The sequence below is a fragment of the Paraburkholderia sp. BR10923 genome, assembly GCF_040948765.1.
Lineage (GTDB): Bacteria > Pseudomonadota > Gammaproteobacteria > Burkholderiales > Burkholderiaceae > Paraburkholderia > Paraburkholderia youngii.
Genome location: NZ_JBFPKO010000016.1, coordinates 1 through 57671, shown reverse-complemented (window position 1 = coordinate 57671; position 57671 = coordinate 1). Strand labels below are relative to the sequence as shown.

Here is a 57671-nt window from a genome sequence, read left to right as displayed (position 1 = left end):
AAATGAACGCGCATCCAGCAGCTATCGGTTCGTCGCTGCGGCTCGAAGCATTGCCGCCAACGTGAATAGCCCTGCCCCCAATGGAGGCCCATAGTCATAAAAACGCAAGTGCCGCGCAAAGAAAATGGTGGACGTCGAAATTACTATCAAAACTGCAACGGCAATGATGGAAAAAACCACCAAAAAATCTTTATTCACGATTGGCTCCTTGCGTCGAAATCTCCCCGCTTCCGCATTCCGTCCCAAAACCAAAAGGGCTCTGCCTTGACGCGACAAAAATTTGCATAGTACCCTCCGTACGCTAGCAAGAGTCCTCCGTTCAAGAGCAACTCCTGGAAGCCGGTGAACAGTTCGCGCGGATCTGGCGAAACGAAGAGGTTGAGGAAGACAATGGTGACGCTGACGCCGGCCATTATGATCAATGCCAACGGCACCCCAATGTTTAGCAGCAGCATGGAGCCAAGCACAACTTCCAGATATTTGACCATTTGGTAGAAGCCGATATCTGCCATAGCGCCTATATAGGCGCCCACTTTTCCCGCGTGGCTGAAATCCGGAATGTATCTGAAAACCACGAAATTCAGCCCGGAAGAGAGATAGTGGAATGCGAAATATAGCCTCATCCACATGACGACGAACTTCCAAGGTGATTCATTTGCTATTTTCATCGCTTTTTTATCCTTTCGCGGATTAGAAATTTTGCCATCGGCCGTTTACTCACTCCCTGAAAGGCATCGTGAGGAGTCAACCGCGGGTGTCCAAAGACCGTGAATCAAATAGCGCGTGCGATCTTGAAGTTGGTAACCAGTGACTGTAGGCGTTCAGCTTCCGCATGAACGCCACGGGCAGCGGCAGCGGCCTCTTCGACCAGGGCTGCGTTGTGCTGGGTCACGGTATCGATTTCGCCGATTGCCTTGTTTATCTCCATGATGCCCCGGTGGCCGTCATCGGATGCATGGGTGATCTCCTCCATCAGGCTCGAAACGTGGGCGAACTCACTCACCACCTCGTTAATTTTTGAACCGGCATCGTTCACCAGCTGAGATCCCTGATCAACGCGGGTGACCGAATTGCTGACCAATTCCTTGATTTCCTTGGCGGCCGATGCCGAGCGTTGAGCCAGCGTGCGGACCTCCTGAGCAACGACGGCGAAGCCACGACCTTCGTTGCCAGCACGTGCAGCTTCAACCGCCGCGTTAAGGGCCAGGATATTGGTCTGAAAGGCGATACCCTCGATAGTCGCAATGATGTCGGCGACTTTCCTGGATTGATCGGCAATGCCTGACATGGTGGTCACGACCACTTTCATGACCTCTCCACCGCCGTTTGCCAAATCGGATGTAGTCTGCGCGAGTTTGAGGCCCTGTCTGGCATTCGCCGCGTTGTTCTCCACGGTCGCCGTCAACTGCTGGATCGAAGCTACCGTCTGTTCGAGAGACGCCGCCTGTTCCTCGGTGCGCTGGCTCAGGTTCTCGTTACCTGCCGCGATTTCGGATGCGCCGGTCAATACGGCCTCGCTACCGGACCGGACTTGCTTCACGATATCCACGAGACTCTCATTCATGCTGCGAAGCGCACGCATCAATTGGCCGAGTTCAGTATCGGAATGCACCCTGACCTGTGACGTCAAATCCCCCGACGCAACTGCTTCGGCAATTCTTACGGCGTCATTTAACGGGAAGACGATTGATGTGGCAACCGTGTTGCAGACATATACCGTCGCAATGATAGCGATACAGATCACGGTGAATGTCAGCATCAGGGCCATGTCGTAGTCGTGAATGGCGTTTTCCGCAGCTTCATCCGCATTCTTCTGGATGAAGTCCATATGGGCGCTGAGCGTGTTCTCGGTGGACTTGAAGACATCAAAGATCTTGGTGTTGGCGAGCACCCGTGCGGTAGCGAGATCTGGATTGTCAGTCATTGCAAGCGTGTAGAGTTCTTTGTTGATCACCGCATACGCAGCAATTGCCTTCTTATCGTTCTCGAAATACTGACGATCCTCGCCCGGCAGCGCGTTTTTCTCATAGTGATCGACACCCTTTCTCAGCTGATCCAAGGCTTGGGCACGGATCGCCGCATTGGTATCTTTGGCTTGTTTGGAATCAGACAACACCAGACCCAGCGTGGCGCGACGATCCGTGCTGAGGGCCAGACGAAGATCAGCAATCGTTTTGATCGACTCCATCCAATTCTGTTTGATGTCCACTAGATGCGATTCGATCCGATGCGCCTGGAAAAGCGCAAATCCCGCGGCACCGCATAACAGCAGGATAACGATTGCGAAGCTAACAAACAGCCGGTTGCGTACTTTGAGATTGCGAAGAAGCATTAGCATGTTTTTTTGCCTACATTGATTGTATAACCTTGGATTTCGGCATAAATCCCCTGAGTATGGATAGGGGGCAAGCATGATTGTGAAATCCGGTCTGATGTGTTAGTGCCGGACTCGCGAGATCTTTCGACCGCTAAGGCGAAATCAACGCAGCACGGGCGCCAACGATGGCCGGTGTGCTCGGCTTTTCCTGCCCGTGAATGCGGCCTCCGGATAGCGGCATCGACCGCGACGATCATCGGGCGCACGTGCGAGAAGCCGAACGTCGATAACGGCGAAGGCACGGACGCGCAGGACTAGATATGCGCTGGCCACGTTGTAGTGCGAAGGAGAGAGCGTTGTCGGTCACGCCGGTGCGCCAATGGCGCCAAAGGACCTCGGGCTGACCGTCGAGGCAACTGCCGAAACATCGGCTGCCCCATGAGTTGCGGAATTCACGAGTAAGCGCTTGAGCAACACCATGAAAATATCCGCTTCGTCCTCGGTTAAGAGGCTAATCAATTTCTGATCAGTTGCCCCGAGAAACGCGGTGATCTTCGCGACCATGGCCACTCCGCTTCCCGTAAGCTGAACGCACCAGCAGCGACAGTCGTCTGGATGCCGGGACCTCATTACAATTCCAGCGTCGATGAGACGCGGAATGAGTCGGGATAGCGACCCCATATCGTAATTCAGCCGGCGGGCGAGTTGAACCTGCGTCATGAATTGCCGTCCAGCGAGGCAAATGATGACCTTAGCCTGCGCAGATGAAATCCCAAGCGATGACTTCAGATGTCGATCAGCAGACTCCGAGACCGCCTTGTCGACGGCGACAAAACGGGTTAGCCAATTCAAAGGGGCTTCAACCGCATGGCTTAGGGGTAGGTCATCCTCGCTCTTCATATCTGCCGCTCCTTCAAATGTGATCGGAACCAGACGTCGGGTTTGCGCCTATACGTCCGAACACTACCTCGTACTATGGTTGATCGGTCGGTCCTGCGCCGCTACCGCGTGTCCGGCGCACTGAATTACTTGTAATTCTAAATTGTATACTATCATAGTAGACGAAAAGTCCTCGTGGCACTTTCTGCGCTTGATCGGGGGGACTTTTTACTATTGCATATCCGTGAAGAGCACGACAGCGATGACGAAAACATACTCATCGCCGCCGCTCTCAATCAAGCATCAGAATCGATGCATCATGCCAAGCTGAAAAACTGACTGGATATTGCCGTTTGCCACGATGTTCCCGATTTCTGCAGCATATGCGCCGTTGGTGCGTTGAAATACACCAGCGGCATAGAGCGAGGTGCGTCTCGACAACGTGTATGTCAACTGCAATGCGGCCTGGTTGATCGTCACGTTCTTCAGCAGCTCGTTACCATTTTCGTAGGTATAAGCGCCGCCGAGGTTCCAGGCCGGTGAGAAGTCATACCCGACGCCACCTGCAAGCGCGTAAATCCTGGCACCCGTATGGGTGTTGCGCGCCTGGCTGTACATCCCCGAGACCGTGAAATGGGCGTACTTCGTCCTTGCGCCGGCGAGGAGGTTGGCGATGCCACTATGCCCGTTGTTGACCGGCGCGTAGTTCTGCTCGGTGTAAACAACCGCAGCACGCGTTTCCCCGTTCCTGAAGTTGATCGCGGCGCTCTTTCCAGCCCCGTTGTTGAAGTCCCCCGCCGTGCCGCCGAAGCTATACATCAAGCCAACCGACAGCCCGGCATATTCTTCGGAGACGACCTTGACGGCATTCGACATTCGTTTGCCGCCGACACGATCCCAGTTGATGGCCGCTAACCCAGTGATCTGGCCGTTGCTTGTGATAGGTGCGAACGGGCCGCCTGAGACGGCACCGGCGATCTGGGCTGGACCCGAAACGCCGAGCAGGTCGGCACCGAAGCTACCGGTGCGGAAGTTCAGCATACCGCCAGCGATGCCCGTGGCCGGATCGATACCGCCGAGCAGGTAATAGTCGAAGGCGAAGTCGTTCTGCCGCCCGAGGCGGAAGCTGCCAATCCCTGCTTGACTCAGTCCGACCCACGACGAGTTCTCGAACATCGCGCCGCGCGACTGCGGATCAAGTCCCCCTGTGCTTAGGCTGATCATCGAGTCGAGGCTGAAGTTGGCGCGCAGGCCGCCCCCCATGTCCTCGCTCCCGCGGAAGAAGAACTTGGTCGGAAAAATGGCGGAATCCTGCATTTGAAATAAACGTGACCCACCTGAATCACGATAGGTAGCGATCCCTTCGTCAAGGAATCCTCCAAGCATAACGCTACTTTGCGCATGCGCGGCCGTCATGCTCATGCAAACTGATGCGCATGCCAACGGTACCGTGGCCCATCGGCGTTTCCTCCCGACCCCCAGGTGATTCATACATTCTCCTGATTGTTATATGTGATCTTTGCAACTGACTGCTGGTGAATTGTTTCGCTGGTCGGTTGTCCTCCTGAAGTTGTGCAGCATCCAATGCGGGGGTCCGGGTCCCAGTTGAACACCCGAAGCAACTCATGAATCGTGCGAGTCGTGGCCGGCGCCAGCTGTCCGGAGGCACCGGCCTAATAGAGAGGGGAGCCGGTCTCGGCGTGCCGAATGCGAGAGCTCGTCACGTTGGCGATCAGGATGTTGCGTTCTTGCATGCGAATCGATTGCTCAGCTCGGCCGCTGCCCAAGGCAGTGCATTTGCCGTGAACTGCTTGGCGGCTCGAATGTTCGAGCAGGACGTGTTAGCAAAACCTCAACAGATTCGGGATGCGCGACCTGCCACAACCGGATTCGCACCGCACCCCGATGCCGTCGTGAGTCTGATCTTTGAATTCGTTATCATCAGTCAAAATAGTATTTACGACAGCCTACAATGTCAACGACCATGCTCCGGTAAAAACCCTGGGCGTGGCTTTCCGGTCGCGTCTCAATTTGCCTGAGGCACGAGGGAATTCGCGGGATGTCTGCATTCGCACTCGTGCCGCATCGTACGCGTTTGCCCTAGTACAATGGTAGTCTTTTTTGAATACAAAATCGCGCATCGTATCTGTAACCCAACATAAAGGAGACGTGACCTTGAACGCGAATCGAAAAATCTTCGTCGGTGCGGCACTCGCTTTCGCCGCAGTCGCCGGCATCACGATGTCGAGTCGTGGCTTCGCGGCACAGACGGCACCCGTCAAAGCCTCCATCGCCAAAGCACCGGCGAAGTCGGCGCCGGTCAAGCTGATCGCTGCCGGGCCGAACCAGAATTCAGACCTGGTTGCACGCGCACTGGCACCGGCATTGAGCAAGGCGCTGGGCACCGATGTTGTCGTCGAAAATCAGGCAGACGCGGCTGCGGTGTCCGCAGCAAAAGCAGCGCCCGCTGACGGACTGACGCTTCTCGTCGGCGATACCGATCAAGTGGACGGCGCACGCCAGGATTTGACTCCGGTGGCACAGGTCACCGGTCACGCGGGCCTGGTTCTGGTCGCGGGCAACGGCGCCGGTTTGAGCGGCACCGACATCAAGGACTACGCCGATCTGATCAGCCGTCTGAAGGACAATCCGAACTGCTACATGTTTGGATCGACAGGCACCACGTCGCGTGAATATCTGGCGATGGTGGCGTTCCAGAAGCGAGCGGGCGTCAAAATGATTCATACCGCCTACAAGAGCGCCGCTGAACAGATCCCGGCGCTCTTGAGCGGCAAGGTGCAAATGATAGAGATTCCGTATGAAATGGCGGCGCCGCAGATCAAGGCCGGCAAGATGCGTGTGCTCGCGGTCCTGGGCTCGCGCCGTATTCCCGAGATTCAGAATGTTCCCGCACTCGGCGAAATGTTCCCAGGCTTCGATTTCGCGTCGCATACGGGTGTGTTGGCACCGAAGGATCTCCCGGCGCCGGTCCGCGATAAGATCGCGGATGCCGTGAAGATGGCAGTGCAGGACCCGAACGTCCAGAAGGCGTTGAACGTCAACGGTCACCAGGCTGCATATCTCGCATCCGCTGACTATGCGAAGGTTATCGCCACTGACCACGACAAGCTGAGTCAGCCCGCGAAGTAACGTTGTTCGTTGCGTGTATAGCAACTGGGGCTCGATGTTCTGAAAAGACATCGAGCTTTTTTCTTTTGTCGCTCATCCATCTCCTGTCGCAACTAGAGGCTACGGGGATTCTCCTCAGTACCTCTCACACTTACGAGCCGTCCAATCGCGTTGATCACGCGCGAGCGCTAACCTGCCGCCCTCGTGAATTTTCGCGCGCTTCATCTCGCGGCGTCACCTGAAGTTCGGCTGGATTGGCCACGCGCCGGTCGTAAAATTCTGCATCGAAAGCACCGAAGTGATCCGCCAGGTCTCGACCGTAATCACTTGAGCCCGGATATGTATTTGCGTGTGATTTAAAGGAATAGCTCATATCGTTTCTCGTAATCTAGCGCAGTTCCTGGCCTTCCTCCCTGGGAAGACCGGCGAATGCCACGACCGACAACAGGGTAAATGCACCGACAACGAAGAATGTCATCGGGAAATCGTCGATTACCAGATGATCCGCGCTGTGCCCATGAACCTGCGCGGTGATCGTCAGGCATGATGCGCAGACTGCGACACCAAAACTGATCGACGTCTGCTGCATCATTGTCGAAAGTGCCGTGGCCTTACTCATCAAGGTCTTAGGAATGCCGGAATAGCCAACCGTATTCATAGTTATCATCCCCAGAGAATTGACGATACCCGCTACGAAAAGCACGAAGCACATAAGCCCAACCGATGTCGTCGGTCTGAACAAGCCATAGCAAGCGAATGTCGCGCCCGTCATCGCGGCGCCCAGCATCATGATCGGCCTGAATCCCAACTTCCTTATTGCACGATCCATGATTGGACGGACACCGAATGCGCCGACAGAGAGCCAGGCGCTCATCAAGCCGGATTGAATGGGCGTCAATCCCAAGCCGACCTGCAAGAGCAGCGGTACGAAGATTGGAGCCGAGCCGACCGCGAGTCGGAGCGGAATGCCGCCAATCGTCGTGATGCTAAACGCTTTATATCCAAAAATCTTGAGAGGGATAATGACATCGAGACGTCCACGGCTATAAAGCCCGTATGCGATCATTGCCAGAACCCCAATAGCCGTGATTCCAATCGTCACGCTCATAGGGACGAAATTACGGCCGACGGTTTCCAGACCACATACGATGCCCGAAAGCCCTATCGCCATCAGAATGAATCCCGTCATGTCGAACGGCTCAGACTTCTCCGAGCGCGAATCCGGAACAAATTTCAACGACAGGAGGATGCCCAATACACCGAATGGAATGTTGAGCAGAAAGATCCATCGCCAGGAGCCCATCGTGACGATCAGCCCACCCAGTAGCGGCCCAATCACACGCCCAATGGCGCCGGGAACTGTAAACCACACCATCGCTGCCACCAGCTGCGTTGCCGGAATACTTCGCAGCAGAATCAGGCGCCCTACAGGCACCATCATGGCGCCGCCAAGACCTTGCAAGACCCGGAATAGAACGATTTCAGTGATCGAGGTGGCCGCGCCGCATAGTGCGGATGCCAGTGAGAAGATGGCGACTGCCGAACAGAATACGCGCCGCGTTCCGAACCTATCGGTGAGCCACCCGCTTGCCGGGAGGAACAGTGCGAGGCTCAACAGATAGGCGGTTATAGCGAAGTTGAGATGAAGTATCTCGACATTCAGGGAAGCGGCAATCGACTGGAGAGACGTGCCCAATATCGAGGTATCGAGACTCTGCAAAAACATCGGCACCGCGACGATCATTGGAATCAGTCGCGTACGCCTGGATGCAGATCGAGACTCCTGGGTGGAGTCTCGCGCATCCCCAATAGTTACATTTTTCTCAAGCACCGGATTGTCTAGCGTTTCGCTATTTGACGTCGATACATATCGACGATCTTGGGATCGTAGTTGCGGAAGAATTGCTGTCTGACGGGATCTGTAAGGGTGTCCAGTTTTGCTATTTCATCCGTCGCGACGGTATGAACCGTCATTCCGTGACGCTCAAGCTCAGCACGATCGGTTTTCGCCTGTTCTCGAATCAGATCGCGCTCAAAGCGCCCAGCTTCTATTGCAGCGTGTTGTAAGACATTTCGATCCTGCACCGTCAACTTCTGCCAGACCGCCGAATTGGCAACCACAGCAATGGCGCTGTATGAGTGATTCGTGACCGAAACGGCCGATTGAACGTCATAAAGGTGACCGGCCAAGATCTGCGAATAGAAGTTATCTTCCGCAACGATGCGTCCACTCTTCAATGCTCCGTATAGTTCAGAATACGGAAGTCCCACGACGTCAGCGCCCAAGACCTTGAACGTCTCAACGAACGCGGGTTCCGGGATCACGCGAACCGGCCGGTTCGCCAGATCGAGCGCGTGCCGGAACGGCTGGCCCGACGTCGTGATCTGTCGGAAGCCGTTCTCCCACCAGGCGAGACCCGTCAGACCGTGACCCTCGAGGCGCGACAACAGAGCTTGTCCGAACGAACCATCGAGCAGCGCCTGCGCCTGACGTTCGCTGCGGACAACATACGGCAGATCCATGATCTCGAATTCGGGCACGAGATGACGCAATGCCGGCGTCACCAGCAGCATCAAATCCGGGGCGCCCGGGCCACCTGCCTGCAATGCTTTGATCTGCTCACCCGGCGAACCCGGTACTGTATCGGCGCTCACGCTCACCACCAGACGACCGTGAGACTCCCGGTTCACGATATCTGCGAACCTGGCCATGCCGCGCATTGTCGGCTGGTCCGGCGACATATGCGCTCGATACTCTACGATCGTGAGCGTTTGAACAGGCTGCCCATGCGCGATCAACGGCTGCACGATCAACAGCATGCCAAATATCGCACCACTGATATCGCCACAAACTCGGCTCAATGACCAACCCGATTTAAGACGTAAAAATCTTTTCGTCATGTTCCAGGAAATATCGCCAAATATCTAAACAAAAAAAGCTACGTTACCGAAGCAACGTAGCCAAATCCCTCACTTCACATCCGAAATCAGATCAATTCAACAGCGTCCGACTTGAAAATTTTTGGCAGCTTCTTCCAGTCGCTGATGCGGCCGATCGTGGTTTTGAACGTCATCATCGGCAGGTAGTACTTGATGTACCAGACCATCAGAATCAGGTTCATATATAGGCAACCAACGCCCATGTACGGCGTGAACATCTTGTCGAAGCGATGGTTCAACACGATCGCGTTGTACCAGACGACGAACGACACCGGCAGAAGCATAAGCAGGCCGACCGGGACGAAGATACCGAGAATGAGCGAAAGGCCACCCAGAATTTCACACGTCTTCACGATATGGAAAAAGTGCGTGTGAACCATCGTGACCAGCAGCTCATTCGACTCGGGCAGCGTGCCGAACGGTTGCGGGAAGATCGGCGACATGCCGAGAGCCGTACGCCAGTAGCTGGTACCGCTGACGACCATCCAGCCGCCAAGATACAGCCGGCAGAACGTCAGGATGACTTTGCCGATGAGTTGCGGCATCGTTTTGCGATCATCGTTGTCCATAGTGTGCTTTCGTCCTTTGCTGTTTAGTTCGCAGCCTGCACAGGCGCCGCCTTCGGTTGCGTAATGCGATCATGGCGAATGATCCAGCCAGACCCGCTGATCTCGTAGACATCGACAACGTCTTGCGCCGGTTGGCCACGGGTGGCGCCGATCGTCTGATAGACCGCGACGTCCATGCCTTGGACGATGATCTTCTTCACTTCGTGGGGAATGGGTCCGCCATCCTGATGATCGATCGTGTTCGGCGCGTTATCGACAGCCTTTTCCGAAAAGTAAGTCTTGTACGCTTCGGCGCCCTTGCCCTCCGTATAGGCCAGGTCCATGAACTCCTGAACGATGTCATGCGGCAGTTTGCCGGTGCCCGCATGCCAGTGCCAACGCGGATCCGAATGCAAACCGTGAGCGATCTGCGCGATGAACAGGAAGCCCACGATTGCCGTGACCACGCGTCCAGTCATGCTGTCCATCCACACGTTGATACGCGTGGCGATACCCCCCGAGGAGAGAACCCCTTGGTTATTCGACATCCTGCCTCCTTGAAAGCATTGTGAAGAGTTAAACGCTTCGGCTTGAGATGGTTCGGTCCTGCATTTTTGTATTTAATTTAGCCTACCGAATCGTATAGGTCGAAGAATCGTGTGTAAACGTCGGGGTTTCCCTATTTCCGTTGTTGGCGGATAGGTGCTATTTGATGTACGCGACATTTCCTTCGCGCGGAATGTAATCCGCGGGGAGCGACGGCGCCGGGCGGGCGGCAAGGTGGGCTTTGGGGCTGACGAATCCGTCAGCAGTGAGTCGGTCAATGGCAAGGAACCCGCATGCCGCGATAGTTGACGCGGCATGGTGGCAAAAGCCTTGCCCATCCTCGGCCTTCCGTAATGCCCGAGTTCTCACCCGGATGGGCAGACAGGAAGATTCAATCCGCGAGCGAACACGATTCGCCACCGGCATTGGCCCTTGCAGCGCCCTACGCCGGATGATCGGGGTGTTGCGGCTAAGTTACTACTGGGGCGTCTGACCAGTTCGAGCGCCGGCCGCCTCATGCCATTGCGCCACGATCGCGCCTGCGCGTATCGCGCTATCGGGGTAGTCGAACCAGTCGTCGGACTGGTCGTAGCCCGCCTTCCGCCATTCGATCAGGTCGGCGCGCACCGTGGCTCGTGTGAGCGGCACCGTCGAATCGTACGGTTGGGCCAGCGCCGCAATCGACGCGAAACAGCACGCCGCGGCAAGGACGCCGAGCGCTATACGCGGAACGGAGTTCATGGCAAGGCCTTTCTTATCAGGGTTATCGCTGAAAGTATAGGCGTTGTCTTGACAAACGAAAGGCAAATCGAAACATATTCACTTCTCGCGTAGTGCACAAACGAGGGGCGGGAATATGGTCTGGCAAGCCGCCGACTAACGGATCACCAAGCGCATATCGTTCGGCGCTGTCCTGTGTCAGCGGAGGAATTTCGAGGACACGGCCACTGCCAGAGCGAAGCGTTCGATGGATCGCGCGGCATCGAGGCGCGCCGCAATTGCCGATAGACTGCGCGCCGGAAGCTTCCCGCTGTAAGCGCCCTCTGTTCCGCCGAAAAGAGCTTCGCCCGCGGGCCTTTCACCATGCCGGCCTTAGACGCCTTCAACCAATGGTGCTCTATCTTTTTCTTTTGGAGAATCGCTCTGCACCATCGCTTTTTCCTTTGCAATCCCAAGCAATGACCACAAAGAAAATAGCGAGCTTCAGCTGTCATCCAGGGAATACCCGCGAACACAACATTTCTGAAATTTCCCACCTGTCATATGCAACATCGTATATTATTTTGCATGCGTACTGTTGTGCATCGCCTCGCCCTTGTGCAACGTCGACCACTCTACAAATTAACATCCACAAATAGGAGACACTGGAATTGCGTAAACTGCTCGTTAGCTGCGCCGTTACGGCAGCAATCGCGCCTGTGATGGCACAGGCACAGACCAGCGTGACGCTGTATGGCGTCGCCGATGCATTCATCGGCTACTTCGGAAACTCCGAAGGCCAACACGTCGTCAGCATGAACAGCGGCGGTGCCGGTGGTTCCCGTTGGGGCATTCGCGCGAAGGAAGATCTGGGCGGCGGTCTGTCAGCGATCGCCGTGCTCGAAAGCGGCTTCAACATCAACAACGGCACGTCCGGCCAGAGTGGACGTCTGTTCGGGCGTCGCGCCTACGTCGGCATCGACAGCCGCGACTTCGGCCAGATCATTGCAGGTCGCCTGCAAACGGCCGGCTACGAATGGGGCGGCACTTTCGACCCGATGCTGCTGGCAGCAGCCTCGCCGCTCGGCTCGATTGGCGGCGAAGAACCGCGTCCGTGGATTTTCAACATGCTGCAAGATCCGGCTCGCCAGGACAATACGATCCAGTATTCGTCGCCGACGTGGAGGGGTCTGAATGGCACGGCAGCGTATTCGTGGGGCAACAATCAAGGTCTGCAGAACGCGACGCACTACCAACTCGCGACTCTTACCTACGCCAACGGCCCGTTGCTCACGAGCTACGGCTTCGGCCACAGCCTGCAACCGTCAGCGACCATTGCACGCAATACGTACGAACACGTCTTGGGTGTGAAATACGACTTCAACTTCGTCGCGCTCTACGGTACGTACCAAGTGCGTCTGAATGATCCGGGCCAGACCGATAAGGGCTGGCAAGCCGGTGTCACGATTCCGACCGGCCCATTCGGCACCATTCGCGCTTCTTACGGCGGACTGAGCGACCAGAACATTACCTATGCCAGCACAAACGGTCCGGTAACTGGTAATTGGGCGATCCGATCGGCTGCTGTCGGTTACACGTACCAACTCTCGAAGGCGACGATGCTGTACGGCTTCTTCAAGAAGCTCTGGAACAGCGGGATCGCGCACCAAACGATCTACCCGCCCGGTGGTCTCGGTGCCCCGACCGGCTACCACGCCAATGTCACGGCAATCGGCCTGGGTTTGGCAACGCGCTTCTAAGCCTTCCTACTCCCGTGAAAAAAGCCCGCTTCGAGCGGGCTTTTTTTATTCATAGTCCTCTGCTTACCAAAACGTCGATGACCGTCCCGCTTATACGCTCTCGCTCATCGATCAACACCTGCATGATCTGTTCTCGGTCGCGTCGGACCAGCGCCGTCATCAGCCTGCGCTCGAGCTTAGCCTACTAATCCTCTGCAGGCAGGCATCTTTCTGTCGCCAGTGGCAGGTACTTCTCCATCCGTTCAATCAGACGCAGTGCCTCTGTCTAAGGACTTTCAAACGCACTCGGGAACAAAGCGAGATTGGGATATCTGTCGCAGCTCATTGCTCGACAGATCAGAGACGAACCGCCTACGACTTGGGTCATGCGTACTCGCGCCCTGCGCCACCATCAGGTCGATCCTGCTGAACCCCACTCAGATGGACACGCCAAGCCGTATATAAACAAAAAAAGTCCGGAGAGAAAATTCTCCCCGGACTTCCTTGAATCTAGAACCGCGGTGACCGAAGCCTTATGCTTCGCCCTTGATCTTGTCGCGCACGAGCACGAAGATGAAGAGCAGCCAGGAGACGCCGAGGCCGAAGTAGTCGAAATTACGCAGCGGACGGTACTCCGTCCAGCCCCAACCCGTCGAGCCGTCGACGGCCGCCAGCGTCAGTGCGATACAGATGGCGATTGCGATCCAGGTATTCTTTTTCATCGCATGTGCTCCTTAAGCCAATTCTTTTTTCCGCTGTTCGAAGGCGGGTACATTTTGCTGCTGTTCGACGGCGGGTACACCCACCAGGCTCCCACCTTTGCCCTTCAGGCTGAAACCCTTCCAGCCGTCCCACAGCCACATCGGGTTGAGCGTCGGACGGAAGCAAACCGCCATGTAGCCGCTGTATGCGAGCAGCAGAATGCCGTTCATCAGGAGTTCTTGCGGACCCGAGAACAGTTGACGCGGCGTCGCCGAGATAAACGTGTTCAGCCAGAAAATCGTGACCGTCGTCGGCATCTCGAGAATCAGTGTCAGGAACACGAAACGGTTCATCAGCAGAAGTGCCCCGTAAACCGCTTCCATGTACTTAACCCAGTGATACATACCGATCGCATCGGCTCCCGCCACATACTGGCCGGCGAGACCCGGAATCATCGGGACATAGCCGTCGATCACGAATCGGATACCTGAGAAGAAAAGGTGGGCGCCGAAATACAGACGCAACCACGTGATTACATACTTCCACGGGGAAGAATTCGCGCTATTCATGGGAAGGGTATTTCCGTAAAGGTTCTTGCAGTACAACGTTGAAATATGGTGCCGCAGAAATTGCAATACGACAGGATATCTCAAAGGTGATGGAAACTTCCCATCACCTAAGAGCCGTTTTAAACGATGCCTTTACGGCGATCGCGAATCAGTACAGTAATGACGCAGATCCACGGAATTGCCAGACCAAACATGTCACGCGCGCGCAGAGGACGATATTCCGTGTAACCCAATCCCGTCGATCCGAAGAAGACCCAGCACGTCATGACCAGACACAGGGCGAGACCGATATAGAGGTTCCGGTTACTCTTCATTGCAGTTCTCCCGATTCGACGATATCTCTGCGCGGTTCAGGTGTTTTCTTGAACTTGAGAGACTCTTTCCAGACATCGACCTTGAACCCTTCCCACAATGCCAGAGGCGTGAGTTTTGGCTTAAATACCGAAGCCATGTAGCCGCTGTAGGCCAAAATCAATAGACCATTCATCAGCAGTTGATTCGGGCCCGAGAACAATTGGCGCGGAGTCGCAACGATGAAGGTATTGATCCAGAAGATCGAAACCGAAGTCGGGAACTCAAAAATCGCAGCGAGCAGCACGAAACGGTTGCTCAGCATCAGGATACCGAGCACGCATTCCATATACTTGACGACCGGGAACATGTGAATCGCATCCAGCGCTTGCACGTATGCACCTCCGGTGCCCGGAATGAATGGAACCCATCCGGTGGAGATATAACGGAAACCCGACCACAGCAAATCGGCACCGAAATATATCCGGAGCCAAAGGACAGCGTACTTCCACGGCGGCGAGTTAATACCTTGCATCAGATGTCTCCGTTGTTGGCTTTAGTTTTCGCAACGCGGCGGAATCGAGTCAGCCGCTGAATGCCCGTTTACGCCTGAACGACCCGATGGGCTGCGCCCGGCGTGATGATTTTGTTCAGGAGCTTTTCATCGACCTCGAATCCAAAGCCCGGCCCTTCGCTCGGATATGCCCGGCCCCGGGCAAACCGCTGACCGCCGATTGCCAGATCTTCGCCCGCCGGAATCTCGTCGCTGTTGAATACCGAATGCACGGCCAGAGGCCCCATGCTTTCGCTCATGAACTGGCACGCCCACTGATCCGAGACCATCAAATGCGTGCTCGGGCCCGACTCGATACCGCCGCCGATCAAGGTGGAGCAGAACACGGGGATGTCGTAGATCCGGCATGCCGCCAGGAATCGTTGCGCCTTGAGCAGACCGCCGACCTTTTGAATCTTCAGAATTACGCCGTCAGCCGAGCGGCGCTCCGCGATCTCGCGCAGGTCGCCAAGTTCCTGCGCCCCCTCGTCTGCGTAAATCGGCGTGTTCACGCGCTCGCGGAGTTTGGACATGCTGTCGCGGTATTGATGCGCCAGCGGCTGCTCCATGAAAGCGAGGTTGTATTCGTCCAGGCGACGCACCGTCTTCAGGGCCTGCTCGTAATTCCACGAACCATTTGCGTCCAGCGTGATCATCGCGTCCTGGCCGAGTGCTTTGCGCACTTCACGGGCCGTTGCCACATCGTTGTCGAACGTATGGCGCCCAACCTTGAGTTTGAAGGCGGAGAAACCAGCCTCCCGAACCTGGACTGCTGCCTCTGCCACTTTTTCCGGATCGCCGGCCGAGAGAACCCAGCCCAACGGAACTGACTCGCGAGTGCGGCCACCCAAAAGATCGTAGACCGGGCGACCGAGTGCTTTCCCCTTCAGGTCATGCAACGCACAATCGACGAGAGCTTTTGCCTGATTGTTGTCGCGTGCGAGCTGATCCATCATGCCGACGATTTTTTCGATATTGCACGGATCTTCGCCGAGCAGAATTCGCGGAGCGAAAATATCGGAAATCATTGCCGTCATCGAGGCCTGGCTTTCACCGCGATACCACGACGAGGTGTCGCCAGATTCAGCAACGCCCACCAATCCGTTATCGGCATAGATACGCACCACGAGCGTATTCAGACAGGTGATCGTGACGTTCGGAAGCTTCAGCGGCTTCTTAAGCGGCATTGAAACCGGAACGCACTCAACGCGGGTAATTTTCACGGGATTGAACCTATAGGAACTCGAGAGAGGAGTGCCCCCACCGGACACTTCTGAACCAGATATCAGCTATTTGCCGCCGCACGACGCAGTGCACCACAGACACGGATCAACAGAATGACTGCCAGTGCTACCGAGATCACATAGCAAACGACGAAGGAAGCGCCGAGTGCATTGGGACCCGAGAACAGTTTGGCAACGAGCGCGACGACGGTGGGCCCGAGCGCCAGGCCGAGCAGGTTGGTGATCAGGTAGTAGACCGCCGTCAGTTTTCCCATCATGTTGCCCGGCGTGAAGTTGGCCATCGTTGCGCCGCCTGCTACCGCGAACATCGAGAACATGAACGTCTGCACGAAATAAGCGATCAGGCCGACATTCATCGAGTGAATCAGCGGGAAGCATGCGGTGACGATTGCAGCGATGGCCGTCGTGACAGCGGCGACACGAACCGGTGCGTCGATCATGCCGCGTTCACGCAGCCAGTCAGCGATACGGCCCAGGATCAACAGGCCAGCAGGCGACGCCAACAGTGCCACACCGCCCAACGCCTTACCGATCTCCGGACGCGGGACATTCAGCGTGCGCGCGATGATTTCCGGAAGCCAGGCCATCTGCGAACCAACCGCAATGCCGTACAAGCAGATCGCAACCCAGAGTTGAACGTAGACGGCCTTGTTGGTCCACGCGAAACAAAGCGCTTGACGATACGTGACCCCACTGCCTGCGTTGACGTCGCGGCGTGCCGGTTCACGTACGAGCCACAGAAGCACGGCGAACGGAATGCCGATAAGACCCGGCACCAGCAGCACGAAATGCCATGGTTTGAGCCCCCCAACCAGCGGCAGGCCCGCAAATGCACCCGCCGATGCCGCCTTCAGAAGAAAACCGCCGAGCCCGAGAGCCAGACCGGTGCCGAGAAGCGGGCCGATGTTGTAAATGCCGAACGCGAGGCTGCGGCGTTGCGGCGGAAACGCATCGCGAATCATCGACGCGGCTCCAGGCGACAGCGCGGACTCGCCAACACCGAGGCCCACCCGCGTCACGAACAACTGGACGTACGTCTGACTCAGACCGCACAAAACCTGAACGGCGGACCATGCCATGATCGCGCCACCGAGCAGGCGCCGGCGCTCGTACTTATCGACCAGCGCACCCATGGGGACGCCAAGCACGCTGTACAGAAGCATGAATGAGAGCCCGAGAAGCCAACTGACTTCGAGATCGGAAATTCCGAGGTCTTCCTTGATCGGCCCAACGACGAGGGAAATCGCGCCCCGATCGATGAAGGAGACCACGTATGTCGCCGTCAAAATGGCGAGCATCCACCAAGCTCCCTTCGACGTTTTCGAATCCGAAGCGGCTTCGGCGGGTGCGAACGTCGCTCGCACCTCTGCGGTCTCACTCATTGTTCTCTGTCTCCTGGTTAGTTATCCGTGTAATCAATCAGCGAAGCTTCCGATCCTCGCTATCGGAAAGTGCGGTCTTCGCTGCTGTCATGCCTGATACGATGAACTCCGCAATATCGCCCATCGAGTTGTAAAACGGACCCCACAAGGATCCACACTCCCCAACTGCATAGAGACCGGGAATCGGCTTGTCCTGATGATCGAGAACACGTTGCCCCGCATCATGTTTCGGTCCACCGTGGGTATTGAGGTACGTCGGCAGCATGGGTCCGATCGCGTAGTACGGCCCCTCGTCGTTGAGCGGCACCAGGAACGTCTCGCGTCCGAACTCGGGATCGGCATTCAGACGGCACTGCTCGTTATAGCGCTCGACCGTCTCACGAAGCGCCTGAGGATCGAGGTGACCTGCCTTGGTCACGCCCGGGATTTCCGGCCATTGGCACTTCAACGCCAATTCTTCGAGCGTATCGGCCTTGATGATCAGACCTTCTTCGAGTTCCTTGAGGTTGTCCTGGCTCCACGGCGGCACGCGCGAATTCAGAGTGGTCATCGCCGCCCCACCGGCCCGAACCTTTTCGTCGAAGATGTGGAATGCCGGCACGTTGGTGAATTCCGGAATGCCCGGCGTCGTTGCTAGCCATGTGTCGCGATTCGCCAACCCGTGCTGAACGACCGACGTGTCGATCGTTTCGTTGTGGAAGCGCTTCGCCTGTCGGTTCACCCACAGCAGACTGCCGCCGTCCTTGAACGCGCCCGACTTGTAGCCGAAACCCGCTACCTTGTTAAGGTCATACGTGACGTAGACGTACCCTTCCTTAGTCTTGATGCCCATGTTGAGCGGGCCTGCCACGGCGTTCATGTGCCACAGCTGGGCACCGACTTCCTGTGCCATGCGGATGCCGTCGCCGGTCAGATTCGGGCTGCCCAGGAAATAGATCGGGCATGCGGTGAGGAACTGCTTGCACATGGCCTCGTTCGCTTCGAAGCCACCGCTGGCCAGCACCGTTGCCTTGCGACCGCGAATCGTGATCGTCGTGCCATCTTCGCGTTCGGCTTCGACACCGAGAATCGCACGCGTCACCGGATGCTGAATCAGACGCGTAACACGCGTGCTGTACTTGACACGTGCACCCGCCTTCTCTGCTTGAGCCGAGATCGCGTTATAGAGACCTGCGCCGCCTGGCGCGGCCACGACGCTCATACCCTTGATGCTCTCGGCACCCGGAGCGCCCGCGAACTCGGGAAAGAAACCCGGGGCCGAGAACGGCTGCGGGTTGTCTTTGAGCGGCAATTCCAGTTTGTGCTGGAACGCAGGTATGTCTTTGAGACTTGAGACGAAATGACGAAGAACGCTCTCCTCGGTCTGACCTGCACACAACCAGTTCAGATACTTGAAAGACTCTTCTTCATCGACGGAGGTCATGATCAGACCACCCGCCACACAGACCGAGTTACCGCCACCCTGCGCACCCTTTTCGAGGATGAGCACGTCAGCGCCCTGTTCGGCGGCAGCGAACGCGAACGTTGCGCCCGCACCGCCATAGCCGACCACAACCATATCGGCCTGTTCATCCCATCGGGGCTCGGTCCAGTTCACTTCCATCTTTTCGTTATCCATCGTGTCTCTAAACATACCGGCGCGGGTTGAGCTGCTTAGGCTGCGGGAGATGCTGCCTGCTCGGCTTCTTCCTTCGTGCGAAGGCCGTCATAAATCTCGTTGTAACGCAGCACCGGCTGATCCATCGCCAGCATGATCATCTTGCGGCCCGGCACCTTCTTGATCATTGCCTGCTGCGCTTCGATGATTGCCTTGTCTTCGGCGAATGCCGCGTCGGCGATTCCGAATGCGTGTTCCTTCAGATCGGCGTGCTCATGATCCGGACCGAAGTTGTAGAAGAACATCGATTGCGTATCGTTGATCGGCGTAATCATCTGGCACGTGCAGCGACGGAAGATCGGTTGCTCGTTTGGCTTACCGTCGACGAAACGATCTTGAACGCCCGGTGCGAAGGAGTTGATCTTCAGAATGAAGACGCCCGGCACCAGGAAGGTGCTGACCACGTTATCGTCGGAAGGCAGATCGAAATACGGGTTCGTCGGCCGGCCCATGTGCCAACGATCGGCGACGACGCCACGTTCGAGAACCGTCGTGCCGCGCTTGGTCTCGCCATCCTTCTGAACCTTCAGCGACACCTTGTTATTCGCACCGAACGTCGATTCGTGAATGAACGGTGCGTGCGACAGGTCGAGCAGGTTGTCGGCCACCAGTTCTGCATTGCCGTTCATGACGAACTTCGAGCAGACCATCGAGTACGTGTCGCTATCCGGACCTTCGATCGGCGGAATCAGTGCGACGTCGGCCTTTGCCGGGTCACCCATCCAGACCCATGCGGCACCGTGCTTTTCTTCGATCGGGTAGCTGCGCACGCAGACCTTCGACGAAATCCGCTCCTGGCCCGGGATTTCGGTGCAGCGACCATCGGCAGCGAACTTCAGGCCGTGATACATGCAGCGCAGTTCGTCGCCTTCTTTGCGGCCAACCGTCAGCGGCGCCAAACGGTGCGGGCACAGGTCTTCCAGAGCGACGAGCGTGCCGTCGTCCTTGCGATAGAGCGCCAGCGGTTCGTCCATCACGGTGAACGGGACGATGTCGGTAGCCGAGAACTCGCTCGACCAGCCAACCATGTACCAACAGTTCCGAAGGAATTTCATTTGATGTCTCCTCAGAGAGAATCGAGAACGGACAAATCGAGCGTATTGCCTGACACATGCGGTACAGCCGACCCAACTTGCCCCGGATCGGATCTACCGCGCTCGATCGCCGAAAGTATTCAATTGGGTATTCTTTATCTTATCTTGTAGCACCGCTCGACAAGACTCGGGGATACCCTTAAATGCGAGAATCGGCGTCCCGCTTTTTCTTGTTGGAACGCCGTATCCACGTGGGCGAATATCAGCTGAAGTACACGCGTTCAGCGGTCGTGTGCAGGACCTTCCGCTGATCTGCTTCAGAGAGCGACGACACTGAATCCTTTGCCAACTGAACCATGTCCTTGTACTCACCCTTCGACTGCGCGATGTCCGAACCCCACATCACGCGGTCGGCTCCGAACGACCGGACGACACGCTCGACGACGGGCGCTGCCGGCAGCTCGAGTGCCTTCAGCTTGCTGAGGTTGATCATCGAGTACAGCAGGTAGACGTTCGGCGAGTCGACGAACTTGAGCAGCGCTTCGTCCACGCCGTAGTCCGGTGCACCCGATTCGCCGACGATGTTCGAAAAGTGATCGAGAATGACTGGCGTGTTCGGGAATTGCTTGACGACGTCTCGAAGCGCTTCGAGCGCGGCGACGCGATTCCAGCGGTAGAAGTGCAGGCGCACCGAGCCGCCGAAATCCGACACGGCCGACCATGCACGCATGGCTTCTTTCGACGCGAACCAGCTCGAGTCCGCGCCCTTGTGCGGCTCCGTCAGACGAATGCCGACCGAGCCACGCTGGCCAACCCAGTAGCGCACGGTTTCTTCCACGTTGTCGGCCAGTGCATCGATCATGCACAGCGACCGCAGACGATCGGGATATTGCTCTGCGGAGTCCACCACATAGTCGTTGTGGAAGCCGTAGAGGTGAGCGCGCTGGACCGCGAGCGCCTTCTCGACACCACAAGCGTCGAGCAGGTCGATCAGGCGTTCGGCCGTCACCGGGTTGTCGAATGCGTTGGCTTCGAGCGTGCCGCTCAACGGCGACGGCGGATATTTCTCCACGTTCGTGGAAATCAGGTGGGCGTGACTATCGATCATGACGTTACCTTCTCTGTAAAATTCGATATCAACAAACGGTAGGGCGTTATTTCCACGGATCGACACAGACGTGGATAGCGCCTTCGACGCCACGCCCGGCCGTCGCCAGGATCGCTTGGTGTGTCTGTGCGAGTCCGAAGGTGTGCGAGCACACCTCGTCGATCGGATAGCGGCCCGAACCGATATAGCGCAGTGCCAGTTCGACAGCCGCATAGCTACGGCCACGCGGTGCACGCACCGTCAGATAGCGCTTCTTGATCTCGCCGATCGGCACGTGCTGTTCCAGGCCGTTCAGGCTCAGGTAGGCGCCCTTCGCTGCCAGCGCGATCGCCTGCTTGACGATTTCGCCTTTGGGATCGCCCGTGGTATCGACAACGACGTCCACGCCACGGCCCTTCGTGATACGCATCACTTCGGCTTCGAGGTCTTGCGTCTCGACATTGATCGCGTAGTCGGCGCCAAGGCGCAGCGACAGATCGAGACGAGTCTGGTCACGCGTCATACCCGCGAGAATCACCGTGTACGAGCCAGCGGCCTTTGCCGCCAGCACGCAGCCCAAACCCTGCTGGCCAGGGCCGAAGACGAGCACGACCTTGCCGGGGCCTGCGCCACCGTCAAGACACGCCCACTGCACGCCGTTGCCGAACGGCACGGCCAGCGTCGCATGCGTGGCCGGCATGTCGTGGGGAATCTTGTGCATCACCGTGTTGAGCGGCATGTGCATGTACTGCGCGTAACCGCCCCACAGATGCGGCGGCTTGTTGGCGGTGGACATGCCGAATCGATCGGTATTCAGACGATCCTTCACGTTGAAGAAATCGACCTCCATGCACAGACGGAAATCGCCCTTCATACACCACTCGCAATTCCAGCACGGCAGGTATTCATGGAGAGCAACGCGGTCGCCGGGCTTGACGCCCCACCGCTTAGCCGCGATTTCGCCAACCTCTTCGATCGTGCCGACGTTCTCGTGGCCCATGATCACCGGAACGTGACCGGCCTTGCGATACAACTCGGGATCGCTGCCACCGACGCCGCTGGCTTCGATGCGCAGAATGCCGGTCTCGGGGCGCACTTGCGGATAATCGAATTCACGCAATTCGGTGGTCTCGACATCCGTCTTAACCGCGGCCAATACCTTCTTCGTCATGTCTGTCTCCTACTAGTTTTTCAATCTCAGGCTTTCGAAAATACGCGCAGGGCGGTGCCGCCAAAGATCGCGTCGAGATCGTCATTCGTCAGTCCCGCGAGTGCCTGACGCGTGAGTTTCAACGCCAGACCATATCCCTCGCGTGAACTCACGACGGGGAAGTCAGAACCCCACATCAAACGATCAGCGCCAAACGCGCTAACTGCTTCGTGTAGGAGCGTAGGATGGGCATCACCAAACGGCCGGCCCTGCTGCCAGGTTTTCGAATCGCGAGGCAATAGTTCGCCAAGGCCCGGTACTTTCAGCATCACGTTGGGGAACGCCGCGAGTTTGAACACCTGGCGGCGCAGGGCCAGCGCTTCATCCGTTGAAGCCGGCGTGCTGGTGCCGCCAAGATGCTCGAGGACAATCGTCGTACCCGGCAATTTGGTGATCAATTCAATGAAGCCCGGCGCGTTGAATGCTTCAGCAGATCCAACGCAGCTCACTGGCAATCCCGAGGCCTGGATACCGCGCCAAGCCTCGGGAAGGCGACCGTCGACAAGACATGCCGATGGTCTCAATCGAATACCGCTGGCACCAGCACGGGCCAGCGATTCGATCGTTTTCGCGACGTCCGGGTCCTCGACATCGACCCAGGCCACGCTCGACAGACGGCCGGGAAATCGTTTGACGCATTCCTGCTGATACCGGTTATCCGTCTGTCCAATCATCTGCGTGAGCACGGCATGGCCAACACCGTATTCATTCATCTGATCGAGCAGCGTCTCGACGGGCTCATACCAATGAGGCGATACGTGAGCGTGGCTATCGACGATCATGCGAACCTCAGGCCTTCAGAGCGACGTCCGGGTTGAGGGGCACTTCTTCCTTCCACGTGCGGTCGTTCGGGAAGATCACTGTCGAAGCGTGAATCTGATTCCACGGAATCGTGTTCGTCAGCACGCTCGGCAGTTCACCGCTTTGTGCATACGCGCGTGCCGAACGAATCATCTGGCGACGCCATGCGACGACCGCGACGTCCGACGTGCCGAGGTGTTCCTTCGTGCGGTCGAGGATGCGGCCCTGCGTTTCGCTGACTGCGTGGTCTTGCGTCAGGATGCCCTTGATGCCCGACATCGACGAGGTCTTCATCGCCTCGCGGTCCTGCTTGTACCAGTTGTCGATGTTGAGTTCCTTGCGGAAGTTTTCGTCGACCCAGTGGCCGCCTTCCTGGATGCGATATTCGATATCGACCGGCTGCGTTTCGTCGAAGAACCACTGGATGTGCCACGTCGATTCGTCATCGCGCGGAACGAAAGCGTTGGCCATGCGGCGATTCTTACGGACGCCGAAGCCATCTGGCGGGATCAGCGTGAAGAACGGCAGAATCACTTCCGTAACGCGGGCGTGCAGCTTGCCTTCTTCCCGGAAATTGCGGACGCCGGCGTAGCGCAAACCGTACAGCGTGTATTCGACTTCGATCTTCGGACGCAGATCGCGCTCGTGTTCGTACTTCGCCGGCGCCGACCACGGCTGCTCGCGGTGAAGGACACCCGCGTGTGCCGAGTCGATCGTGCCTTCGACGGCCTGAGCGTAGTTGCAGTCTTCGAGAACCTTGAACGCTGCGACCTTTTCTGCCGGGTACGACAGGAAATCGAAGTCGGGGAACTGCGGAACCTTCGCCGGGTCGCCCATGTACGTCCAGATCACGCCAGCGACTTCACGCACCGGGTACGCGATCGCCTTGATACGCGAGCACAGCTTCGAATCTTCCGGCTCGGTCGGGGTGTCCATGCACTGGCCATCTACCGCGAACTTCCAGCCGTGGTACAGACAACGCAGACCGCCTTCCGAGTTGTCGCCCAGCGCGAGCGATGCACGACGGTGCGGGCACTGTTCTTCGAGCAGGCCGACCTTGCCGTCGCTGTCGCGGAACGCCACGAGATCTTCGCCCAGCAGACGCACGCGCTTGGGCGCACCACCCGGCTCCTGAATTTCCGATGCGAGCAGCGCCGGAATCCAGAATTGACGAATCATGTCGCCGTTCGGGGTGCCTTTTCCTACTTGAGTCAGAACGTCGTTGTCTTCACGGGAAAGCATGTTTGCTCCTAATCTCTTATATGTGAATTTGCGTGGGAGACCGAAATCCCCCGTCGGCCTTAAACGAGTGCGACCGCTTTTAGCAGTCGCTCGCGAGCGTCTACGGTGTTACTTTCGTTGCCGATCAGGTCGTGCGCTTCGATGACCAGATTGCGCAGCGCCACGAGGTTCTGCCCTTCGGCCGAGTTCGCGGCATTCCGTGCTTCCGCAGCGATATCGTTGTCGAGCAGTCGCCAGACTTCGTCCAGTTCGGACTCGCGATAAATCATCTGTTCGAACGTGTGCGAGTTCTCCACCCGTTCGATAATCTGACGCAGCGTTTCCGGCGAGTAATCCTCGATTGAATGAAGATCATCCACGTTCATTGGTAACTCCTATTTCTTAGGACCAGGGCCGAAGTTCGAAGGCGGCAGATCGAGTGCCTGACGTCCATAACTCGTCAGTGCGCTGTCCCACGTGAATGCGAAGTGCTGCGCGGCCGAATTGACGTCGCGCCAGATTCGTTGGAGGTCCGACGCGTTATAGATGCTGGTGCCACCCGCGGCTTCGAACAAACTGTTGGCCGCACGACGAGCCGTTTGCGCCGAATATGCCCAATCGCGGGAAATGCGCGACCATTCGAGCGGCGTCAACGACTTTGCGCTTTCTGCTGTGTCAATGCGACGTGTGTCTTCGAGAATCAACGCATAGGCGGCGTCGAGATCCGCCGTCGCGTGTGCGAGACGTTCGATCGTTGCGGACTGCTCTGCCATCTGGTCAGCCGGCATTGCCTTCAGACGTGGCGCCAGACCTTCGGTGAATGATTTGATTGCCGCGCGTGCCATGCCCAGGGGCGCACCGATCAGCGAGAACGGCGTGACATTATGGAACGGCATCCGGTAAATCGGAGCGCGCATGGCATCGGCGCCTTCGACATTGCCCGTCATCATTTCCTTGACGGACACCGAACGGTGTGCCGGGATGAACGCTTCGGCGACCTTGATCGTGCGGCTGCCGGTGCCACGCAAGCCTGCGGTGTGCCAGTCATCGACGATTTGGATGTCCGAGCGCGGGATCACGAAGAAACGCGGTTCGGGCGGGCCGTCTTCGCGCTGCACCGCATTGCCGACGATGACCCACTCCACGTGATCGATACCGGAGCAGAACCGCCCTTCACCGTTCACGAGTTTGTAGCCACCGTCGACTTCGGTAATCGTGCCGCCGAGGCGGAACACCGTGGCCGTCAGAGCGTGGCCTTTGCCCAGCACGTCTTGCTGTGCTTTCAACGGGAACAGGTTCAGCATCCAGCTGTGACCGGCGAGCACGCCGAACACCCAACCGGTCGAACCGCAAGCCGACGCGATTTCTGCCGTGACTTCGACGAGCGTCGTGAAGCCCAACTCGGAACCGCCAAACGACTTCGGCGTGATGATGTTGAAAAGACCCGACTCACGTAGTGCGTCGATGGTTTCTTTCGGCACCACGCGATCGCTTTCGGTCTGTTTGACTCGTGAACGAATCACGTTGTGCAAACCGCGAGCAATAGCGAGGGCGTCCTCGTGACTAGCAATACGACTCAAGGCGTTCTCCTGTTAGGGCTTGCTGCGCCGCGCTCGAGGAACCGGCGCGCAGAATAGTTTTTGTTTAGCCGCTGTGGCCGGGTCAGTGTTCGTTGCGGCCGTAACGACCTTCGACGTTCATGCGTTCCTTGGCATCGAGGAACCAGCGGTAGTGACCACCCTTCGAGATCGGCGGCACGTCTTCCGAGATCGCGTACCAGCTTTCTCCGTCGTTCTCGGTCGCGTAGATCTCGCCCGTCGCGGTACCGGCGATGAGCATGATCCTGTCGTCCCACTGATAGAGGCCCATGCCCTCGATGTTGCCGATGATTTCCTTGGGCAAACCATTACGCATATGGTCCCAGGTGACGCCACCATCGGTGCTCTTGAGAACCGTGGCATCCGCCGACTTCCGTGCACCCCAGTCACGCGGCGCGTTGCCCGGACCACCGAGATACAGCACGTTTTCGTTGCGGGGATCGATGAACATCGCGTCGGGATAACCGATGAGGTCTTGACGCGTCATCAAGTGCACCCACGTCTCGCCTGCGTCTGCGCTGTAGTGCAGGCCTTCGCCGCCGCACATGAACATCTGCCGGGGATTGGACGGACGAATCAGCACGCGGTGGTTGTCGTGATAGAACTTGTCGTTTTCCGATTCGTAGCTACGCGGCTCGGTCCATGTCTTGCCGTCATCGACCGTCTTGAGCAGCGCGCCCTGTTCGATACAGATATAGAGCGTCTCCGGTTCGGCCGGATGGAACGCGATGTTCTTCACGTGCGCGACGTGCGGGGGCGGCGGGAACGTCCATTTGTCCTGGTCCGGCACCGTCATCATCTCGGGGATTTCGACCCACGTCGCACCCAGGTCGTCGCTGCGATAAAGCGCGGACGGCTCCGTGCCCAGGAACAGAACGGTACGGCCATCGCGCTCCTGTTGCGCCATCGTGTAGATGTGCGTGCTGTTCAGCCCGTTGTTGGCCGGTTCCCACGTCAGCCCCAGGTCCTTGCTGACCGACAGACTGCCTTGGCCGTGTGCGCCCGCGAACAACAGACCCGCTTTCGGCACGTAGAGCAGCGCGCTCACGTGGCGATCTTCCAGCGCCTTGCGCGTGAGCTTCCACGGCGCATTGGCGTCGGCACGCTCGAACACGAGCATGCCGCGAATAGTGGCGACCAACAGCGTGGTTGCCGCACCCTCACCGTACGTGACGGTTCCACCGTTGGTGGTCAGAACTGCGATCATTTCTCCTCCCTAGGGGAATACCCCGTGTGATGTCGCCTGTTTTCCTCAGAAACGTAGTCGCTACAGCTTCCGCCAGACTCTGCGCCGAAGAGGCTTTGACTTTTTTCTGGTCAGGCCAAATAATATGCAAAAAAGAATTACGCGTCAAACGGCCCACGGAACTTTCAGTGCCCCGTGATTCTGACGTCAGAGGTCTTTAAACAAGGAAGCGTGATGTGTGATTCTTGCGCGCCGTTTGCGCGGTTCCCCGCGTTCTACGATTTTGGAGGTGACATGAGTGAACAACTGAATGAAGTGATGACCCTGCGTTTGACGGCGATCAACTATCTCGCCCGGAACACGCTGGCCTTCACATTCGAAGACCCCGAGGGCAACCTGCTGCCCGGGGCGGAACCGGGCGCTCACGTCGGAGTCGTTTTGCCGAACGGCCTGACCCGTCAGTACTCGCTATTGGAATACAGCAACAGCCTGACACAGCGTTCGTACGTGGTCGGCGTCAAGCTCGATCCGCAGTCGCGCGGCGGTTCGCGCTATATGCACGAAACGATGCGTGTCGGCGATCTCATCCAGGTCGAAGCACCTCGCAACAATTTCCCGCTCAATGAAGATGCCGCGCACACCGTCCTGGTCGCCGGCGGCATCGGGATTACACCTATTCTGTGTATGGCCCGTCGTCTGAAAGAGCTCGGCCAATCGCCGCGTATCTATTACTCGTGCCGTGAACGCGTCGACGTCGCGTTTGCCGAGGAATTGAAAAGCTTCGAAGGCGCGCTGGTTCACGTCGATGCCGAGGCCGGCACATTCCTCAACATCGCGGACGTCGTCAAGAACGAACCGTCTAGCGCTCACTTCTACTGCTGCGGCCCCGGCCCGATGCTCGAGGCGTTCGAAGCCGCGTGTGCATCGCTGCCTCAGGAACAGGTTCACGTCGAATACTTCTCCGCGAAGCAGGAAGCCGCGCTCGATGGAAACTTCGTCATCGAATTGCGCAAGAGCGGAAAAACCCTGACGGTCCCGCAGGGCAAGACGATTCTCAACGTCGTGCGCGACGCGGGAATTCCCATTTCCTATTCCTGTGAAGAAGGCGTGTGCGGCGCGTGTGAAGTCCGCGTGCTCGAAGGGCAGCCGGATCACCGCGATGCCATTCTGTCGGAGCCCGAAAAGGCTGCGAACAACACGATGATCATTTGCTGTTCTGGCTGTAAGGGCGACCGTCTCGTCCTCGATCTGTAAGTAGAACACCGGGCGACGACGTCGCCCACATCTCACGTTAAGTCAAGGAGACAAGTAAGTGATTATCGATTGCCACGGTCATGTCAGCGCGCCCGCCGAACTCTGGGTCTACAAGGCACACATCCTCTCGCATCGCGGCGAGCATGGTCGCAGGATGCCGGAAGTGACGGACGAAGAGATCCTGCACTACGCCAACAAGAAGGAAATGGCGCCGGTGGGCCATCTCGACATGCTCGATCGCGTGGGCACGAATGTCCAGCTGCTGTCGCCGCGGCCGTTCCAGATGATGCACAGCCAGAAGCCGGGCAAACTCGTTCACTGGTTCACCGAAGAAACGAACAACATCATCTCGCGCACGGTCAAGCTGCTGCCGAAGCGCTTTATCGGTGTCGGCGGCCTGCCGCAAGTTGCGGGTGACCCGATCGAAACCGTGCTGCCTGAACTCGAACGCGGCGTGAAGGAACTCGGCTTCAAGGGCGTGCTGCTCAACCCCGATCCGTTCGAAAACAGCGGCAGCGAAGCTCCGGGGCTGGGTGAGCGCTACTGGTATCCGCTGTACGAAAAGCTGTGCGAACTCGACATTCCGGCGCACATCCACGCTACGGGTTCACATTCGGCTCGCTCGCCCTACACCGTTCACTTCATCAATGAAGAAACCATCGCGGTGTTCAACCTCGTCAACTCGAACGTGTTCAAGGACTTCCCGAAGCTGAAGATCATGATCTCGCACGGCGGCGGCTCGATCCCATATCAGATCGGTCGCTTCCAGTCGGGTGCCGCACGCGCCGGCCGCAACTTCCTCGAAGGTATGCGCAATCTGTATTACGACACCGTGCTCTACTCGGAAGAGTCGCTGCGCCTGCTGATCAAGACCGTGGGTGCCGATCGCTGCCTGTTCGGTGCCGAGTGTCCGGGCGTCGGCTCGGCGATCAATCCGGATACGGGCCGCACGTTCGACGACATCAAGCCGTACATCCAGGGCTTCGACTGGCTGTCTCAGGAGGAGAAGGACAAGATCTTCTTCGGCAATGCCCGCGACTTCTTCAAGCTCGACCTCGCGGATTACGAATAATTCCCGGCGCCCACAGGACTCGAAACCATGGCAAAAATCGTACTGGGAATGGGGACATCGCACGGTCCCATGCTCGTGACGCCGCCTGAAACCTGGGGCGCTCGTGTACCCGATGACCGACTGAGTAAGCATCACTTCGAGGGCCGTGAGTGGTCCTTCGATGAACTCGTCGATTATCGGAGTGCCGAGAACCTCGGGAAACAGATCACGCTCGACGTATGGAAAGCCAGGCACGCCCAGTGTCTCGCGGCTATCGAGGAGATGGCGCGGGTTCTCACCGAAGCGAAGCCGGACGTCGTTGTGATCGTCGGCAACGATCAGATGGAAATCTTCGATACCGACTGCATCCCTGCACTCAGCGTGATGTGTGGCCCGACGATCGTGAACAACATGATCAGCCACGAGAAACTTCAGACGATGCCCCCGGGTGTGCGTCACGCGATGCCGGGCTATATGCCGGATACCGCGAGTTACTCCGGCGTTCCCGAACTCGCGAAGCACATCATCAAGACCGCGATGAACGATCAGTTCGACGTCGCAGCCCTTCAGCGTCTGTCGGAAACCGAAACGCCGCACGCGTTCGGGTTCGTGTTCCGTCAGTTGATGAAGGATCAGGTGATCCCGACCGTGCCGGTGCTCGTCAACACGTTCTACCCGCCGAATCAACCGACCGTTGCCCGCTGCCACGCGTTCGGTCGCTCGATCGGTCGCGCTATCCAGTCGTGGGACACGGATGCACGCGTTGCCGTCATCGCCTCGGGCGGTCTGACGCACTTCGTGATCGACGAGCGCGTCGACCAGTTGGTCCTGAGCGCGATGAAGAACCATGATTTCTCGCCGGTCTTCGAACTTGATGAAGCGATCTTCCAGGCAGGCACGTCGGAAATCAAGAACTGGATTCCGGTCGCTGGCGTGATGGACGAAATCGGCTTCGACATGACGGTGGTCGATTACGTGCCGTGCTATCGCAGCGAAGCCGGCACCGGCAACGCGATGGGTTTCGTCTACTGGAAATCGCCGGACCAGCAATAAGGATTAGCAAAGATATGAAAAGCAAAGACGAATACGTCCACCGCCTTCGGCGATTGGACTGCTGTGCCGTCTCGGATGCGCTGGACAAACTCGGTCTGACCGGTGTCGTCAGCGGTGTTCAGCAGGCTTCGGGCACGAGGCGGATCGCAGGTCGCGTGATCACGATGAAACTCGGTGTTGGCGATCCGCCTCCGGGCCCGCCGCGTCACCTCGGCACCACCGCGATCGAACTCGGCGGCGCCGACGACGTGATCGTTGTCGAGCAGCGCACGGGCGTCGAAGCCGGTTCGTGGGGCGGCATCCTCTCGTTGGGCGCCAAGGTTCGCGGCATCGCTGGCGTGATCGCCGACGGCCCGGTCCGTGATATCGACGAATCCCGCGAGATGGATCTGCCGGTGTTCGCGAACGCGTTCACCGCCCGCACTGCCCGCGGTCGCATCGTCGAGAAGGGCGTCAACGTTCCGGTCGAGGTCTTCGGTACCGCCGTCGAAGCCGGTGATTATGTGATCGCCGACAGCAGCGCGGTGGTCTTCATCAGCGCGGCCAACGTTGCACGCGTGATCGAAACCGCCGAGTCGATCGTGGCCCGTGAAGCCCTGATGGCGAAGGCTGTACTGGCAGGCACCCCCATCCACGAAGTGATGGGCGGCAACTACGAATTCATGCTTAAGGATTAGTCATGTCCGAAATCGAACAAGACAAAAACGTTGCTCGTGCAGCAAAACTCGAAACGGCAACGCTAAGCGACGCTCTCGATCGTCTGGGTCTCAACGGCCAGTGCAGCCGCATCAAGCCCCGTGACCCGTCCTTCCGCATGGCGGGTCGTGCATTCACGATCCTCTACGGCCCGGCTGCTTCTCCCGCAGGCACGGTCGGCGACTTCATCGACGACGTGCCGCCCGGCAGCGTGATTGTTCTCGACAACGGCGGTCGCACCGATGCCACCGTTTGGGGCGACATCCTGACCGAAATCGCACACCGTCGCGGCATCGCCGGCACGGTGATCGACGGCATCAACCGCGACGTCCATCTCTGCCTGTCGCTCGGTTACCCGGTGTTCTCCAAGGACAACTGGATGCGCACTGGCAAGGATCGCGTGCAAGTCGAAGCCACGAACGTGCCGGTCAACATCGGCGACGTACGTGTTGCTCCGGGTGACCTGCTACGCGGTGATGCCGATGGCGTTATTTCGATTCCCAAAGAACACGAAGAGCGTGTGCTCGCCGCTGCGGAAGAAATCGACGCAGCAGAAAAAGCGATTCGTACAGCAGTCGCGTCGGGCATGCGCCTCGACGAAGCGCGCAAGCAGTTCAAGTACCATCAATTGCAAACGCGCACCACCGGGAGCAAAGCATGACCGGCCCGCGCTTGAACCCAGCAGAGACGACACGACTCGACATTCAACGTCCGGACCCCGCACTAATCAAGGACGCAGGCAAACTGCCGTCTGCCACGCTGCATGAAGCGGCTGGAAAGATCGGTGCGCTGCCGGCTGCAATCCACCCTGTGGCACCGGGCTTCAAGGTGTGTGGCCCTGCTGTGACCGTCCATTCGCCGGGTGGTGACAACCTGTGGTTGCATCGGGCGATCTACGCCGCACAGCCGGGCGACGTGCTGGTCGTGTCGGTCAGCGAAGCCTATGAGCATGGGTACTGGGGCGAGATCATGTCAACGGCCTCAAAGGTTCGCGGGCTTGCAGGTCTCGTCATTAACGGGTGCGTTCGTGATCAGCGACTGCTGTCCGAGATCGGGTTCCCCGTCTTCGCCCGAGGACTTTGCATCCGCGGCACCGGAAAAGATTTTGGCGCTCGCGGCTGGATCAACGCACCGATCCGACTCGACGACGTGACAGTTAATGCAGGTGACCTGATCGTTGGCGACGAAGATGGTGTCGTCTGCATTCCGCGCGAGCAGGTCGCAACCGCTATCGCCGCGTCGGAAGCACGGGAAGCCGCGGAAGCACAGCAGTTGAAACGGCTCGAGGCAGGCGAAAGCACGCTCAGTATCTTCGGCTGGGACCAGTAACCAGCTAAGAGGTGCGAGTCTCTCTCACGGGCGGCCGTCTTTGGGACGCCACCCGTGTTTCTTTTGGTGTCACCAAATTTTGATGACCTGGGGACGCAATTGAGCATCGAAGAATCTGAATTTAGGCGCGCCATGCGCAGTCTCACCGGGCACGTGTGTTTGATTACCACCGGTTCTGACGCTGACGGTCCACTTGCTGGTATGACAGCAACCGCCGTGACTTCCGTGAGTGCTGCGCCCCCTATCCTGCTCGTCTGCATCAATCGCGCGAATTCCTCGTTGGCACACGTGCAGGCGACCGGTCATTTCGTCGTCAATGTGCTAGCGCGCAGCGAGCAGGAATTGGCACAACGGTTTTCTCGCCCTATCTCGCCTGAGGAAAAATTCCAGGCCGGCACGTGGAATCGCATCAGGACCGGCGCCCCGGCGTTGGCCACGGCGATGGTGAATTTCGATTGCAGCGTCGAACGTATCGTCGAAATCGGCACGCATGCCGTAATTTTTGGCCACGTGTTGGGAACCGCCATTAATACGGACGCAAAGACGCCGCTACTGTATTCGCAGGGCTCCTATGGTGAATTTCAAACCAATAAGGCCGTCGATTTCCACGACATGCTTTGGATCTCGAACTGGGGGTCCGACTAATTTAGCAATTTGGCAGGAGTCTTCGCGTGGGCGTCAAATGACAAACACGTTGCGCGATACCGGCTGTAGATGAAAAAAAGGGGCACCGTCGGCGCCCCTTCTATCGATCAGGTCTCTCTGGCCGCAAGCACCGCCATCAAGCCGCTCAAAACAATTGATCGGCCCTTTTCGTAAGTCGCGAGCAGCAAGTCTTTATCCTTACTCTGCAGCGCCTTCACCAACCGCGCCTCGATATTCGCACTGCGGTGTTCAGGGTTCGCTGAGATATCTGCGGCCAATGCACGATATCGATCGGTCAACCGCATCAATCGCAGCACTTCGCGCTTAAGCACCTTGTTCGGTGACAGATCGAAAATCATGTCGTGGAATGCGCGGTGTTGCTCGATCCAGCCTTCGCGATTACCCGCACCGAGCAAATGCTCCAGATCCGCGAGCATTGACTTCAGTTGCTTCATCTGCGCGGGCGTCGGCCACTCGATGGTCATCAGCAATTCGGCTTCAAGCAGTTGCCGCATCCGATATAGTTGCCGTGCTTCGTCGCTCGACAGTTGGGCGACAAAGAACCCACGATTTGGATCGTGTTCAATGATGCCTTCAGCGGCCAGCAGTTTCAGCGCCTCACGCACGGGCACTCGGCTAATTCCGAAGCGCTCGGCAAGATCGGACTGTCGTAGTTGGAAGCCGGGTGCAAGCACTCCCCGGTTGATCAGTTTGCGTGTCTCTGCCGCTACCTGAGCCGGAAAATCACTGCCGTCCAGTTCCTGAAGTTCGCCGGAAGTCACTCGGCCTAGGATCGCAATCGTATTCATTTTCGTATTATATCCCAGAATATCCCGACGCAAACGTCAACGTCATCGACACGTCGTAGCCGGCCCTTGGCCCGGACGCTCGCCGCCCTGCGTGTTGCCTCGGGCTCGCGAATTTCACCTTGGGTATTAGGTAGGTACTTAACTGTATTTGCCGGTGCTCGACCGGTCAGAGAATGTCAGCGAAGATGCCGCCCGCTCCCGACCGGGGGAATGATGCTTTCAAGTCCCGAACAACGAAATGAACGGACACCGTCTGCCGAGTTAAGTGCTGCTCTACAACTTAACCGACGATTCCAATACCGTTTAGCATTTTATGTTGGCTTTGCTTTCAAATGCAATTCTCGAGAGACGCATCCGATAAGGAAAACTACGTTTGCGCCAAATCAAATAGTCCACATCCGCCATGTTGGCAACGCTATTGAACACGCAGGGTTTGAAGCGCACCTCGCAAACTCGGAAAAGGCTGCATAAGAAAACGGCCGCGCTGCAAAAAAACAGCGCGGCCGTCCGCTTCCGCCATTCACCAACTCATTTCCACAGCGTGCGGCCAAAGAACGTCAGCGTGCGATCCCACGCCTGTTGCGCCCAGACCGGATCGTATTGCGTCTTCGCAATGCGGCCCGACCCAACCGCCGTTTCGTTCGCGAACGCGTGACGCGCCAGATAACGATGAAACTCGATGTCGACCTTCGCGTCGGTGAGTTTCTTTTCGAGCGCGTCGACGGTGTCGGCGGCGAAGAACTCGTCCTGCTGACCCCAGTGGCCCATCACCGGAACCTTGATCTTCGACGCGTCGATATAGTCGAGCGGCGGGAAGCCATACCAGACGACGCCGGCCGCCAGTTCGGGCACGTTGCACAGCGCGAGAAACGTCAGCGCGCCACCCATGCAATAGCCGGTCACGCCGACCTTCGCAGCGTGCTGCTGCAGATACTGGACCGCGCCGCGCACATCCTGCGTTGCGGCATCGCCGAAATCGAGGCCGCTCATCAGATGGTTCGCCTCGTCCTCTTCGACCGTCGACTTGCCGCGATACAGATCGGGCACGAGCGCAAAGTAGCCGGCTTTCGCGAGGCGATCGGCGACGCCGCGAATCTGGTCGTTCAAGCCCCACCATTCCTGGATCACGACGATTGCGGGCGCGCCGGCGGTTTTTTCCGGCTTCGCGAGATAGCCCTGTAGCTGCTTGCCGTCCGGACGGTTGAACGTGATCATCGAACCTGCGTGTTGGGTCATCGGTCGCTCCTCGAGTAGACGAAACCGCTAGCATAGCGCCACTACCCCGTTTCCTGTTCTATCGGAACCGTGTCAGCGCGCGGGCGTGCTCCCGTTGAATCTGCGCATTATGTAAATCCAACCATACGACGTTGAACATCAGGAAAAGTGCATTAACCCATTCGCCGAAGTGCGGTTCCACAAAGGCGATTGACGACGCTATACTCCACGCCATGCTTTCTGGATCGACATTCGAAGGAAGAGCAATCGGCGGAACGCGCTCTCAATCGTCTCGTGCTGAAAGCTAACGTTAAAGTACGACGCAGGTCGATGCGCATCGCGGCGCCCCCGAAATACCGCACTGGCGCTGCTTTGCGGGTCCATGTCTCTCAGGTTCTGGCCATCATCCTCGGATGCCAGAATCTTTAGGCCGACACACTGTGTCGGCTTTTTTTTATTCGCGACGCTTTTGCAATTCCGACTCGCGCGACACTCTCGTCAATTGGCAGTCGCATCAAAAGTGCATTCGACACATACCAATTAATCACGTATTGCGATCCACGCTAGAACCGCTCGATCACACCGAACTGAACACCCGCCACCGGCGCACCCGGATAGGCGACCGGCAGCCCGGTCACGTTGACGCCGCGCAGCGTGAAGCTCGAGTCGTCGTGATTCGCGAGATACGCGGCGCTGAAGTACAGCAGCAGCGTCGGCGACATGCTGTATTCGAATGCCGCGCTGAACTGGTCGGCGCTGCCACCAGGCGTCGTGTAGTCGCGCACGTGCGCATAGCCGAGCGACGCACGCGCGTTGTTCGAAAAGCTGTACTGCGCCGATAGCGACCCGCCCGCGCCGTGATAGACCGGCGCGCCGCCATCGCCATTGAAAAAGGACAGCCACACGCGCAACTTGCCGAAGGCGTAGTTCGCGCCGCCGAGATTCGCGCGCAGTGCACCGGCACCGTGGGTCTGCTGGCGCGCGTACAGCAGATGCAACCGGTCGAACCGATACGACGCGGTCACGTAATAGCCGTCGATACCGTTGCCGTCCTTCTCGGACGGATCGCGCATCGCCATCATCAGCGTCGCGCTAAAGCCGGCGATGCGCGGCGACAGATACGCAACCGCATTGTTCGCGTATGGGGTGATCTTCGACAGGTTGTTGAGCCCCGAAGCGATCGTGCCGGCGCCGAACGCGTCGAGATCGCCCTTGAACGGAATATAGATTGGCGAATACTGGCGTCCGAAGCGCAGTTCGCCCCAGCCGCCGCTCGCGCCGATCCATGCCTGGCGATTGAAGATCGAGCCGGGCACCTGCAGGCTGCCGTCGGTCGAGCCGAAGCCGTTTTCGAGCGTGAACACGATCGCGTTGCCGCCGCCGAGCGGCTCCGCGCCATGCAGCCCGACGCGCGAACCGCGATATGCGCCCGAGTCCATACGCGCGACCCAGCCCGACCCGGGGTCGGTGATTTCGACGCTCGTGTCGATCACGCCATACAGCGAGACGAAGCCGGCGTTGGTTTCCGAAGCGGAAGCGGCGCCGGTGCCGGTATCGATGTCGGTGACGGCGCCCGCGCCGTGCGCGTAGAGCAGCAGCGCGCCACCTAACCAGGCCGCTGTCACGCCGACGCTGATCGTCAAGGCTTCGCGGACTGGGTTCAGCAGGCAAGCCATGACGTGACGCAGGACGAGGTCCTCCTCAAATACATCGATCGGATATTCCGCGAGCGAACTTACCACGTTTGGACGAGACCATGCGGGCCGTCCAGTACGCTGGCGCACACCCGAACGATGGATGTGCGCGCGGGCAGCGTCGGTCGCAGCGTGTTTTTTCGCGCGACGAATGGTTCGACTAGGTGAAAACCCGTATAATCCTCAAGACGTCAGACAACTTGCGTACAATCGCCGGGTGCCTGACCGTCCGCCACGCAGCGTCCACCCCGAACCGCCTTCTGCCCGATCCGTGAATTCCACTGCCCCCGCCGCCAGCTCCGCCGCAGTTCCCGCCGCCCCCGCCCTGCCGTTTCGCCACGCGCTTTACGCGATGCTCGGCATCGGCCTTGTCAATATGCTGGTCGCGCTGGACCAGACCGTCGTCAGCACCGCGTTGCCGTCGATCGTCGCCGAGCTGCACGGCTTCGAATATTTCGCGTGGATCGCGAGCGCGTACCTGCTCGCGTCGGTCGTCACGGTGCCGGTGTTCGGGCGGCTCGGCGACTACTTCGGCCGCAAGCGCTTCGTGATCGCCGCGGTGATCACGTTCACGGTCGCGTCGGTGTTGTGCGGCCTGGCCAATAGCATGCTGTTTCTCGCGATCGCGCGCGGACTGCAAGGCGTCGGCGGCGGCATGATGGTCGGCACTGCGTTCGCATCGATTCCCGATCTGTTCCCCGACCCGCGCACCCGCGTGCGCTGGCAGGTCGTGCTGGCCGCGACCTACGGCATCGGCACGGCGACGGGTCCGTCGCTCGGCGGTTGGATGAGCGAGCACCTCGGCTGGCGCTCGACGTTTCTCATCAATCTGCCGGTCGGCGCGGCCGCGCTCTATTTCGTCTGGATGCATCTGCCGAACTTCCGACGGCCGCAGGAGGGCGAAGTCAAGATCGACTGGCTCGGCGCTGGGCTCGTCGCGTGCGTGCTCGGCGGTTTGCAGGCGTTCATCGAAGCAGTGCCGAAGAGTGGCCTCACGCTGGGCAATCTCGTGCTCGGCGCGTGCGTGATCATCGGTGCTGTCGCGCTCTTCAAGTGCGAAAAGCGCGCCACGCATCCGATCATTCCGCTCGATCTGTTCAAGGACGCGCAGCTCGTCACGCTATTCACGCTCGGCATGCTGTCCGGCTTCGTGATGTTCTCGCTGATCTTCTTCGCGCCTTTGCTGCTGCAAGGCGGCTTCGGTCTGTCGCCGCAGCAGGCCGGCTTGCTCGCGACGCCGATCGCCGCGTGCATCGCGCTCGGCAGTCTGCTGAACACGCGCATCGTGATTCACATGAAGAAGCCCACGCGCATTCTGACGATCGGTTTCGGGCTGCTGATGTTTGCGTCGATCGCGCTCGCGTTCGCGAATCCGGACACGCCGCGCTTGCGCATCGTGCTGCCGATGGGCGCGGTCGGCATCGGCCTCGGCTTCATCCTGAACAATCTGAACGTGTTCGGCCAGGAGATCGCCGGACGTGAGCGCTTCGGCATCACCACCGCACTGCTGCAATCGACCCGCATGGTCGGCGGCATGCTCGGCACCAGCATTGTCGCGACGGTCGTGCAGCATCACTATCGCGACGTCGTCACGCGCACGATGAGCGTGCTCGGCGAGCCGGCCTCATCGCAATGGCGGCCGCGTTTCGTCGATCTGCGCATCCTGATCGACGATGCATCGCGCACGCAACTGATCGCGGACATGAAGTCGTCGGGACTCGACACGCTCGCGCTGATCGATAGCGCGCGCGATGCCCTCGTGCAGTCGATTCATATGGGCGTGTGGCTGACGGCGGTGGCATCGCTCGCGGCCGCGCTGCTGGTGCAACGGATTTCGCACGTGGTGTTTCGCAAGAGCTGAGTGCGCGAATAAGACAAAGAGACCCGACGCCGTCACATCACGGCTCTCAATCGCATCCCAAGGATGACGAACGTGATTTGGCCGCTTACTGAATGGTGGCTTTCGCTCTAAGATCCTTCACCATCCTGTCGACGAGTTCCGCTTGTGCCTGCTGGTACAGCATCGGCTTCATGTCTTCGAACGACGGAACCTGCAAGGGGCGAGTGTCATCGACTTCGATCACATGAAAACCGTATCCGGTCTTGATCGGCGTGCGCGTGTATTCGCCCTTGTGCAAATGCGAAACCGCGTCAGCAAACGGTTTGACCATTTTGCTGGAAGTTGTCCAGCCCAGATCTCCGCCGTTATATCGAGTGTCGGCATCGATCGATTCCTTTGCGAGGTCGCCGAATGACGCACCCTTGTTCAGCTTCGCGATGATGTCTTTTGCCTGGCCTTCATCCTTGACGAGGATATGGCGGACTTTATATTGCGTGCTTCCGCCTTTTGCTTTCATGTCGTTGTACATCGCCTTCAATTGATCGTCACTGACAGGATTCTTTTTCAGAAAGTCCTGCATGTACGCTCTGACGATCTCGATCTCCCACGTCGCCTGCGCCTGCGCGAGAATCTTTTGCCGCGCGGCCTCGGCGCGTGCCGCGACTTTCGGGTCGCGGTCGAAGCCACTTTTCTGCGCCTGCTGGAACAGTACTTCGCGCCGGATCAGTTCGTCCCGGACATGGTCCGTCAATTGTGGGGAATCGGAAAATCCTTGCGCATGCGCCTGTCCGATGTACAAATCGGCATCGGCCTGAGAAACCGGTTTGCCATTGACCGTGACGAAGGGCTTTTCTGTCGCACCCGTCGCCAATGAGAGCGTTGCACCGAGCACAAGTGCCAACATCCGTCGTGATAGTACTTTCATTAAGCGGACCATTTTCGTTGGTGTGTGTAACGCCGGGTCCGATCAGGCATCGAAGCTGATCAGACCCGGCGCTTTACTCGACTTTATTTAGTAATAGTTCCCGCAAGAGTCAGGCTGCGCGACGAGTTCCCGATATACACCGAGTAGGAACCCGTCGGGGTCGTCCACTGCTGCGCATCTTTACTCCAGGTGCTGAGCGGATGATTCGGCGCGGCGGGATCGATCGTGATCGACACGGTCTGCGTTCCGCCTGCATTCAGACTCACCTTCTGGAATCCCACCAGACGCTTGGGCGGCTCTCCCGCCGACGTCGGCAGCGCAACGTACACCTGCGGAACTTCGGCGCCCGCGACGGAACCCGTGTTCTTCACGACCGCGCTAACCGTGTACGTGCCGTTTGCTCCGGTACTGACGGTCGGGTTGGTAATCGTGAAGGTCGTGTACGAAAGACCGTAACCGAATGGGAATGCCGGCGTCTTGCCCATTGCGTCGTACCAGCGGTAGCCGACATTCAGCGCTTCGGAGTAGGTGACCGTCGCGCTTCCGTTGATCGACACGCCCGGGTATTGGTAAGCCGTAATCGAATCCATGAAGCCCTGGCCGACCTGCGGGAACGTCACAGGTAGCTTGCCGGACGGATTCGCGACGCCCCACAGCAGATCCGCCACGATGTGCCCGTCTTCCTGGCCGGGGAACCACGTCTCGAGAATCGCGCTCGCGGCGGATGTCCCGCCGGTGAGGATCGACGGATCGAGCGCTTCGGCGGCACTGTCCTTCAGAACGAGCACGGTGTTGCTGTTCGCCGCGACGATGGTCTGCAGCAACGCGAGCGTGTTGCTGTTCTTTGCGGTACTCGAGGTGGTGATCGAGCTCGACTTCGGCGAATACCAGTCGAGCGTATTCAGGTACTTGCCTGTGTCGAGCGTCAGCCCCGTCGAGTCGGTAAAGGTCGCCTGGTCGGCACCTTCCTCCGACATGGAGCCGGCCATGAAGATCACAGCGTCGGCGCCGGTCGCCGCTGACGTGACATCGGAGATGGTGGCGGCCGCGCCGTCGATCGTGCCAGTCGAATTGTTGTCGTCGACGAGCGCCAGATGAACCTGAGCACCGGCATTGCCGAGGTTCGCTAGCGTGTCCTTGATGCCCTGCACCGGCGTCACGGTGTACAAGGCGACGACGTCGGAGCTGCCGCCGCCCGAACCCATCGGGTGGCCGACCGAGCTGCCACCGGCAACAGCTTGCTGCGCATAGACCTGTGTCGTCTTGCCGACCACAAGGACGTTTCGAACCGTCTTTTTCAGCGGCAAAGTCCCGTTGTTTTGCAGCAGCACGGCCGACTGTTCGCCAATCTGCTTCGCGACCGTACCGTCGGCCGTCGCGTTGATGGCGGTCTGAGCAATGGGCCGATCGAAGATGCCCGCGCGGAACATCTGCGTGTATCGGCGCAGCAGCGCATTGTCGATATCCGAGGTCTGAATCTGCCCCGAAGCCAAAGCCGCATTCAGATTTGCCGGCGACCAGTTCTGCGGCAGCGGCATTTCGTTGTCCATGCCTGCCAGAAGGGTTGGCGCGGTACTGTGCGCCGCAAAGAAGTCCGACTGCACGTAGCCCTTGAAGCCCCATTGTCCGCGAAGCACATCGGACAGGATGTGCTTCTGCTCGCACATCGAAAAACCATTCACCGAGTTGTACGAACACATGACGGCGCCGACGTTGCCTGCCTTCACCGCCATTTCGAACGGCAGCATATAGAGTTCATGCAACGTCTGGTCGTCGATGCTCTCCTGAATCGTCATGCGATTCGTTTCCTGCTCATTCGCCACGAGGTGCTTCGCCATTGCGATCATGCCGTGCGCTTGCACGGCCTGGATTTCGGCGACACCCATCGTGCCGGTGAGATAGGGGTCCTCGCCCATGTACTCGAAGTTGCGTCCGCCCACCGGCAATCTTGCCAGGTTCATACCCGGCGCTTCGAACACGTGCAGAGCCAGATTGCCTCCTTCGACGCCAACCACGTTGCCAAACTGGGTTGCTACGGAAGGATCGAACGAAGCCGCCATCGCGATGGCTGAAGGCAGAGCGGTCGCCTTGGCGGAGCTGGAATCCGTATAGGCGGCAAAGCCCGATACGGACGGAGAAACGCAGTCGTTCTGGCCGATACCCACGGGCCCATTGGTGATACGCAATGTCGGAATAGCGTACTTCGTCAGGCCGAGAATGTGCCGCGCACCGTAGCACTGCGGCAATTCAGGCAGGATGCCGGGATTCGAACCGGCCAATTGCTCTTCCTTATCGGCAAGCGCCATGGCGGGGACAAGCAGTGCCGCGCGTGCTTCGGGAGACAGTGACGTATTCATCCATGGCATGGTGGATGTCTGCGTCGGGGCTGGCGTTGAAGCCGCCGTTGTGTTCGGACTATCTCTGCCACCGCACGCCGCCAGAATGAATACGAAACTTGCGGCGGCGGCTGTTCTCCTCTGAGTGAATTTCACAGACATGTCTTTCCTCAATTGTTATATGCACAAATGCGAGACGCGCATCGGTCGTTTTAATGTGAAGGACTGCGATTCGATTTATTGCCAGTTTTCCGCTTGCTGCTGCTCCAAGGCCCGAATCTAAAAAGACATGCAGACCTGGCTGGAAACCTCTCGTTCCCGACGTTTACCTCAACATGGACACGTTCCGCTTTCCAGTGAAGCCATCGTAATGATTTAATCGTCATCAGACGACTGGGGTTTACGTGATAGCAATAAAAACAATGACTTAATAGATATGCACGGACGTCAGACGATTAGTGTGTGCGGCGAGCGAGGATGTCGACGGCCTGAAAACAAAAAAACCTGGCGGACCGCACCTTTCGTGCAGCCCGCCAGGCTTTCGATTCAGTTAAATCCTCTTTAACGCACGAGACACGGACGCTTGTTATCGAACTTCCAGTTCGGAATCAGATATTGCATGGCAACGCCGTCGTCGCGCGCGCCGAGGCCGTGCTGCTGATACAGCGCGTGCGCCTTGTCGAGTTCGTCCATATCGAGCTCGATGCCGAGGCCCGGCTTCTGCGGCACCTTGACCTTGCCGCCGACGATCTGCAACGGATCGCGCGTCAGGAACTGACCGTCCTGCCAGATCCAGTGCGTATCGATCGCGGTGATCTTGCCCGGCGCCGCGGCCGCGACGTGCGTGAACATCGCAAGTGAAATGTCGAAGTGGTTGTTCGAATGCGAACCCCACGTGAGGCCCCAGTCGTTGCACATCTGCGCGACGCGCACCGAGCCCTGCATGGTCCAGAAATGCGGATCGGCGAGCGGAATGTCCACCGATTGCAGCTGGATGGCGTGACCCATCTGACGCCAGTCGGTCGCGATCATGTTGGTCGCCGTCGGCAGGCCGGTCGCGCGGCGGAACTCGGCCATCACTTCGCGGCCCGAATAGCCGTTCTCCGCGCCGCACGGATCTTCCGCGTAGGCGAGCACGTCGTGCTTGTCACGGCACAGGCGCACCGCTTCGGCGAGCGACCACGCGCCGTTCGGGTCGAGCGTCACGCGCGCTTCGGGGAAGCGCTCGGCCAGCGCCGTGACCGCCTCGATCTCGGCGTCACCCGGCAGCACGCCGCCCTTCAGCTTGAAGTCGTTGAAGCCGTAGCGCGCCTTCGCGGCTTCGGCGAGACGCACGACCGTTTCCGGCGTCAGCGCTTGTTCGGTGCGCACGCGCTCCCAGTCGTCACGCGCGCCGGCGTTGTTCGCGTACGGCAGATCGGTCTTGTTGCGATCGCCGATATAGAACAGGTAGCCGAGCATTTCCACCTCGTCGCGCTGCTGGCCTTCGCCGAGCAGCGCCGCGACCGGTACGCCGAGATGCTGGCCGAGCAGGTCAAGTAGCGCGGCTTCGAGCGCGGTCACCGCGTGAATCGTCGTGCGCAGGTCGAAGGTCTGCAGACCGCGACCGCCTGCGTCGCGATCGGCGAACTGCGTGCGCACCTTGTTCAGGATCGCCTGCAGATTGCCGATCGACTGACCGACCACGAACGGCCGCGCGTCGTCGATCGTCTTGCGGATGTTCTCGCCGCCCGGCACTTCGCCGACACCGGTATGGCCAGCGCTGTCGCGCAGGATCACGACGTTGCGCGTAAAGAACGGACCATGTGCGCCGCTCAGATTCATCAGCATGCTGTCGCGGCCAGCGACGGGCACGACGCGCAGCTCGGTGACGACCGGCGTGGCGTTCGATTCGGTAGGTTTGGTGGACATGGGAAAAGCACCTGTGTGATGAAGTAAGCCGGCCGGCGGAAGCCGCCGCGCGCTGCGTGCGCGTTCGGCCAGACCGGATGAAAACTCGAATACAGAAGAACTGACGGCCGCATACGAGCCGTCAGTGTAGTCAATGCGCGTTGCCGCGCAACGACTCGGGCGCCGGCTCGCGATTACCGGGCTTGTTGCGCGTCAGGAAGCCGGCCGCGGCCGCGAGCAGCGACGCGACACCGAGGCCGTACAAGCCGCCCGTGATCGACCCCGTGTGCTGCTGCAGATAGCCGAAGGTAGCGGGCGCGAAGAAGCCGCCGAGGTTGCCGAGCGAGTTGATCAGCGCGAGCACGCCGGCTGCGACGCGCGCATCGAGGTAGCCCTGCGGAATCGGCCAGAACAGCGACGACGCCGCCTTGAAGCCGATCGCCGAGAAGCAGATCGCGACGAACGAGAATACCGGGTTGCCCGATGTCGACGCGAACAGGCCGATCGCCGCGATGACGAGCGCGACCGCGAGCCAGCCCTGCTGATGACGCCATTTCGCCGATACGACCGCGAAACCATACATCGCGACCATCGCGATCAGCCACGGAATCGCGTTGAACATGCCGACCTCGAAATCGGACAGGCCGCCCATCTTGCGGATGATCGTGGGCAGCCAGAAAGTGGCCGCGTAGATCGTCAGCTGGATCGCGAAGTACAGGAAGCAGAACAGCGCGATCTGCGGGTCCTTCAGCAGCTTCATCGTCGGCAGATGCGCGCCGCCCTGCGCCTCGCGCTCGGCCTGTTCGGCCGCGATCGAGTGTTCGAGCACGCGCTGTTCTTCGCCGGTGAGCCAGTGCGCGTCGCGGATGTGCGACTTCAGCAGCAACCAGCTGACGATGCACAGCACGATCGAGAACCCGCCTTCGATCAGGAACATCCACTGCCAGCCTTGCAGGCCGAGGCCGCGAATGGACAGCAGCGAGCCGGTGATCGGGCCGGACAGCACCGACGCGAGCGCCGAGCCGGACAGAAAGATCGCCATCGCCTTGCCGCGTTCTTTTTGCGGCAGCCACTGCGTGAAGTAAAAGACGACGCCGGGAAAGAAGCCCGCCTCGGCGACGCCGAGCAGGAACCGCAGCACGTAAAACGACGTATCGTTCCACACGAACGCCATCGCGCCCGCCACCAGCCCCCACGTGCCCATGATGCGCGTGAGCCACGCGCGCGCGCCGAACTTCTGCATCAGCACGTTCGACGGCACTTCGAACAGCGCGTAGCCGATGAAGAACAGCCCGCTGCCGAGACCGTAGGCTGCCGCGCCGATGCCGAGATCGGTCTTCATGTGCGCGTTGACGAAGCCGATGTTCACGCGGTCGATATAGTTCGCGATGAACATGATCAGGAAAAGCGGCAGCACGTTGCGCTTCACTTTTGCGACCGCTGATTCGAGCGGGTCGAGCGCGGTAGTCAGAACTGATGTCAAGATTTGTCTCCCCTGTCGGCCATGTGGCCTGGTGGAACGCAGCACGACGCAACAGGTGAGTGCGAGACCCGCCGGTAGGTCTGATACGTTGTCTGACGACAGTCTACCGCGTTATTTTTCTCAAATCCAGTTGGGTGTTTACCCTGCGTGTCTCGATCAACGCCTTTGAAATAACAACGGATTCAAGGCTTCAAAGGCTATAGCCCACTTCTAGGTCTCACTAGATAAGACGTCTGATGTCTTTAATTGGCGGCTCGCTAGCAGCACTCCATGCGTTTGCGCCAATGTCCGCCTGATCTTCGCTCCATCTCGCGTCCGCACGGAAAAAATAGCCCGCGCCGATGCCGCCGAACCCGGCAGAATCGAGTACATTCCTGTGCGATACTTTGTTGGATCAGTCAACCAGCCACAAAAATGAGCAGCCTAACTGAAAAGGTGGTGGCCACCCTTTCCGATGAAATTCGCCGCGGGGCGCTGAGGCCAGGCGATCGCATCCCCACCGAAGTCGCGATGATGAAGCAGTTGTCCGTGAGCCGCTCCGTGGTCCGCGAGGCGATTTCGCGTCTGCAGGCAGCGAGAATCGTCGAGACGCGCCACGGCATCGGCACGTTCGTGCTCACGCCCGCCGCGGAAAAGCCGATGCAGCTTCCCGCCGCCGATCTCACCAGCATGCTCGACGTGATGGCGATCATCGAGTTCCGGATCGACGTCGAAGCGGCCGCGGCCGCGCTCGCGGCGTCGCGGCGTACCGAGCAGAACCTGAAGCAGATTCGCATCGCACTCGATCGCTTCGAGTCGGAACTCGAGCGCGGCAGCACCGACACGCTCGCACACGACATCGAGTTCCATCTGCAGATCGCACGCGCGAGCGGCAACCGCTACTTCTTCGACGTGCTGAGCCAGCTCGGGCGCTCGGTCAGCCCGCGCACGCGGCTCGGTTCGGCCGAGATCGCGGAGCTCGACCATATCGAGGTGCTGCGTAGCGTGCTCGGCGAGCACTTGACGATCTATCGCGCGATCGAGCGTCAGGACGCCGACGACGCGCGCGCCGCGATGCGCATGCATCTGAGCAACAGCCGCGAGCGTCTGCGCCGCGCGCATGATTTGACGAAGGCTGGCGTGTGATCGCATGCGGGGCTGACCGACCGCCTCGCAACACGACACGCCGCCAGCAGCATCCGCTCATTCCCCCACGTCCAGATCCATCAACGCCGAGCTCAGCGATTTGCCATGCGCATCGAGCGCGAGCGAACGCGTAACGCCGCCGCCGAGCGCATCGCCGAGCACGAAGTTGAACGCCGCAAGGCCCGGCAACTCATGACGCACCACGTCACCGCGCACCACCTCGCGCAGATGCGCGTTGACGCGCTCGGGCGTCAACACATTGCGCAACCGCTCGTAATGCCGCGCGTCGTAGCAGATCACCGAGATGTTGAGCGTATTGCCCTTGTCGCCGGTGCGCGAATGAGCCAGTTCACGTAGTTTCATCTCGAGCCTCCACTAGCGCGAAAGCCGGCGTCGCATGCTCGCGCGGCAGCAGCACCGATTGCACGGCGACCACCTCGCGCGCCGCCTTCGTCACTCCGCCACCGCCCGCCGGTCCGTTCGTGTACAGCGTTTCGACCTCGTTGCCGATGCGCACCGCCTCCGCGAGCGATGCCGTGCGCCCCGCCACCCGCGCGCGCGCTTCGTACGGCTCGCCATGGCCAGCCGCCACCGTGTCACCGTGCAGTGCGTTCACGCCGATCAGATCGAAGCGCAGTTCACGCGTCTCTACACCGGTCAGCGCGAGCCGTTCGCGCACGATATCGAGAGCGAGCCGTGCCCGCGCAAGCGCGCCCGGTCCGCCGTACGAAATCTGCCCTTCGCCGATATAGCCGTCGAAATACGCAACCGACACTTTCAGCGTCGCGGTGCGCTCCGTGCCGCCACCGCCGGTGACGCGCACACGGTCCGGGGCTTCCTGCTCGACGCGCACCTGCGAGAAATCGGCCACCACGTCGGGCTGCGGATAACGACGCGGATCGTGAATCTCGTACAGCAACTGCTCCTTGCACGTCGCCTCGGTCACGAGCCCGCCACTTTGCGCGAGCTTCGTGATCACCACCGAACCGTCCCGCGCAACTTCGGCGATCGGAAAGCCGAGCCGCGCGAGATTCGGCACGTCCTTGAAGCCGGGGTCTGCGAAATAGCCGCCGGTGATCTGCCCTGCGCATTCGAGCAGATGGCCGATTACCGTCGCCTGGCCGAGCATCGGCCAGTTGTCCATGCGCCAGCCGAATTCGTGGACCAGCGGCGCGACGAACAGCGACGGATCGGCGACGCGCCCGGTCAGCACGATCTGCGCGCCGGCCGCCAGCGCGTCGACGATGCCGCTCGCGCCGAGATACGCATTCGCCGATATCAACCGGTCCTCGTACGCGGCCACCGCGTCCCCCGATTCGACGAAATGGAAGTCGCCCGCACGCACGACGTCGAGCACGTCGTCGCCGGTGACGGCGGCAATCCTCAGCGCGCCGAGACCGAGCTCGCGCGCGATCTGTGCGGTCCTGCGCGCCGCCGCGCGAGGATTGGCCGCGCCCATGTTCGACACGATACGCACGCCGTTGCGCGCCGCGACGGGCAGCACCGCGCGCATGCGCGCTTCGAGCAGCGGGTCGTAGCCGAGCTCCGCGTCCTTGCTGCGCGCCTGCTGCGCGATCGCGATCGTGCGTTCGGCGAGGCATTCGAAGACGAGATAGTCGAGGTGGCCGTGTTCCGCGAGTTCGAGCGCGGGTTCGATGCGGTCGCCCGAAAAGCCCGCGCCAGCGCCGATGCGCACGATGCGTTCAGATTCAGTGGCTGTCATGGTGCTCCCGTCCGTTCAATGAAGCTCACAGTGGAAAGATCCCGAGCGCGACGCACGCGATCGTCATCACGACCGACGCGCCGAACAGCAGGGGAAACGTGAATCTTTGATGATCGGCCAGCTCGATACCGCACAGGCCGACTACGAGGAACGTCGCGGGCGTGAGCGGGCTGACCGGAAAACCGGTGGTCATTTGTCCGAGCAACGCGGCCTGCCCGACGTGCACTGCGGGCACGCCGAGCTGGCCCGCCACTTCCGCGATCACCGGCAGTACGCCGAAATAAAAGGAATCGGGATCGAACAGCATGCTGAGCGGCATCGACAGCAGGCCGAGCACGATCGGAATATGGCTCGCCATCGCCGGCGGCACGAAGCCGACCGCCGCCTGCGCCATCGCCTTCAGCATGCCGCTGCCCTGCATCACGCCGGTGAACACGCCGGCAGCGAGCAAGATGCCGGCCATCATCAGCGCGGCGCGCGCATGCGCGTCGATCCGTTTGCGCTGCATGTCGACGTTCGGATAGTTGACCATCAACGCGATGCACAGGCCCACCATGAACATAACGGCCGGCGGAATCTTCTCGCCCATCACGACCATCGTGCCCAGCACGACGAGCGTCAACACGAGGTTGAACCAGAAGTTTTGCGGGCGGCGCAGCGCCTGTTGTTCTGGCGTCAGTTCGCGTTGGGGCATCGGCACGGAACCGCTCGCGGCAGTGAGGCCGAGGCGCTTTTCCTCGCGCCGCCCGAGCCAGTACGCCATCGAGAACACGAATACGAGGCCGATCGCCTGCACCGGAATCAGCGGATTGAATAGCGCCGAGATCGGCAGATGCAGCGACGCAGACGCGCGAATCATCGGCCCTGTCCACGGCAGGAAGTTGATGCCGGCCGCCATCGATACCGCCGCGGCGAGCACGCGCCGGTCCATCTTCAGGCGATCGTAAAGCGGCAGCATCGCGGGAATCGTGACGAGGAAGCAGACGGCGCCGGAGCCGTCGAGGTGGATCAGCAGCGCGAGCAGCGTGGTGCCCATCACGATGCGCGTGGGCCGCGTGCCGACCGCGCGCAGGATACGCTCGATGATCGGGTCGAGCATGCCGGCGTCGGTGATCGTGCCGAAGTACAGGATCGCGAATACGAACATGCAGACGACCGGCGCGAGGCTTTTCAGACCATCGACGACGAACTTGCTGGTCTGCAGGCCGAAGCCGCCGAGCAGCGATGCCGCGAGCGGCACGATGATCAGCGCGACGAGCGGCGACATGCGTTTGGACAGGATCGCGCCGAGCAGCACGACGATGGTAGCCAGCCCCAGCAATGGCAGCATGAGCTTGTCTCCAGGTTGTTTTTTAGTGTGATCGAGCGTAAGTTCGCGGCAGCAATAAAACAATTGAAATGAATTGATCGCAGCAATCACAAATCATCATGGATCTGAGTCTGCGGGACATCCGGGCGTTTATCGCGGTCGCGCAAACGGGCAGCTTCACGCGCGCGGCCGCGCGGCTGCATCTGTCGCAACCGGCGTTGACGGTGCAGATTCGCCGGCTCGAGGAAACGGTCGGCCTGCGCTTGTTCGATCGCAACAGCCGCAATGTCGCGCTGACGCCGACCGGCCGCGAGCTGCTGCCCGTGCTGCAGAAATCGCTGCACGACATGGAGCACGTGCTGCGCGATGCACGCTCGCTCGGCGAAGGCGCGAGCGGCACGGTGCGCATCGCTTGTCTGCCGACCTTCGCGGCGAGCGTCCTGCCCGAGCTGGTGCAGGCGCTGAGAAAAGCCGTGCCGCGCGTCGGCTTCGAGGTGCGCGACGTCGTCGCGAGCATGGTCAACACGCTGGTGCGCAACGAGGAAGTCGATATCGGGCTGACCGGCGGCGAGCTGAACGACAGCGGGCTCGAGGTGCTGCATGAGGGCATCGACCGGCTCGTCGCAGTGCTGCCGAAGCAGCACGCACTCGCACGGCGGCGCCGGCCCGTCACGCTCGCCGATCTCGCCAACGAGCCGCTCGTGCTGACCGCCCACGGCACGAGCGTGCGTGCGGTCGTCGACAGCGCGTTCGCCGACGCGCAATGTGAGCCGCGCATCGCCTGCGAGCCGACCTACATGATGAGCGCGGTCGCGATGGCGCGCGCCGGGCTCGGCATCACGATCCTGCCGGCGTCGGCACGCGAGGTACGCGCGGAGCCCGAACTGGTCGCGCGGCCGATCGACGAAGCCGCGTTCACGCGCCGCATCGCGCTGATCAGAAAGCGTGGCCGAACCTTGCCGCCGGTGAGCGAGACCTTCGTCGCGATGCTGATCGAACGGATCGACGCGTCATAGGGCCGCATGGCATCGTTTTGCCCGTCCCGCGCAGCCCCTAATTTTCACGATACGAAACGATGGCGCGCGTCGTAAAAAATCATGGTGCGTGGCACAAACCGGTCATTTCACGATGTCCGGCGGCGTTGCACATCGCAAAATGAAACGATCAACCCATTGTTTTTGCAGCAGTATTTTTAAGATAAAGATCCGTTTGACGCCCGCTTGCCAGCCGACTCCCTGACGTAGACTCTTTCACAAGAGCACGCGCTTCACGCAGTCGGATTCGAGGGGCCTCGCGAAATGGCCACCCAAATCCCAGAGATTGCGCAGAAGCCGTCACGAATCGCGGCTTTTTTATTGGTAACTGGGAGACTAAAAATGAAAGGCTTTCGCTTTGGTTCGACGCAGGGAGCGTTCTACATTCTGCCGGGTCAGGACGGCTGGGAAGCCACCTACGGCAACGAAACGCTCGGAGAATTCTCGAGCCCGCAACAGGCCGCCGACGACCTCGCGCGCGGCCTGAGCTGCGAGCATCTGTCCGAGCTCGACACGTCGACACTCGAAATTCCGGAGAAGCTCGCCGATTGGGAAATCGTTCACGTATAAGGACGGATATGACCGACGGCGACGTAGCAGTGAAAGCAGAAACGACAATGGCGCCCGAAGGCGCCATTGTCGTATTTGCGGTCCTGCTTGCGGCTTTGTCCGCGGTTGCGCTGCGCGCTTACCGCGTGGCTTTCCGGGCCCGAGTAGCTGCGGCCGCGACGCTTACCGCATCAGCAGCCCGTACGGCGTCAAGCCACCGAATCGACGATCGCGTTCAGCGTCGCGCTCGGGCGCATCGCCTTGCTGGTCAGCTCGACGTTCGGACGGTAGTAGCCGCCGATATCCACCGGCTTGCCCTGCGCCGCGCCGAGTTCCGCGACGATCTTCGCCTCGTTGTCGGCCATCGCCTTCGCGACGCCCGCGAACTGCGCTTGCAGCGCCGCGTCGTCGGTTTGCGCGGCCAGTGCTTCGGCCCAGTACATCGCGAGGTAGAAGTGGCTGCCGCGATTGTCGATGCCGCCGACCTTGCGCGCCGGCGACTTGTCGTTGTCGAGGAACTTGCCGGTCGCCTGATCGAGCGTCTTCGCGAGAACCTGCGCCTTCGGGTTGTGATACGCGGTGCTCAGATGTTCGAGCGATGCGGCCAGCGCCAGGAATTCACCGAGCGAATCCCAGCGCAGGAAGCCTTCTTCGACCAGCTGCTGCACGTGCTTCGGCGCCGAACCGCCCGCGCCGGTTTCGAACATGCCGCCACCGGCCATCAGCGGAACGATCGACAGCATCTTCGCGCTGGTGCCCAGTTCCATGATCGGGAACAGGTCGGTCAGGTAGTCGCGCAGCACGTTGCCGGTGACCGAGATCGTGTCCTTGCCCGCGCGGATGCGCTCGACCGAGAACTTCGTCGCGTCGACCGGCGTCATCACGCGGATGTCGAGACCGTTGGTGTCGTGATCCTTCAGGTACTGTTCGACCTTCTTGATGATCTGCGCATCGTGCGCGCGCACCGGGTCGAGCCAGAACACGGCCGGCGTGTTGGTCGCGCGGGCGCGGTTCACCGCGAGCTTGACCCAGTCGCGGATCGGCGCGTCCTTGGTCTGGCACATACGGAAGATGTCGCCTTGCTCGACCGGCTGCTCCAGCAGCACCGCGCCGGCTTCGTCGGTCACGCGGACCACGCCGTTCGCCGGGATCTGGAACGTCTTGTCGTGTGAACCGTATTCTTCCGCGGCTTGCGCCATCAGGCCGACGTTCGGCACCGTGCCCATCGTGACCGGATCGAACGCGCCGTGCTTCTTGCAGTCTTCGATCACAGCCTGGTACACACCGGCGTAGCAACGGTCCGGAATCACCGCCTTCGCGTCGTGCAGCGCGCCGTCGGCGCCCCACATCTTGCCCGACTCGCGGATCATCGCCGGCATCGAGGCGTCGACGATCACGTCGCTCGGCACGTGCAGGCTCGTGATGCCCTTGTCCGAGTTGACCATCGCGAGCGGCGGACGCTGTTCGTACTGCGCCTTGATGTCGGCTTCGATCGCCGCTGCCGTTTCAGCCGGCAGATCCTTCAGACGCGCGTACAGGTCGCCGATACCGTTGTTCGGGTTGAAGCCGACCTTGGCGAGCGCCTCTGCGTGCTTCGCGAGCACGTCCTTGTAGAACACCGACACCACGTGACCGAAGATGATCGGGTCCGAGACCTTCATCATCGTGGCCTTCAGGTGCACCGAGAACAGCACGCCGTTCGCCTTCGCGTCGGCGATCTGCGCTTCGATGAAGCTGCGCAGCGCGTTCTTGCTCAGCACCGACGCGTCGATGATTTCGCCTGCCAGCACCGGCGTCTTCGCCTTCAGGACCGTGGTCGTGCCGTCCGCGGCGGCCAGCTCGATCTTGACGCTACCGGCTTGCGCGATCAGCGCCGACTTCTCGCTGCCGTAGAAATCGCCACCGCTCATGTGCGAGACGTGCGACTTCGAGTCCGCGCTCCACGCGCCCATCTTGTGCGGATGCTTGCGCGCATAGTTCTTGACCGACAGCGGCGCGCGGCGGTCCGAGTTGCCTTCGCGCAGCACCGGGTTCACCGCGCTGCCCTTGATCTTGTCGTAACGGGCCTTGACGTCCTTCTCCGCGTCGGTCGTCGCGACGTCCGGGTACGACGGCAGCTTGTAGCCCTGGTCGCGCAGCTCGGCGATCGCGGCCTTCAGCTGCGGCACCGACGCGCTGATGTTCGGCAGCTTGATGATGTTCGCTTCCGGGCGCGTGGTGAGTCCACCCAGCTCCGCCAGATCGTCGGAAGCCTTCTGTTCCGCGCTCAGGTAGTCGGGAAATGCGGCGATGATCCGGCCGGCGAGCGAGATGTCACGCGTTTCGACGAGCACGTCGGACGAGCGCGTGAACGCCTTGACGATCGGCAGCAGCGAGTACGTCGCCAGTGCGGGCGCTTCGTCGGTCAGGGTGTAGATGATCTTCGGCGGTGTGGACATGATTGATGCTTTGCTAGGAAGTGATAGACAGAGCGTTGGCAGTCGAGGCCAGCGCAAATCGCGGCGCGACGGCGACGGCGTCAGTTCGGCACGACGCAACCCCGCGACCTTCGTTTTGCGATACGACCGAGAGTATATGCGCGTTTTCCACTAAATGTGGGTAAACAAACAGGTCGCGAGACACTGCCGAAAAGGGTCGAGGCCCGGCTGGCAAGGCTTTGCGGCTGATTACCCGGGTCTTAAGACAGATATCTTATAGATGACTTGCGACATATTATTTTTGGCTGAATGCGAATGGATCGCATTGAGGAGCCGCAAGTCCCGCGCGCTTCAGTCGCCGCCAGCCAGTCAGGCCTGCGCTACGCGCGCCACGACGTCCCCTGCCGGCTTCGTCGACCGACGGCGCGCGAACGTCCACAGCAGAGTGGACAGATCCGCATCCGGTGGTGCGGGAGTCGACGGTTGGACGGGGGAAGCGGGGGAAGCGGGGGAGGCGCGGACGGGGATGCTCGCACGTGAAACAGTACGAGTCGGATGCTGGCAGCGGAGTGATTGCGTCACTCGCCGCGCGCGGGTTTAAGTCGTATCGTCTTTCCCGTCATTCCAGAATCGTTTGAAGGCGGGCAAGCGCGTCCTCGACCACCTCGGCCGGAGCGCGCTCGACTTTGCGTGCGGCGCGTGCCTCCAGGCCCAGAGTGCGCACCATGTTCATCAGCGCGACCCCCGGAGTTTCTGTTCCTGAACCCGAGAGGGTATCTACATTGACTCTACACGCGGAGCCGTAAAATCGCCGGGAAATGGGCAAAAAGAAGCAACCAGCCCGCCGCCTCAACGGCGCGCCAGTCGCTCGCAATAACAACCCGCCTTACCCCTCGCGTCCCAGGAACTCAACCACCATCCGATTGAACTTGTCCGCATGCTCCCACTGCGCCCAATGCCCGCAGCGGCCGAACACATGCAGATCGGCGTTCGGCATCCCGGCGACGAGCCGCAGCCCGACGTCCATCGGCACGAAGCGATCGTCGCGGCCCCAGATCACGAGCGTCGGCGCGGCCACTTCGCCGAGGCGCGGCCCATAGTCGTTGAACTGCTTCGGATTCGCGGCGAGGCTCGCGACGAAGTTCTCGAGGTGGTCGCGCCGTGCCAGCATATTCGCGAGACGCGCCTGCATCAGGTCTTCGGTCAACGCCTTCGTGTCGAACACGAAGACGCTCATCATGCGCTGCAGGTTCTCGATGGTCGGGTTGCGGTACAGCCCCTGCAGCAGCTTGATGCCTTCGGTCGGCATCGGCACGAACTGGCTCGGGCCGCCGGTGCCGCCGCCCATCAGCACGAGCTTGCCGACGCGCTGCGGTTCAGCGAGCGCGAACGCGACCGCGCTATGCCCACCCATCGAGTTGCCGATGATATGCGCGCGCTCGATATCGAGCGCATCGAGCAACGCCTTCAGGCAGCGCGCGTTGAGTTCCGAGCGCGAACCCTTGCAGACGATCGGGTCGCTCCTGCCCCACCCGAGGCAGTCCATCAGGATCACGCGATAGCCCGCCGCGACGAGCGGCTCGACGTTGCGATTGAAGTTGGCCCAGCCGGTCGCACCCGGTCCCGAGCCGTGCAGCATCACGACCGTTTCCGCGCCCTGCCCCACGTCGTTGTAGTGCAGCTGCACCTCGCGGCCATCTTCAGTGATCCGGACGAATTTGCTGGTCGCTTCTCCACTGATCGCCACTGCTTGCGTGTTGGTATTGCTCATGTCGAATTCCTGTGTTTCACGAGTTGAGTGACTGCGGGCCGCCGCCGACGGCGAACCCGCTCCATATTTCAGGCCGCAAAACTACTGCGCGGCCACCGCGGTGTATCGAAGTGTCGAGCGATTCACGACGAGCCACGCACCGATCGCGGCAACCGCGATCAGCGGAATGCTCGCGCCGAGCAGCACGCTCGCGCCCTGACCGATCGCGAGCAGTTGCCCGGCGATCAACGGTCCGAGGATCGAGCCGAGACGGCCCACCGCCACGGCCGCGCCGACGCCGGTGCCACGCACTTCGGTCGGGTACAGGCTGCTCGCCAGCGCGTAGAGCACCGACTGGCCGCCGACCAGAAACAGCCCGGCGAGCAGACCGCCCCACGCCATCGACGCGCCGCCATGCGCGCTCAGCAACGCGCCAAGCGCAACGACGATGCCGACATACATGCCCGCGACCGTGCGGCGCCGGCCCATCCGGTCCATCATGCCGGCGATCACGATCGCGCCGATGCCGCCGCCGATGTTGAACATCATCTGCACGACACCCGACTGCACGCGCGTCAGACCGCGCGTCAACACGAGCGACGGCAGCCAGTTGATCAGGAAATACAGCACGATCAGCGTGCCGAGGTAGCTGATCCACAACGCGATCGTCGTGCCCGCACGCCCTTCCTGCCACAGCGCGCGCGTCACGCTGGCGGATGCATCGTGCCGCGCGCCCGTGGTTGCACGCGCCGCGACGAACTGCGCCGACTCGCGCATGAACAGCGCAAGCAGCGGCAGCACCAGCAACGGCCCGAACCCGCCGACGTAGAAGATATGCCGCCAGCCCTCATCGCCCGGGCTGACGATGCCGACCACCGCCGCAAGCGCCGCGCCGAACGGCATGCCGCAGTACATCGCGCCGACCGCCGTGTTGCGCTGATGCGGCGGCGCCGCTTCCGAGCACAGCGCGATCAGATTCGGCATCGCCGCACCAAGACCGAGGCCGGTCAGAAAGCGCGCGGCAAGCAGGCTGTTCAGATCCCATACCTGCGCGGTCGCGAGCGAGAAGAGGCCGAACAGCGCGACCGACCACATCAGCACGCGCTTGCGCCCGAGCCGGTCGGCGAGACGTCCGCCGATCGCGGCACCGGGCAGCAGCCCGAATGCGCCGATGCTGAACGCCCAGCCCAGCTGCGCGACCGCGAGATGAAATTCGCGCGCCATGCGCGGTGCAGCGAGGCCGGTCGATTGCAGGTCGACGCCTTCGAGCAGCGCGACGATCAGGCAGAGCCCGATCGTCAGCGCGCCGCTGGCAAGAGGTTTCGTCGACTGCGCTGTTTGCGTTGCTTGTGTTGCTTGTGTTGACTGCCGCATGAATGTCTCCAATGTTGAATCAGCGTCGCTCTTGCGGCGACCTTGCTGGATGAAATGAACGCTGCGCGCGCGGCATGCGGCGCCGCCGCGCAGCGTCTGGGTCATGAGGCCACTGCGTCGGATCCGCGCTTCAGATCCAGTGCGACATCGACGATCATGTCTTCCTGGCCGCCGACCATGCGGCGCTTGCCCAACTCGACCAGAATGTCGACGGTCTTCAGGCCGTACTTCTTCGCGGCCACTTCCGAATGACGCAGGAAGCTCGAATACACGCCCGCATAGCCGAGCGCGAGCGTTTCGCGGTCCACGCGCACCGGCCGGTCCTGCAGCGGACGCACGATGTCGTCGGCGGCGTCCATCAGCGTGTAGAGGTCGGTGCCGTGATTCCAGCCCATGCGCTCCGCTGCCGCGATGAACACTTCGAGCGGCGCGTTGCCCGCGCCCGCGCCCATGCCCGCGAGCGATGCATCGATGCGATCGCAGCCTTCTTCGACCGCGACGATCGAATTCGCCACGCCGAGCGACAGGTTGTGGTGCGCGTGCATGCCCGTCTGCGTTTCGGGTTTCAGCACGGCCTTCACCGCGCGGAAGCGGTCGCGCACATCGTTCATCGTCAGTGCGCCGCCCGAATCGACTACGTAGATGCAGGTCGCGCCATAGCTCTCCATCTTCTTCGCTTCGATGGCAAGGTTCTCCGGCGTGGTCATGTGACTCATCATCAGGAAGCCGACGGTGTCCATGCCGAGTTCGCGCGCGTATTCGATGTGCTGCTTCGAAATGTCCGCTTCCGTGCAGTGCGTCGCCACGCGCACTACGCGTGCGCCCGCGTTGTACGCAG

Annotated in this window: 54 protein-coding genes; 13 read left to right on the top strand and 41 right to left on the bottom strand. The window is 60.0% G+C overall.

The genetic code is table 11. From position 1 onward, the window contains the following. Positions 1-21: 21 nt before the first annotated feature. From AB3X94_RS26145 to AB3X94_RS26125, 5 genes are all read right to left on the bottom strand, one after another. Complete coding sequence (locus AB3X94_RS26145) at positions 22-198, bottom strand: hypothetical protein (RefSeq protein WP_176106729.1); 177 nt, start codon at positions 196-198, stop codon at positions 22-24. Further along, positions 195-668, bottom strand: a complete 474-nt coding sequence (locus AB3X94_RS26140) for a hypothetical protein (protein WP_176384030.1) — start codon at positions 666-668, stop codon at positions 195-197. Before AB3X94_RS26140 ends, AB3X94_RS26145 begins: the two co-directional genes overlap by 4 nt. A gap of 104 nt (positions 669-772) precedes the next feature. After that, a complete protein-coding gene (locus tag AB3X94_RS26135; protein ID WP_368613121.1) occupies positions 773-2338 on the bottom strand; it encodes a methyl-accepting chemotaxis protein in 1566 nt (521 codons plus the stop codon). A 342-nt stretch (positions 2339-2680) separates the two neighbouring features. Further along, positions 2681-3217 (bottom strand): MarR family winged helix-turn-helix transcriptional regulator, encoded by a 537-nt coding sequence (locus AB3X94_RS26130; protein WP_368613120.1) that lies wholly within the window; start codon positions 3215-3217, stop codon positions 2681-2683. A 282-nt stretch (positions 3218-3499) separates the two neighbouring features. Next, positions 3500-4618 (bottom strand): porin, encoded by a 1119-nt coding sequence (locus tag AB3X94_RS26125; RefSeq protein ID WP_246391929.1) that lies wholly within the window; start codon positions 4616-4618, stop codon positions 3500-3502. Between the two features lie 753 nt (positions 4619-5371). Here AB3X94_RS26125 and AB3X94_RS26120 point away from each other — a divergent pair. Next, the gene (locus AB3X94_RS26120) at positions 5372-6346 is read left to right on the top strand and encodes a tripartite tricarboxylate transporter substrate binding protein (RefSeq protein ID WP_176106734.1); all 975 of its coding nucleotides are present in this window, start codon (positions 5372-5374) and stop codon (positions 6344-6346) included. 154 nt (positions 6347-6500) lie between these two features. Here AB3X94_RS26120 and AB3X94_RS26115 read toward each other — a convergent pair whose 3' ends face one another. The 6 genes from AB3X94_RS26115 to AB3X94_RS26090 all read right to left on the bottom strand — a co-directional run bounded on the left by AB3X94_RS26115 (position 6501) and on the right by AB3X94_RS26090 (position 11100). Continuing rightward, entirely contained in the window at positions 6501-6698 is a 198-nt protein-coding gene (locus AB3X94_RS26115; protein ID WP_368613119.1) for a hypothetical protein, read from the bottom strand. A gap of 15 nt (positions 6699-6713) precedes the next feature. Beyond that, positions 6714-8069, bottom strand: coding sequence for an MFS transporter (locus tag AB3X94_RS26110; RefSeq protein ID WP_368613118.1), 1356 nt, complete (start codon positions 8067-8069; stop codon positions 6714-6716). 95 nt (positions 8070-8164) lie between these two features. Continuing rightward, the gene (locus AB3X94_RS26105; RefSeq protein ID WP_368613117.1) at positions 8165-9145 is read right to left on the bottom strand and encodes a TRAP transporter substrate-binding protein; all 981 of its coding nucleotides are present in this window, start codon (positions 9143-9145) and stop codon (positions 8165-8167) included. 167 nt (positions 9146-9312) lie between these two features. Beyond that, positions 9313-9834, bottom strand: a complete 522-nt coding sequence (locus AB3X94_RS26100; protein ID WP_368613116.1) for a DoxX family membrane protein — start codon at positions 9832-9834, stop codon at positions 9313-9315. Between the two features lie 23 nt (positions 9835-9857). Continuing rightward, on the bottom strand, positions 9858-10361 hold the full coding sequence (locus tag AB3X94_RS26095; RefSeq protein ID WP_368613115.1) for a hypothetical protein: 504 nt from the start codon (positions 10359-10361) through the stop codon (positions 9858-9860). 475 nt (positions 10362-10836) lie between these two features. Further along, a complete protein-coding gene (locus AB3X94_RS26090; protein WP_176106739.1) occupies positions 10837-11100 on the bottom strand; it encodes a DUF4148 domain-containing protein in 264 nt (87 codons plus the stop codon). 629 nt (positions 11101-11729) lie between these two features. On the opposite strand from AB3X94_RS26090, the gene AB3X94_RS26085 reads away from it, so the two are divergent. Beyond that, positions 11730-12818 (top strand): porin, encoded by a 1089-nt coding sequence (locus AB3X94_RS26085; RefSeq protein ID WP_368613114.1) that lies wholly within the window; start codon positions 11730-11732, stop codon positions 12816-12818. Between the two features lie 512 nt (positions 12819-13330). Here AB3X94_RS26085 and AB3X94_RS26080 read toward each other — a convergent pair. The 15 genes from AB3X94_RS26080 to AB3X94_RS26010 form a co-directional block, all read right to left on the bottom strand. Next, positions 13331-13519, bottom strand: a complete 189-nt coding sequence (locus AB3X94_RS26080) for a hypothetical protein (RefSeq protein ID WP_176106741.1) — start codon at positions 13517-13519, stop codon at positions 13331-13333. 12 nt (positions 13520-13531) lie between these two features. Next, entirely contained in the window at positions 13532-14068 is a 537-nt protein-coding gene (locus AB3X94_RS26075) for a hypothetical protein (protein WP_246391931.1), read from the bottom strand. A gap of 119 nt (positions 14069-14187) precedes the next feature. Beyond that, on the bottom strand, positions 14188-14382 hold the full coding sequence (locus AB3X94_RS26070) for a hypothetical protein (protein ID WP_087738133.1): 195 nt from the start codon (positions 14380-14382) through the stop codon (positions 14188-14190). Next, complete coding sequence (locus AB3X94_RS26065; protein ID WP_176106742.1) at positions 14379-14894, bottom strand: hypothetical protein; 516 nt, start codon at positions 14892-14894, stop codon at positions 14379-14381. Before AB3X94_RS26065 ends, AB3X94_RS26070 begins: the two co-directional genes overlap by 4 nt. A gap of 68 nt (positions 14895-14962) precedes the next feature. Further along, positions 14963-16135 carry an enolase C-terminal domain-like protein gene (locus AB3X94_RS26060; protein ID WP_176106743.1) on the bottom strand — a complete coding sequence of 391 codons (1173 nt, stop codon included), beginning with the start codon at positions 16133-16135 and terminating at the stop codon, positions 14963-14965. A gap of 62 nt (positions 16136-16197) precedes the next feature. Continuing rightward, positions 16198-17538, bottom strand: a complete 1341-nt coding sequence (locus AB3X94_RS26055; protein WP_176125425.1) for an MFS transporter — start codon at positions 17536-17538, stop codon at positions 16198-16200. Between the two features lie 37 nt (positions 17539-17575). Then, positions 17576-19156: an FAD-dependent oxidoreductase gene (locus AB3X94_RS26050; protein WP_246391933.1), complete on the bottom strand. Its 1581-nt coding sequence runs from the start codon at positions 19154-19156 to the stop codon at positions 17576-17578. 35 nt (positions 19157-19191) lie between these two features. Next, positions 19192-20250: a Rieske 2Fe-2S domain-containing protein gene (locus tag AB3X94_RS26045; RefSeq protein WP_368613113.1), complete on the bottom strand. Its 1059-nt coding sequence runs from the start codon at positions 20248-20250 to the stop codon at positions 19192-19194. Positions 20251-20491: 241 nt separating this feature from the next. Beyond that, positions 20492-21337 carry an amidohydrolase gene (locus AB3X94_RS26040; protein WP_176106745.1) on the bottom strand — a complete coding sequence of 282 codons (846 nt, stop codon included), beginning with the start codon at positions 21335-21337 and terminating at the stop codon, positions 20492-20494. 46 nt (positions 21338-21383) lie between these two features. After that, entirely contained in the window at positions 21384-22487 is a 1104-nt protein-coding gene (locus AB3X94_RS26035) for a zinc-binding dehydrogenase (protein ID WP_176106746.1), read from the bottom strand. Between the two features lie 26 nt (positions 22488-22513). Beyond that, positions 22514-23308 (bottom strand): amidohydrolase, encoded by a 795-nt coding sequence (locus tag AB3X94_RS26030; RefSeq protein WP_368613112.1) that lies wholly within the window; start codon positions 23306-23308, stop codon positions 22514-22516. A gap of 7 nt (positions 23309-23315) precedes the next feature. Beyond that, the gene (locus AB3X94_RS26025; RefSeq protein ID WP_176368715.1) at positions 23316-24569 is read right to left on the bottom strand and encodes a Rieske 2Fe-2S domain-containing protein; all 1254 of its coding nucleotides are present in this window, start codon (positions 24567-24569) and stop codon (positions 23316-23318) included. A gap of 59 nt (positions 24570-24628) precedes the next feature. Next, on the bottom strand, positions 24629-24934 hold the full coding sequence (locus tag AB3X94_RS26020; RefSeq protein ID WP_368613111.1) for a hypothetical protein: 306 nt from the start codon (positions 24932-24934) through the stop codon (positions 24629-24631). A gap of 9 nt (positions 24935-24943) precedes the next feature. After that, complete coding sequence (locus tag AB3X94_RS26015; protein WP_176106750.1) at positions 24944-26128, bottom strand: acyl-CoA dehydrogenase family protein; 1185 nt, start codon at positions 26126-26128, stop codon at positions 24944-24946. An 82-nt stretch (positions 26129-26210) separates the two neighbouring features. Continuing rightward, positions 26211-27353 carry a glycosyl hydrolase gene (locus tag AB3X94_RS26010; protein ID WP_368613110.1) on the bottom strand — a complete coding sequence of 381 codons (1143 nt, stop codon included), beginning with the start codon at positions 27351-27353 and terminating at the stop codon, positions 26211-26213. A gap of 273 nt (positions 27354-27626) precedes the next feature. Here AB3X94_RS26010 and AB3X94_RS26005 point away from each other — a divergent pair, with 273 nt between their 5' ends. The 7 genes from AB3X94_RS26005 (at position 27627) to AB3X94_RS25975 (ending at position 33360) form a co-directional block, all read left to right on the top strand. Beyond that, positions 27627-28586: a PDR/VanB family oxidoreductase gene (locus AB3X94_RS26005; RefSeq protein WP_176106752.1), complete on the top strand. Its 960-nt coding sequence runs from the start codon at positions 27627-27629 to the stop codon at positions 28584-28586. A gap of 58 nt (positions 28587-28644) precedes the next feature. Beyond that, the gene (locus AB3X94_RS26000; protein WP_176106753.1) at positions 28645-29658 is read left to right on the top strand and encodes an amidohydrolase family protein; all 1014 of its coding nucleotides are present in this window, start codon (positions 28645-28647) and stop codon (positions 29656-29658) included. 27 nt (positions 29659-29685) lie between these two features. Next, entirely contained in the window at positions 29686-30690 is a 1005-nt protein-coding gene (locus AB3X94_RS25995; protein ID WP_368613109.1) for a protocatechuate 3,4-dioxygenase, read from the top strand. Between the two features lie 14 nt (positions 30691-30704). After that, positions 30705-31367 (top strand): RraA family protein, encoded by a 663-nt coding sequence (locus tag AB3X94_RS25990; protein WP_176106755.1) that lies wholly within the window; start codon positions 30705-30707, stop codon positions 31365-31367. A gap of 2 nt (positions 31368-31369) precedes the next feature. After that, the gene (locus tag AB3X94_RS25985; RefSeq protein WP_368613108.1) at positions 31370-32047 is read left to right on the top strand and encodes an RraA family protein; all 678 of its coding nucleotides are present in this window, start codon (positions 31370-31372) and stop codon (positions 32045-32047) included. Continuing rightward, positions 32044-32715: a 4-carboxy-4-hydroxy-2-oxoadipate aldolase/oxaloacetate decarboxylase gene (locus tag AB3X94_RS25980; protein ID WP_368613107.1), complete on the top strand. Its 672-nt coding sequence runs from the start codon at positions 32044-32046 to the stop codon at positions 32713-32715. Before AB3X94_RS25985 ends, AB3X94_RS25980 begins: the two co-directional genes overlap by 4 nt. A gap of 99 nt (positions 32716-32814) precedes the next feature. After that, positions 32815-33360 (top strand): flavin reductase family protein, encoded by a 546-nt coding sequence (locus AB3X94_RS25975; protein ID WP_246391938.1) that lies wholly within the window; start codon positions 32815-32817, stop codon positions 33358-33360. 107 nt (positions 33361-33467) lie between these two features. Here AB3X94_RS25975 and AB3X94_RS25970 read toward each other — a convergent pair whose 3' ends face one another. From AB3X94_RS25970 to AB3X94_RS25960, 3 genes are all read right to left on the bottom strand, one after another. Next, complete coding sequence (locus AB3X94_RS25970; RefSeq protein WP_368613106.1) at positions 33468-34169, bottom strand: GntR family transcriptional regulator; 702 nt, start codon at positions 34167-34169, stop codon at positions 33468-33470. Between the two features lie 528 nt (positions 34170-34697). After that, entirely contained in the window at positions 34698-35405 is a 708-nt protein-coding gene (locus tag AB3X94_RS25965) for a dienelactone hydrolase family protein (protein ID WP_176106759.1), read from the bottom strand. Between the two features lie 542 nt (positions 35406-35947). Further along, positions 35948-37126, bottom strand: a complete 1179-nt coding sequence (locus tag AB3X94_RS25960; RefSeq protein ID WP_368613105.1) for a porin — start codon at positions 37124-37126, stop codon at positions 35948-35950. 304 nt (positions 37127-37430) lie between these two features. Between AB3X94_RS25960 and AB3X94_RS25955 the strand changes: the two genes are divergently transcribed. Next, positions 37431-38939, top strand: a complete 1509-nt coding sequence (locus AB3X94_RS25955) for an MFS transporter (protein WP_176106761.1) — start codon at positions 37431-37433, stop codon at positions 38937-38939. 85 nt (positions 38940-39024) lie between these two features. Here the strand turns inward: AB3X94_RS25955 and AB3X94_RS25950 are convergent, their stop codons facing one another. From AB3X94_RS25950 to AB3X94_RS25935, 4 genes are all read right to left on the bottom strand, one after another. Then, on the bottom strand, positions 39025-39843 hold the full coding sequence (locus AB3X94_RS25950) for a peptidylprolyl isomerase (RefSeq protein WP_368613104.1): 819 nt from the start codon (positions 39841-39843) through the stop codon (positions 39025-39027). Positions 39844-39926: 83 nt separating this feature from the next. Then, positions 39927-42200, bottom strand: coding sequence for a beta-glucosidase (locus tag AB3X94_RS25945; protein WP_368613103.1), 2274 nt, complete (start codon positions 42198-42200; stop codon positions 39927-39929). A 540-nt stretch (positions 42201-42740) separates the two neighbouring features. Beyond that, complete coding sequence (gudD, locus tag AB3X94_RS25940; RefSeq protein WP_176106763.1) at positions 42741-44090, bottom strand: glucarate dehydratase; 1350 nt, start codon at positions 44088-44090, stop codon at positions 42741-42743. Positions 44091-44220: 130 nt separating this feature from the next. Further along, positions 44221-45552, bottom strand: coding sequence for an MFS transporter (locus AB3X94_RS25935; protein WP_176106764.1), 1332 nt, complete (start codon positions 45550-45552; stop codon positions 44221-44223). A gap of 414 nt (positions 45553-45966) precedes the next feature. Here AB3X94_RS25935 and AB3X94_RS25930 point away from each other — a divergent pair, with 414 nt between their 5' ends. Further along, positions 45967-46677 (top strand): FadR/GntR family transcriptional regulator, encoded by a 711-nt coding sequence (locus AB3X94_RS25930; protein WP_176106765.1) that lies wholly within the window; start codon positions 45967-45969, stop codon positions 46675-46677. Between the two features lie 57 nt (positions 46678-46734). Here AB3X94_RS25930 and AB3X94_RS25925 read toward each other — a convergent pair whose 3' ends face one another. The 3 genes from AB3X94_RS25925 to AB3X94_RS25915 are packed head-to-tail and all read right to left on the bottom strand — an operon-like array spanning position 46735 to position 49730. Continuing rightward, a complete protein-coding gene (locus AB3X94_RS25925; RefSeq protein WP_368613102.1) occupies positions 46735-47040 on the bottom strand; it encodes a hypothetical protein in 306 nt (101 codons plus the stop codon). Then, positions 47027-48400 (bottom strand): acyclic terpene utilization AtuA family protein, encoded by a 1374-nt coding sequence (locus tag AB3X94_RS25920; protein ID WP_368613101.1) that lies wholly within the window; start codon positions 48398-48400, stop codon positions 47027-47029. The genes AB3X94_RS25925 and AB3X94_RS25920 overlap by 14 nt, the downstream gene beginning before the upstream one ends. 25 nt (positions 48401-48425) lie before the next feature. Then, positions 48426-49730 (bottom strand): CitMHS family transporter, encoded by a 1305-nt coding sequence (locus tag AB3X94_RS25915; protein ID WP_176106768.1) that lies wholly within the window; start codon positions 49728-49730, stop codon positions 48426-48428. Between the two features lie 98 nt (positions 49731-49828). Between AB3X94_RS25915 and AB3X94_RS25910 the strand changes: the two genes are divergently transcribed. Continuing rightward, positions 49829-50725: a LysR family transcriptional regulator gene (locus tag AB3X94_RS25910; protein WP_368613100.1), complete on the top strand. Its 897-nt coding sequence runs from the start codon at positions 49829-49831 to the stop codon at positions 50723-50725. A 360-nt stretch (positions 50726-51085) separates the two neighbouring features. After that, positions 51086-51313 (top strand): hypothetical protein, encoded by a 228-nt coding sequence (locus tag AB3X94_RS25905; RefSeq protein WP_013092475.1) that lies wholly within the window; start codon positions 51086-51088, stop codon positions 51311-51313. Between the two features lie 188 nt (positions 51314-51501). On the opposite strand, the gene AB3X94_RS25900 is transcribed toward AB3X94_RS25905, so the two are convergent. The 5 genes from AB3X94_RS25900 to dmpG all read right to left on the bottom strand — a co-directional run. After that, entirely contained in the window at positions 51502-53730 is a 2229-nt protein-coding gene (locus AB3X94_RS25900; protein ID WP_368613099.1) for an NADP-dependent isocitrate dehydrogenase, read from the bottom strand. A gap of 598 nt (positions 53731-54328) precedes the next feature. After that, a complete protein-coding gene (locus AB3X94_RS25895; protein ID WP_368613098.1) occupies positions 54329-54535 on the bottom strand; it encodes a type II toxin-antitoxin system PemK/MazF family toxin in 207 nt (68 codons plus the stop codon). A 60-nt stretch (positions 54536-54595) separates the two neighbouring features. After that, positions 54596-55480, bottom strand: coding sequence for an alpha/beta fold hydrolase (locus AB3X94_RS25890; protein WP_368613097.1), 885 nt, complete (start codon positions 55478-55480; stop codon positions 54596-54598). An 81-nt stretch (positions 55481-55561) separates the two neighbouring features. Then, positions 55562-56833: a 3-(3-hydroxy-phenyl)propionate transporter MhpT gene (mhpT, locus tag AB3X94_RS25885; RefSeq protein ID WP_368613096.1), complete on the bottom strand. Its 1272-nt coding sequence runs from the start codon at positions 56831-56833 to the stop codon at positions 55562-55564. 101 nt (positions 56834-56934) lie between these two features. Further along, a partial coding sequence (gene dmpG / locus AB3X94_RS25880) for a 4-hydroxy-2-oxovalerate aldolase (protein WP_368613095.1) occupies positions 56935-57671 on the bottom strand: 737 nt, incomplete at its 5' end.

Bases quoted from the DNA above. Each gene is read 5' to 3' on its own strand.
- AB3X94_RS26140 (WP_176384030.1), bottom strand. From the start codon at position 668: ATGAAAATAGCAAATGAATCACCTTGGAAGTTCGTCGTCATGTGGATG.
- AB3X94_RS26135 (WP_368613121.1), bottom strand. From the start codon at position 2,338: ATGCTAATGCTTCTTCGCAATCTCAAAGTACGCAACCGGCTGTTTGTT.
- AB3X94_RS26130 (WP_368613120.1), bottom strand. From the start codon at position 3,217: ATGAAGAGCGAGGATGACCTACCCCTAAGCCATGCGGTTGAAGCCCCT.
- AB3X94_RS26125 (WP_246391929.1), bottom strand. From the start codon at position 4,618: ATGAGCATGACGGCCGCGCATGCGCAAAGTAGCGTTATGCTTGGAGGA.
- AB3X94_RS26115 (WP_368613119.1), bottom strand. From the start codon at position 6,698: ATGAGCTATTCCTTTAAATCACACGCAAATACATATCCGGGCTCAAGT.
- AB3X94_RS26110 (WP_368613118.1), bottom strand. From the start codon at position 8,069: ATGATCGTCGCGGTGCCGATGTTTTTGCAGAGTCTCGATACCTCGATA.
- AB3X94_RS26105 (WP_368613117.1), bottom strand. From the start codon at position 9,145: ATGCTGTTGATCGTGCAGCCGTTGATCGCGCATGGGCAGCCTGTTCAA.
- AB3X94_RS26100 (WP_368613116.1), bottom strand. From the start codon at position 9,834: ATGGACAACGATGATCGCAAAACGATGCCGCAACTCATCGGCAAAGTC.
- AB3X94_RS26095 (WP_368613115.1), bottom strand. From the start codon at position 10,361: ATGTCGAATAACCAAGGGGTTCTCTCCTCGGGGGGTATCGCCACGCGT.
- AB3X94_RS26090 (WP_176106739.1), bottom strand. From the start codon at position 11,100: ATGAACTCCGTTCCGCGTATAGCGCTCGGCGTCCTTGCCGCGGCGTGC.
- AB3X94_RS26080 (WP_176106741.1), bottom strand. From the start codon at position 13,519: ATGAAAAAGAATACCTGGATCGCAATCGCCATCTGTATCGCACTGACG.
- AB3X94_RS26075 (WP_246391931.1), bottom strand. From the start codon at position 14,068: ATGAATAGCGCGAATTCTTCCCCGTGGAAGTATGTAATCACGTGGTTG.
- AB3X94_RS26070 (WP_087738133.1), bottom strand. From the start codon at position 14,382: ATGAAGAGTAACCGGAACCTCTATATCGGTCTCGCCCTGTGTCTGGTC.
- AB3X94_RS26065 (WP_176106742.1), bottom strand. From the start codon at position 14,894: ATGCAAGGTATTAACTCGCCGCCGTGGAAGTACGCTGTCCTTTGGCTC.
- AB3X94_RS26055 (WP_176125425.1), bottom strand. From the start codon at position 17,538: ATGAGTGAGACCGCAGAGGTGCGAGCGACGTTCGCACCCGCCGAAGCC.
- AB3X94_RS26050 (WP_246391933.1), bottom strand. From the start codon at position 19,156: ATGGATAACGAAAAGATGGAAGTGAACTGGACCGAGCCCCGATGGGAT.
- AB3X94_RS26045 (WP_368613113.1), bottom strand. From the start codon at position 20,250: ATGAAATTCCTTCGGAACTGTTGGTACATGGTTGGCTGGTCGAGCGAG.
- AB3X94_RS26040 (WP_176106745.1), bottom strand. From the start codon at position 21,337: ATGATCGATAGTCACGCCCACCTGATTTCCACGAACGTGGAGAAATAT.
- AB3X94_RS26035 (WP_176106746.1), bottom strand. From the start codon at position 22,487: ATGACGAAGAAGGTATTGGCCGCGGTTAAGACGGATGTCGAGACCACC.
- AB3X94_RS26030 (WP_368613112.1), bottom strand. From the start codon at position 23,308: ATGATCGTCGATAGCCACGCTCACGTATCGCCTCATTGGTATGAGCCC.
- AB3X94_RS26025 (WP_176368715.1), bottom strand. From the start codon at position 24,569: ATGCTTTCCCGTGAAGACAACGACGTTCTGACTCAAGTAGGAAAAGGC.
- AB3X94_RS26020 (WP_368613111.1), bottom strand. From the start codon at position 24,934: ATGAACGTGGATGATCTTCATTCAATCGAGGATTACTCGCCGGAAACG.
- AB3X94_RS26010 (WP_368613110.1), bottom strand. From the start codon at position 27,353: ATGATCGCAGTTCTGACCACCAACGGTGGAACCGTCACGTACGGTGAG.
- AB3X94_RS26005 (WP_176106752.1), top strand. From the start codon at position 27,627: ATGAGTGAACAACTGAATGAAGTGATGACCCTGCGTTTGACGGCGATC.
- AB3X94_RS25995 (WP_368613109.1), top strand. From the start codon at position 29,686: ATGGCAAAAATCGTACTGGGAATGGGGACATCGCACGGTCCCATGCTC.
- AB3X94_RS25990 (WP_176106755.1), top strand. From the start codon at position 30,705: ATGAAAAGCAAAGACGAATACGTCCACCGCCTTCGGCGATTGGACTGC.
- AB3X94_RS25985 (WP_368613108.1), top strand. From the start codon at position 31,370: ATGTCCGAAATCGAACAAGACAAAAACGTTGCTCGTGCAGCAAAACTC.
- AB3X94_RS25980 (WP_368613107.1), top strand. From the start codon at position 32,044: ATGACCGGCCCGCGCTTGAACCCAGCAGAGACGACACGACTCGACATT.
- AB3X94_RS25970 (WP_368613106.1), bottom strand. From the start codon at position 34,169: ATGAATACGATTGCGATCCTAGGCCGAGTGACTTCCGGCGAACTTCAG.
- AB3X94_RS25965 (WP_176106759.1), bottom strand. From the start codon at position 35,405: ATGACCCAACACGCAGGTTCGATGATCACGTTCAACCGTCCGGACGGC.
- AB3X94_RS25955 (WP_176106761.1), top strand. From the start codon at position 37,431: ATGCTCGGCATCGGCCTTGTCAATATGCTGGTCGCGCTGGACCAGACC.
- AB3X94_RS25950 (WP_368613104.1), bottom strand. From the start codon at position 39,843: ATGAAAGTACTATCACGACGGATGTTGGCACTTGTGCTCGGTGCAACG.
- AB3X94_RS25945 (WP_368613103.1), bottom strand. From the start codon at position 42,200: ATGAATACGTCACTGTCTCCCGAAGCACGCGCGGCACTGCTTGTCCCC.
- gudD (WP_176106763.1), bottom strand. From the start codon at position 44,090: ATGTCCACCAAACCTACCGAATCGAACGCCACGCCGGTCGTCACCGAG.
- AB3X94_RS25930 (WP_176106765.1), top strand. From the start codon at position 45,967: ATGAGCAGCCTAACTGAAAAGGTGGTGGCCACCCTTTCCGATGAAATT.
- AB3X94_RS25925 (WP_368613102.1), bottom strand. From the start codon at position 47,040: ATGAAACTACGTGAACTGGCTCATTCGCGCACCGGCGACAAGGGCAAT.
- AB3X94_RS25920 (WP_368613101.1), bottom strand. From the start codon at position 48,400: ATGACAGCCACTGAATCTGAACGCATCGTGCGCATCGGCGCTGGCGCG.
- AB3X94_RS25915 (WP_176106768.1), bottom strand. From the start codon at position 49,730: ATGCTGCCATTGCTGGGGCTGGCTACCATCGTCGTGCTGCTCGGCGCG.
- AB3X94_RS25910 (WP_368613100.1), top strand. From the start codon at position 49,829: ATGGATCTGAGTCTGCGGGACATCCGGGCGTTTATCGCGGTCGCGCAA.
- AB3X94_RS25905 (WP_013092475.1), top strand. From the start codon at position 51,086: ATGAAAGGCTTTCGCTTTGGTTCGACGCAGGGAGCGTTCTACATTCTG.
- AB3X94_RS25900 (WP_368613099.1), bottom strand. From the start codon at position 53,730: ATGTCCACACCGCCGAAGATCATCTACACCCTGACCGACGAAGCGCCC.
- AB3X94_RS25890 (WP_368613097.1), bottom strand. From the start codon at position 55,480: ATGAGCAATACCAACACGCAAGCAGTGGCGATCAGTGGAGAAGCGACC.
- mhpT (WP_368613096.1), bottom strand. From the start codon at position 56,833: ATGCGGCAGTCAACACAAGCAACACAAGCAACGCAAACAGCGCAGTCG.